The organism is Vibrio atlanticus (assembly GCF_024347315.1).
In the GTDB taxonomy this organism is placed as follows: Bacteria; Pseudomonadota; Gammaproteobacteria; order Enterobacterales; family Vibrionaceae; genus Vibrio; species Vibrio atlanticus.
Map to the genome: position 1 here is coordinate 461,372 of NZ_AP025461.1, position 57,671 is coordinate 519,042.

Sequence of the window (57,671 nt, forward strand, 5' to 3'; positions counted from 1 at the left end):
CTAATGCTATGAATAAGCAATGTAACCAATAAACTCGCTCCTGCACCTACAAAATAGAGCACTGCGAATTCGCGAGTTCTGTATGATTCAGCAGATTCAAAGCCCATGATAATTAAGATTAAACAGCCAATAATCGACAGTATAGTGAATATCGTTGAGCATACGCTCAAGTAACCTGCTGGGTTTTTTAGCTCTCCAACGACCTCCCCATTAGTTGCTTTATACTCTTTAGAATACTTTTTTTGTGCCTCAATTCTGTCAGCAGCTTCTATTTCACAAACGAACTTATATCCCTTATTAATAAGGCTATCTACAGTAGCTCTCTCACGTTCAAACTGTGTAGTGCCACCCAACTTTAAAACAGTATATTTACTCATTTTGTTACACCATTAATTTCTGTGTGTTTTTCATACAAAGCCACCGTATTCACTGAAGCCGATCGAACCAAAAATGCCAAAGGTTAACTGTCACTCTTGAGGAGTTTGTTACATTTCGGACTCATTCAGCTTCTTTTCAATCCATGCCTTAGAGTATCCCTTAAGCAACTCAAGACTAAACTTCAGCGATTCCCCAGCAGTCTTACTCTTGAACTCTTCCCAAATAGCAATACGATTGACCGCTTCCCAATATTGACTAGCAAGCTCAGACATTCTCCAATTGCTCACACTCCAAGCTGGATGCGTGGAATCGTACATTTCATATGGGTTGTTTGCCCGATTGGAAACTATCCACCTTTCATCTGATAAACGATTCAAATGAAACTTTAATTCCTCAATTGGGTACTTCTTAACTTCCTCTTCCTGAACAAGTTCTTGAATTGATAACTCTGCTTTATCTGAGCTGACAAAAGCTGAAATAATGCATTTCAAACAATCATGATTAACTACCATTTAACCTCCGAGAAATATCAACACCGCATTAAGGTGACCAACGCTACCACCTAACCTAAACATTGCGCCGCAAACACGAACCCCTACCTTAAACTGAAAATGCCAAGAGTTGGAAATCGCTATTAAATGCTTTCTGATGCCACTTCGTTCTTCAACTTCTCATATGAGTCGTTAATCCTTTGCATCATAGCTTTGCTTCCACCTTTATCTGGGTGGTGGATGGACGCTAGGCTTTTGTAACGCTTTCTAAGATCTTGACTACTGGGTAAAAATTCATATCCTAAGATATCTCGCTCCGTTAATGAGCAATCAGATTCAAATAGTTGGCTGCTCAAATTGAAATTTTCTTGAGTCAGAAGATCGATCTTTCTTTCGGCTTCACTAAGTAATGACTTCAGTTCATTTATTCGGTGGTTGGCTTTGCGGATAGTCTCATTAGCTTTGTCTAATAATGAACCTTCACTTTCTTTGCTTTCTCGCTTGGCGTCTGCCTCTAAGTATCCGAGCTTAGTTAATACATATGTAGCCCTTTCCCTTTCAGTGTCATTGTAATAATCAGTGTGAAGACGGCTTAACATTAACTTAGCTGTTTTTACTGACAGCTCTTCGCTTCCTTCAAACAAGACTGCTCTCTGCTCTGAATGAGCAGATGAAAAAATATCGAACATAACAAAGCAACCAACATAAAAAACATCGAGAAATAATAGCAAGTAAGTTGTCGAAGATATACTCACAGTAGCATAACTCTTCCTATACGGCTTTTAGCCGTTTTTTATCGTCATTCAATTCGCAATCAATACCTTAGATAAAGGTAAGGGAGAGTAAAAGGCAAAATGGCGCATAATTTTGAAAGCCTAACTCTTTAGATTTCGTCGGATAAATTAGAGTATTGCGAAAATCACGTATTCAAATCTTAGTAACGAGCTGTGCTGACAAGTTTTGGGGCAGATCTGAGCTAACTGGCACTTTTTGAGAAAAGTGCCACGAGTAAAGCTTCAGGTCCATGAAGACTCTGGACAATTATTTGCCAGTGATTTTGCTAAATTAGCAAACCATCAATAACTAAAGGTATGGCAAATTTACTTGTGAAGAGCTAATGCGATGAGTAGCATCGCATTAGCAAAAGTATTTGTTTAGGTGCGCATTAAGAGCCTTCATGGTAAACCGACCACCTACGCACAACGGGGGGATGGAAAATGTTATCAACAGCTGTTGAGTTCACGGTCTGAAACTAAAATCTAAGCCTGCGACCCTGTAAATTAACTCTTCGACTTAACCTAAAAGTACAGATTCCTCACTCATAACGCCGCCATTTGCGACCTTATAAATACTTATCGAACCAATTTAGTTCTTGCTTGACTACAGATTCAAAGAACTTACCACTGTACACCTGATAGTGGGTTGCACCTCGCTCAATATGTAACTGTTTAGGTTCATTAGCATGCTCGAATAACTTTTTCGACTCACTAGCTGGATTCACTCCGTCTTCACCGGCTGCCACTACTAGCAGGGGTTTATTTAGTAACGCTAGTGCGTTAATTGGTTTGTGATTCATAGTTTCCCACACAGTTAAGAATGGGATTTTGATATTTAAAGCTGGGAAGTCATCTTTAAAATTATTAAAAAACTCTACAGATTGAGGGTCACCTAATACTTTAGCGATTGGCACCATCATCTCTTTGCCAGTCTTCGCCTTCTTGTCGCGCATGCGCTCTAACGTGCTAACAAATTTCCCTTTCTCTTCTACGTTCATTTCTCCAGTAATAACGGACTCACCATCAGCAAAAGTTAACTGAGCTACTACACATTGCACCTTCGGGTTGAGGCTTGCTGCAATAATTGAGTTCGCGCCACCAAAAGAAGTCCCCCAAAGCCCAATACGGCTCGCATCAATATTTTGCTGAGTAGATACCCATTCGATTGCAGCATTGATATCTTCAATTTGTAACGCTGGTACTAAACGACCAGGTTCCCCTTCGCTTTCTCCAAACCCACGGTAATCAAAGGTAAGCGCAGCGTATCCTTGCTCTGCAAATCGTTCAGCATAAGCAGGAAGTAGTAACTCTTTCACACCACAAAAACCGTGACACAAAATGATGATTGGATAGTGTGTTTGTGGTTTATTTTTTGGCAAGTAAAGATGAGCGGAAATAGCCCCCCCTTGAGAAGGGAATTTAACATGTTGATACATTTATATGTTCTCTTTGTAGTGGCGTTTATATGTTATCTAAAGATTCTTTATACACTAATTACTTTAACGATCTGTTCTGACCAATATATTAAGCTCTAGTTCATATCGTAAACATTAAGACACCTAAAACCTTGGGGAAAATCAGGAGTGGTAAATTCGCGAGTTTACTATCAAAAACTGCCCTCAGAGCACCTCAAAGAATCTTAGCTAAGATTTGGGGCACTTTTTAAGGTGATTCCACTTCCTTAGCGCTTGGAAAGTTTGCGATGCTTTCAGAGCGATTTAAAGGTTAAAAATCATCTAGTTACTTCGAACCAAGAGTTGCACTCTGATACTCATTTACGTTCTTTATGAGTTTTGTTTTTCAGATTAGTTCTACAAGTATGGAAAGTCGCCTAATTTAGAATCCAGCATTGACGGTGCAGGTCAAAGGCATTGTGCTCTTGGGTACCTAGACCGATTAGCTTTTAGAAACAAAATGTCGCTTAGCAAATCGTCCAGCCTGAATGAAGCAGATCATGCTCCCCATAGACACGGCTCTGTAACTCATTCGACTGCCACCGTGCATTGAGCCCTATATAGTATTTACTGAAAACGTCATCTATAGATGATAAACCCGAAAATGTATTACCCTTTAAATACAACAGCTAAATCTTGAGTTATATAACGGCTTCTTGCCCTTAAACTCAGCTCTTCCTTTTAACTTTATTTCTTGCACTGCTCACGTACAAAGTTTCCCGATATTCGCTTTCTAATTCCCAATATTGCTATTGTTAAGCTAACGATTAGATGAGAATGAGTCCTATTAAGGAGTCGTCTATGTATCTATCTGACAAGATGAGCGTCACTCAAGCCCTCATTGCACTATTAAAAACGGAAAAAAAGCGTATCACTTATACCAGTGTTAGCGCCGTGTTGTGCGTGTTCGCAGAACTCGCCACTTGGATTTGCTTATACGTCGCATTGAGCAATTATCTGAACACCCAAAGTCTGAATTTCTACTTAGCTCTTATGACCATCGCAGTCTGTGTGCACTATTTTTTCTATGCAATTTCGGTATGGCAGGCGCATCTTGCTGCTTATCAAATTATTCAGACCATTAGGCAGAAGCTTGTTCGTGCTCTGTCTGAAATGCCGACCGTTAAACTGATGCAATACCATCGTGGAGATTTAGAAAAGCGACTCAATGATGATTGTCAGAGCCTTGAGCCTCTTATTGCTCATCATACTACCGATATTATTACTGGAACTTTACTTCCGTTTGTTTTGCTTGGTTTTATGGTTAGCATCGACTGGCAGCTAGGCTTAATCGCATTAAGTCCTCTCCCCCTCGCTGTGATTGCCCAAACAGTCATGATGCGTGGCTTTTCAGATAGACAAAAAAAGTACAATCAAGTCGTTGCGAATATGCATAAGGCGCAACTGGAATTTTTACGCAGCATCGGCGTGATGAAACTTTTCGGCGTTGATGCTGACTCTTACCGCCAGTTAAGCCATAACATGACTAAGCACCACAAGCTGGTTAACGCTTATACCAATCAAATGGTTGGAGCATGGGTCACCTTTACCACCTTAGCTCAAGCGTCTTTGGTTCTTGTTATTCCATTCGCCATCGTAAAATTGACCCAAGGTTCATTAAGTCCAGTCGAGCTCGCAATGATCGTGATTCTTTGTGCCGGCATCCTTAAACCATGGTTGGATCTAACACAGATATTTGGGCAAGTGCAGCAGTCCTTCTCTTCTTTAGAGCGAATACTACCTCTGTTCTCCGCAACGTCGGATCAATATTTCAAATCCGTTGCAACGCCTTATGTCGAGCTTTGTTGTGAAAATTTAGCGGTCAAACGTGGCTCACTCGACATCGTCAGTGGGCTGAACCTTCAGTTATCTCATGGCGAATGCATCGTAATTCAAGGAGCGTCAGGCTCAGGGAAAAGTAGTGTATTGGCAACACTCTATGGAGAACTAGCAACATATGAAGGCGATTGGTTTATTAACCCAAAAACCGTGTCTTCGATGTCCGATAGAGAGCGAAGCCAATTTATCTCAGTTGTAGACCAACAGCCGGTTTTCTTCAGCGCATCAATACGTGAAAACTTGGTCTTAGGAGATCGATTGATACACGACTCCGTGATTCTCAAGCTCCTCGATATGCTTGGACTTTCTGCACTTATCGAACAACTTCCTAATGGTTTGTATTGCAGTATGGATGAAACCGAACGCAATTTTAGTGGAGGGGAACTACAACGGTTAGCCATCGCTCGTGCCATGCTGGTATGCCCTGTCATTCTGGTTTTAGACGAAGCGACTTCCCATCTAGATAAAGTAACGGAAAATCGTGTTCTAGAAGCAATACGTAAATATGCACCGCAGCAAATCCAATTGGTCATCAGTCATGGTCCAGAAGCACTAACCATCGCTAACCGAGCGTTTTCATTATCACACGGTCAACTTAAAGAAATTGACCTTGAGGAGGCCGTCTGTGCGTAACACGCTCAAGCTACTCGATCACGCTGATATCAATCCAAAAACGTTTTTGGTTGGTATTGCAGGTAAGGTACTCAGTGAGATCCTGCCATTAATTTGTTGGCTACTGGTATTCGGAGCCCTTACCCAAACATTGTTACTTCCTCTTAAAGCCCTATTCGCAATTTCACTTATCACGGTTGTCGTTCAGTGGCGGTTAGGGCAATCCACCAAACAGAGCTTCTTAGGCGCTTATGACATTACCCACCAACTGAGAAAAGTACTACTACATGACATTCGCAGCCAACCGTTTTCCAAGATAGTAGGTCAAGGTCTGGGAGAGCGCATTAAGCTAATCACTCGTGACTTAAAAGCATTCGAAGACATTTTTAGCCACTTAATTGCTGACTTGGTCTCGGCTCTAGTGGTTCCGTTCGCGATGCTTTGTGTAATGCTATTTTGCTCACCTTACCTTGCTTCACTTATGCTGATTGTTATGGTGAATGCGAGCCTATTATTGTGGAAATTCGAAGATGATTTTTCCAAAAAAGCACAGCGCCATGTCGATAAAAACGCTTCTTGCACCAACAAGTTGCTCGAATACATTGCTTGTTTACCCACGCTAAAACGCTTTGGTCGTAGTGAAGTATTAGCGACGCCACTTAGTCAAGAATTAGCTGACTTGCGCAAAACAGGGTTAGGGGTTGAATGGGCTGGAGGAATAGGCGTTATTTTAGCAAGCTTGCTGCTTGAGCTTTCTATTCCAATGGTCGCAGGTCTTGGTGCTTACCTAAATAGTATTGGCAACCTTACTATCGGGGAGTGGTTAGTTTCGATCATTTCTGCGGTTGCTTGTATCCGACCATTTGTGCGAATGGCCATTTTCTCTACGTTGTTGAGATACATGGCAAAATCTGCAGATCGCTTGTATTTCTTGAGTCAAGAGCCACAACAACCTGTGCATGGTGTTCAAGCGCATCATCACGATATCGAATTCAAAGCGGTTGAGTTAACTCTGGATGGCAACACCATTCTTAAAGACATCAATTTGCAGGTTCCATATGGTCAACATATTGCGCTTGTTGGTACTAGTGGAGCAGGAAAAACCACGCTGTTGGACTTGCTCGCGGCATTCCATATTCCAACTCACGGGACAGTAAAAATTGGAGGAAGTACGGTAGAAGCTACTGGGACAATGTACTGGTATCAGCAGATCTCCTACGTAACCCAAAATGTGCAATTGTTCGCAGGGACGTTAAAAGACAACTTGCTCATCGCCAAAACAGACGCAAGCCTTCAAGAATTGGAGACAGCAATCACAACCGCAGGACTTGATGAGCTGCTCGCCCGCTTGCCACAAGGGCTAAACACCGAAATAAATGAGAATGGCAAGGATTTATCGGGTGGAGAACGTCAACGCTTGTCCCTCGCAAGAGCGTTACTCCATGATGCGCCAATTGTGTTGCTCGATGAGTTTACATCTGCTCTCGACCACCCTAAGCAACAGGAAATACTGCAAAGCATTACCGAGAGTTTTGCATCTAAAACCATGATCACGATAGCGCATCGTTTGGACACCATTGCTGATGCCGATTGCATCTATTTGATGAGCCAAGGTCGCATTGATGATTTTGGCTCGCACGAGCAATTAATCACAACCTCTTCGCACTACCAGTCTCTGTGGGAAGCTCAACATAATAATTAAAACGCCAGCGCTGTGAGTAGTGCTAACTTATTCAGATTCAAGGAAAACAGTATGTACAATATATCTTCGCCGCGCACCGTTATTGCTAGCGCTATTCTGACTATTATGGGCTCTTCATATTCTTATGCTGAAGAAATTCTGCCAGTAATGGAAGTGGTTGTTGTTGAGGCGACTAAATTCGATACTCCCTTAACACAAGTGAATAACTCTGTTGTAGTCAAAACAGGAGAGGAGCTCGAAAAAGCAGGTATCTATCAAGTAAAAGATCTGGAGATGGTGTTTCCTGGGTTACTCATACAAACTCGCGGGAATCGAACTTACGCCAACACCACCGTGCGTGGGATTAGTTCACCAGACTATTACTCTCCTGCCGTAAGTATTTATGTGGATGGTATCCTTCAGGATAATGCTTTTGTTACTCAGCCGCTTATTAACGTAGAAAAAGTTGAATTGCTGCGCGGCCCGCAAGGGACACTTTATGGTGGTAACGCGCAAGGCGGTGTAATTAACATCGTAACTCGTCGTGAAGTTGATTCCACAGAAGTTAAGACTTCAGCTTTATATTCTAATTTAAGCCAGCAAATTGATACTGTCGTATCTACCCGTTTATCAGACTCTCTTTCTGCGGATATTGCCGCCAGATACGTCTACGATGAAGGTGATATTAAGCATGCCGCTAGTGAAAAAAAAGACGCAAACGATGCGGATGAAAAATCGGTAAAAGTTCGACTTCATTACTTACCAAACGACTCCAAACTTAGCGCAACCCTATCTATTTCGACCGATAAACTTGATAGTCATGAAGAATGGTACCTCACTGAACGTGAACATGATTCTGGCGTAAAAGATGCGCCTATTCCTAAACTGAAGCGAGACGTAAATACTTTTGCTTTAAATCTTGGTTACGATTTAGGTTCATCACAAATCACGAGTATCACAGCTTATCAAACACGCGAAATAGATCGGAAATATGTATATGGCAACTACCAAGAAGATCAAAATAAGTTCAGCCAAGAATTGCGGTTAAATCAACAATACAATGATCGTTTTAGCTATGTACTCGGTGGCTACTTGGAATCTCGCCGTTTAGACGTTTCGGCAAACAGTGCACGAAACAAGTTGGATTATGACACTTACGCGTTGTTTGGGCAGGCAAACTACCAATTCGTACCACAGTGGGACTTAACGCTTGGAGCTCGAGCTTCATACCTAAAAGTAAATTCTAATTTTAACGGAAACCCAGCATGGGGGATTAACCCTTTTAACAAAGAGCAGACAGAATCGACTGTCTCGCCAAAAGCCGCAATTGGTTGGCAAGCGAATGAGCAAACTCGAATTTATGCATCGGTAACAAGTGGTTACCGCCCAGGGGGATACAACGTCGTCCCGTTAAGTAATGCAGATGCAAATGGTTATGATGCTGAAAATTCACTTAATGGTGAACTGGGGTGGCGCACCAGTTTTGCGAATCAAAAAGTCGATTTTAGTGGTGCATTGTACTGGATCAAAACGGAAGATATTCAGCTATATACTGGTACACCTGGCAATCAGACTCTCAAAAATATGGGGGAGGCTGTAAGCAAAGGTATTGAAACCGAGCTGGCATTTTACCTAACCGACGATCTCACGATAACCGCAGCGGGGACTTATGGACGTTCAACATTTGAATCAAACAATAGTACATTTGAAGGCAATCGACTGCCATATGCACCGGACACGACAGCAACATTTGGCTTCAACTATTACTTGCCAGTAACGGGAGTCCAAGGGGATATTTCGATCAATTCTCAAGCTCGCTATAATTCCAAGATTCACTTTAACGAAGCCAATTCACTATCGCAAAGCGCGTACACTTTGGTCGATTTATCAATTAACTATGACTATAACCAAGACCTGTCTATTTCGCTCTTTAGCAACAATATCACAGACAAAGAATACACCACCTACGCGTTCTCTTACGGACAAACCTACAGTAATTACGGTACTGGTAGAGAGATCGGTGTGAAAGCGAAATATGAGTGGTAGTGAAGCACATGGTTAGTACTCAAAGAATCAAACTCAAACCGTTGCTCGCCGTGTTGGCGAGCGTTTACACCATTCAAAGCCTGGTGAGTATGTTTACGCTACAAGGTTTACCCGCTGTCATGAAATATGAGGGATTAAATACCTCCCAAATAGGCTTGTTCTACCTTGCGATGCTTCCTTGGGTTGCTAAATTTTTGTGGTCACCTTGGATTGAACGACAACGAAAAAAGGAGGGGAGCTTAAAAAATCACGCCGTTATTATCTTTGGTTCTCAACTGGTCTTGATTGCCATACTCGCCGCCCTTTGCATTATGGGGACTATAGAGAGTCAAATGACGCTCTTTGTTGGTGTATTTGTTATCAGCCTCTTTTCTAGCTTCGCCGATATCGCTACCGATGGTCTCGCGATTGATCAGTTGGAAGCAAAGAAAAGGTATTTAGGTAACGTAATGCAAGTTGGGGGATCGTATCTTGGTGCGGTTTTTGGTGGAGGGCTATTTATCTATGTTACTGCGCTGTTCGATTGGCAAACAGCACTATTTGGTCTGGCTTTGCTGACTTTATTATTCAGCATACCAACGCTTTCTTTGTTTTTTAATAGCCATAATCAACAGTACGTAACAGCAATACAGCCTTCTCTAAAAGCCTCATTTTCTAATCCTAAAGTTAGGCTTGGATTGATATTTATTACCTTGTCACAACTTGGTACTCGAGGGGGGCTATCAATGATGATGCCCTTCTTGGTTGATAGTGGTATACAGCTAGAAAACTTGGGGCTTTTGGTTATCGGCGGCGGTGTTATTACTGGTTTGATTGGTGTTGTTTTAGGTGGGTGGCTGATCAAAAAAAGTGATGCACTCAAAGTCCTACTGCTGATGACCAGTTTTGAGGTCATAGCTTTTAGCTTTTATCTAGCATACGATCTAAATATCACTGGATTGGGGGGGGTAATCGCAGGCGTTTACGTAGTAAATGGTATCATTACTTCAGCGAAATTTGTCGCGCTTTACACTTTGATGATGGATTTTGCCGCAGGTAATCAGTCAGGTGTGAACTTCTCACTTTTTCAATCTATGGATATGTTTATAGCAATAGTGATGGCAATCGCGTGTGGCGTGTTAATTGACTCCTTGGGATATTCGGCACACTTTGAATTGATGCTCACCTTTAGCCTACTCGCAATATGCTTAATCCCTGTATTAAAACCAACCGGGAAGACAAACCTTGCTTCGCAAACCTAATCAAAGCTTTATCGTCAAAGGAGTTCCAATTTTGAAAAGGGCTCTTTTCTCTGGCTGATCTACTTAGTTTAAAAATTAATATAAATGATACCTATTATCATTTATATTAATTGCTCTGGGGAGATGCTCACAAGAGACGACGAGGCTGTAAGAATGAGTAATATCGTGAAGAGCTTAAGCTTAGTTAGCGGCTTAGAGGGAACACTTGATGTTGTAGCTCTCGATGATGGTGTGAATGCCTACATAGTTAACTGTAAAGCGACAATGGACATTCAATTCAACGACCCAGCAGATGCTGGGTTCTATATAAGCTTTGCTGGCACCAACTATGCCTACAGTCCCAAATATCCAGATTACCCAGCGGCATCTTTTGCTTCTCGATGCATTGCATCGCTTTTGCTTGATCCTGAACCAGTCAACCCAATTGAATTAGCAGAAGGAGGTCGAATTGAGAACATTCGAATCCACTTCCCGTTACACCATAGCTTGACTAAAAACTTACTTCCCCAAAGTGGAAAATCATCATTCAAACCTTTCGATCTTTATGAGACGGGTTGGCAGATGCCACTAACAGGGGAGGTCCTCAATGTTGCTAAATCAGTTTGGAGCAATAATTTTCAAGGTATTGCCCGGACGGTGTGGTTAAGAGGTAAAATATTAGAGTTATTAGCACTACTCATGGTGCATAAAGAACCTAAATCTCTAGCAGAGCAAGCCTGTGACCTTATCGCAACGCAACCTCATATCGATTGGAATATACCATGCTTATCTAAGGAGCTTGCAACTAATGAGTGTTATTTAAAACAATCATTTAGAGAACAGTTCAACATGGGTGTTGCAAGTTGGATACAGGCTTATCGCATCAATCTTGCTAAAGAGCGTTTAACCAATTCTAATGAATCAATTACCAATATCGCCCTAGATTTGGGCTATCAAAGTGGCAGTTATTTTTCGAAGGTCTTCAAACAGCACTCCGGGCTTACGCCAAAAGCATTTCGAAGCCGTCTGTTAGGAGAGTAACCAGTGCTTAAAAAAAACGGTTGCTGAAGCATTAATAGAGCAGTTTCAAATAACAATCATGGTTTCTTGAAGCTTCAGCACTTTACTCAAATAACCACTCTATAGAGGATCTAAACTGTAGAGTGGCATCGTTCTGTAATTCGGACTTTCTGGATGTCTCGACACTACAACCAACCGTTGAACTGACCATTATTCAAACGCAGGTTTCGATGATGATAAATCATATGGTAAATATTCACACTTGAGATAAACCGTGTAACTATCTGGAACTCATTTTTGGACAAAAGCTTGCCAGTGAGTATCCTACTTTAGCTATCCTTGAATAACTTTTCGTATATCAAAATGAAGAGCGGCACCATCGAGGGAGGTGCCGAAAATGAAAGCTTTTGGACAATAACAAGAATCGTAACCTAACAATACTCAAAATATTTTATGCAAGCTAGAGTGAATTATATTCCGTTCGTTCATCCAACTTTGTTGCAGGGCCGATAAATTATACTTCCAGCGGAATAGTAGTATTAGTCATTTTGGCTATTAGCCTCCCGACTCGCTCGCGCATCTCGCGTCGATCCACAATCATGTCGATTGCGCCATGCTCTAAAAGGAACTCACTCCGCTGAAAACCTTCGGGCAGTTTCTCTCGAACGGTTTGCTCTATAACACGACGCCCAGCAAAACCGATAATTGCCTTCGGTTCGCCGATGTTAATATCTCCCAGCATGGCTAGACTCGCTGATACCCCCCCCAATGTCTGATCAGTTAATACAGATATGTAAGGGAGGCCTTCATTGGATAAACGATTTAACGCAGCGCTGGTTTTTGACATTTGCATTAACGACATAAGAGATTCTTGCATACGAGCACCACCACTGGCAGAAAAGCAAACTAATCCACAATTAGCTTCAATAGCGGCCTCAACGGCACGAACAAAACGAGCGCCGACAACAGAACCCATTGAGCCAGCCATAAAAGAAAACTCGAAAGCACAGGCAACAACTGGTAAGCCCAGTAGCTTTCCTTTCATCACAACCAAGGCATCTTTTTCTCCTGTACTTTTCTGGGCTATAGCAAGGCGTTCCTTGTAGCGTCTCAGATCCTTAAAGTTCAGTAAATCTTGTGGCTCATGTTCACTGGCAATCTCAAATCGTTCTCCTTTATCCAGAAAGCTGTCTAAGCGATGGCGTGCCGACATTCTCAAATGATGATCGCATTTTGGACATACCTCCAGGTTTTCCTCAAGAGCCATGCTGTAAAGGATCTGGTCGCACGAGGGACATTTAGTCCATACCCCATCTGGAATCGACGCTTTACGTGTACTTATTATATTCTTTTTATCTAACAGCTTTTCTAACCAACTCATGGGATACCTTTACCAGATAACTTTAGTAAGGGGTATTATATAAGCCAACTTCTGGTAATAAAGCGTGTAATATGGGCTTTATAATCCAACATTATGGGATGAAGGGAAATGTTTGATAAGATTGATCAGCAGTGGCTAAAAAGTTTTCATTGTGTCTATGAAAACAACAGCTTTAAACGCGCGGCGGAATTTCTAAGCTTACCGACGTCAAATGTCAGTCGCCATATCGCTTTACTGGAAGAACGACTGGATACACGACTATTTGACAGGACTACACGCCGAATAGCTCCGACAGATGCAGGGGAACATCTTTATTTACGAACACAGCCACTGCTGGACAAACTTAATGACGCACTTGAGGAAGTGACTCAGCATTCTTATGAAGTCATGGGGCAACTTAAAGTTTTAATGCCAGACTCACCTGCTTTGGCTCAAGCATTGGTTTCTTTTTGTATCCAGCATCCATCAATTTCATTATGTTGTGATACGAGCATTAGCCCTAAAGAGGATTTACTTGATGGGTTTGACGTTATTTTGAGCTTTCACAGAGGAAAGCTTGAAGACAATAATTGGGTAGCTAAGGAGATTAAACGCTGGCAAAGTGCTGTTGTAGCATCCCCCCAACTTCTACAGGTCTCTCCCAGACCTTTTCAGATTACCGATTTAAAACACGTTCCGTGCATCAATAGCTTTACCGTACTAAATGGAACTCCCTGGGTTTTCAAAAACGCTAAAGGTGAGCCAATCACCCAAAAGGTACAGTCCTCATTTAAGGTCAATAGCGGGCATCTTGCCAAATCTGGCGCATTAGCTGGTTTGGGATTCGCGATACTACCAATCGAATCCTGTCGCAATGAGATAAATGCAGGCTCTTTGGAAGTCGTAGAACTAGAGTACGAACCTGAAGATCTAGTTTTGTATGTCTTTTATGCTTCCAGAAAACACTTGGCAAAAAAGATCCCGATATTTATTGAACACTTACAGCACCAAGCAAATTTAGATAAAAGGACATAAGCTGAAGAACAATTTTGATGAAAGGCTTTGTCTGAACCACTTCTTTAGAGTCGGTGATTAGCTAAGCGAATTATTATGCAAAAGAGAGGCTACTTGGTGTACACAGTATGGTGCAAGAAACTGGGAGATTCCGCGCATCGATGTTGCGCGGTCTGCCATTAGTAAAAGTCGGGCTATTTTCTGGCGAGATTTACTACCGTTTTGTTGCGCAAACTTGATGTATGGAATCCACTCCCTCTCTGCCAATCTACACTTAGCAGAGTGCAGTTATAACGAGGGTTCCAATATGTTGACTAAAAATGTTATCGCGATCGACCTAGCAAAAAATGTTCTGCAAGCCTGCCATATCAGTATTTACGGTGAGATGCTGTCCAATAAACCTTTAAGTCGACAGAAAATGAAAGAGTTTCTTGCCAAGGCTAAGCCTTCCATTGTCGCCATGGAAGGTTGTTGCGGCTGCCACTACTGGGGGCAATTAGCTGAAAAGTTTGGACACGAAGTGCGGATTATCAACCCGAAGAAAGTGAAAGGCTACCTAGAAGGACATAAAACTGATCATAATGATGCCCTTGCTATCGCTAATGCCGCTATCCAAATTGGTATCAAGTACAGCCGTCCAAAGTCATTAGAACAACAATCTATGCATTCATTAGAAACCAGCCGTAGGTTCTTATCTCGTAGTGTGGTTTCCTTAGGGCTTCACATTAGAGGGACGATTTTGGGCTACGGGATAGCAAACCCTAGAGGTGAAAAAGGTTTAAAAGCGTCGGTTCAAACAGTACTTGATGGAGAGACCTCAATACCAGCAAATGTTGTATCCGTTCTGTCCATGTTGTGGGAGCAATATAAAGAACTGAAAGCAAAACTCATCGCGTTCGAAAAAGAGAAAAATGCGTTAACCCGTCAGATAGAACCATGCCAACGATTAATGGAAATTGAAGGTGTTGGTGAAACAACAGCTGCGATGCTTTATACCACTCTGGGTGATGGAAAGCAGTTCAAGAATGGAAGGCAAGCTTCAGCGTTTGTTGGTCTTACGCCCAAACAACACAGTTCAGGTGGTAAGGTCTTTATGGTTGGGATCGATAAATGCGGTGGTGTGAAAGAGCTACGCTCCCTTCTCTATCTTGGTGCAATGTCTTACGTTGGACGACTACCAGAAAAACCGAAGACTCAAAAGGATGCTTGGTTGAGGAGTATCATAGATCGTATCGGATTCAAGAAGGCCTGCATTGCACTGGCGAACAAAGTGGTACGGACTGCATGGGCAATGTTACGGTATGAATCTGAATATAAACCTGTTTTACTCACCGATTAATCATTAATAAACTCTTAAATTTCACAAAATGATGATGCATAAAAGGTAAGACCAACCTACTGAAAACCTGGCCATTCTGTCATGCTAAGCAAGCTGCTAACTCGATAAGGACAGTAGGTGCGCAAAACATCAAAGGCTAGAAGGTAGCTCCTTCAATAAGAAGCCGAATATACGACCGCATCTTAACTTTTATTACCAAAATCACTTTGTAAATACGTGGATTCCATATATGGAAAGGGGCAAAAACAAGCTACAGCCACCCGCCATAGCTGCTTAGAGCGTGCTTTGAAAACCAACGACCGTTTGAATTTTACTTATCCAAAGACGACGTTAAGTAGCGTATTTTAACGCCGTCATTGTTAGTTGCTTTTAGAACGGTTGATTAAAGGGGTAACACCCAAGCGAAAGCGGCTAGGGGTTTTAATTCTGCGCTGAAGTAACCGACACCATTTTCCACATACAGCGTCTGTTGTTGGACGCCTTCAATATGTTCTTTGAGCGTATAGCTTCCGTCAGCGATGCCTAGTTTTTGAATAACCTCTGCCGTCACCTTCAGCTGAATGTGGTCTGTTTTGCTTTGGCTGAAGTTAGCCGCGGCGATAACCAGTTCTTGATTATCGAAACGCAAGAAAGCATAAACTGAATCACTTAGCTGATTGGATTTGTGTAAATCTTGGTACGCTCCGGTCATCGATGAATGGTTCAATGAAAAGGTCATCACTTGTTGATAGAAGAGTCTGAGTTGCTTTTCGTCATCGTTGAGCTGCCCACCATCGAACTTTCCTCCGTTCATCCATTTTTGATGTTGAGGAACACCGATGTAGTCAAATATAGACGTGCGAGAAGGTTGCCCAAAGCCTGCGTTCTCCGCGCCCGATTCGCCGACTTCTTGCCCGAAGTAAATCATGGTGGGAGAGCTACTTAATAGCGCACTGACTAACATGGCTGGTTTGGCAATGTGTGGGTTACCAACAAACTCAGGAGACGCGACACGCTGCTCATCGTGGTTGTCCAAGAAGTGCATCATGTGGTGTTCGATGTCCATCATTTGATGCTGGATCTCAGGAATGATTGCCGTTGAAGCCTTACCTTGCATGATTGCTTTTAGGCCGTCGTAAAGATCGACTTTGTCATACAGGTAGTCCATTTTACCCAAGCGAATGTAATCACGATAAAGGTCCGGTTGATACACTTCCGCCATCAAAAAGGCGTCTTGATTCTTTACTTTGATTGATGAGTTGAGATAGCTCCAGAATTCGACCGGTACCATTTCTGCCATATCGTAGCGAAAGCCATCGACGCCTTTTTCTAACCAATATAAGGCGATGTCTCGAAACTTAATCCATGAATCCGGCACATCAACGCACTGCCAGAAATGGTAGTGGGCGAGGTGATCACGCATCGCATAATCATCCGGTAGTTCAGGAAAGTCTTTTGAACCGTCTGGTCGCAAGCCATAGTTAATTTTTACGGTTTCATACCAATCATCGAAGTTTGGTTTGCGCAAACGCGATCCGTTGCCTGTCCATTTGGCTGGGGATTCAAGAAACGGTGAGGCTAAATTCGGGTGTTGTTCGCCACCAAGAGGAGTGAACGCAGGTTCGATCTCGGGCAGTTCAAATGCGCTGTCAGGAATGTAATAGAAGTTATTGTTGCGATGATATTCAACCGTCGTGTCATCTTGATCGCCAAAGTCATGTACGCCTTCTGGGTTATTCAAGCCTTGGTAATTACGGGCAATGTGGTTAGGGACGATATCAATGATGACTTTCAAACCATTGTCATGGCTTCTTTTGATCAAGGCTTCGAATTCCTGTAAACGCTGCGCTGGGTTGTCAGCAAGATCTGGGTTTACGGAGTAGTAATCTTTGACGGCATAAGGTGAGCCAGCCCGTCCTTTTACAACGCTTGGATGATCGTCTGAGATGCCGATGTGCTTGTAGTCGTTGATCACAGCATGATGTGGTACTCCGGTGTACCAAATATGAGTGATGCCGAGTTCTCTAATTTCGGTCAGCGCTTTATTGGTGAAGTCACTGAACTTGCCCACGCCATTTTGTTCAATGGTTCCCCAAGGTGTGTTCTGTGTATTCTGATTGCCGAACAAACGGGTAAAAACTTGATAGATTGAATGTTTCTTGTTGTACATACTTATATTCCATCTTGAGAAGTGGAGGTGTAGGGCTTTGTCATTGAAACTGTGCTAGACGTTATGTTTGATATAGACGTTATATTTGGTATAGAAGTTATCGTTAGGAGGCTAGCTTAATCAGAATGCGGCTTTATCCTCCTTGGGTAAGAAAATCGGGGCGTAGTTGCTGTGGTATGTGAGCGGCTGCTCAAAAAAAGGGGAGGTTAATACCTCCCCTCGCTTTTCCCCAAAAAAACAGGCTCGTCTGTGATGATTATGTGAATGTGAAGCTTATTGTTTCGTCACAGATACCACGGCTTTTTCTGCGCTGTCATTGAGTTGATGAATCGCATTCAGTGTGAATGTGTAGTTGCCGGCTTCGGTTACATTCAACTTACAGTCGCCTTCGCTGCCAATGTTGATCGAGCCTTTAGCTAAGTCGACGGAGTGACAGCCAATATCCAAGATACCCCAAGTAGAACCGCCAAACTTGAAGCCATATTCACCCACAGCCAAAGCGCCAGTGACAGAGTAAACGCCGTTACCAACGAAGTTCATCGCCCAAGCGTCCGTCGGGTTCCATCCGTTCATTGCACCACGTACATAGACGGTCGTTTTGCCATATGGCGGAATCTTAGATACGTCCTTTTGTGAGTTATCAACCGATAACCCAGCACCTTGTGACGCGCCTTGAGTTTGCACAAACACAGCGGTGGTTAATGGCGGTACGGTGAACGTCTCAGCGGAAAAGGTGGCGCCTTTCACGATGTCATCGGCAGAGTTCTTCTGAATAGTATGGAGTGTAAAGCCCGTCGCTCCCGTGATCTTGAATGATTGAGATTTACTCGTTGAGTTTACAACAACAACAAGCGCATCAGCGGTAGTATCTAGGTCTTTGCCCGTGGAGATTCCGTCATCAATTGACATCACGATCAGGCCTTCGATTTGATCTTTGCCCACATTGCGGAAGTCGACTCGCTTCATGATTTCTTCTGCTGTGTCTAAACGGAACAGTTCACTTGAGCTGCGGATTTTTAACAGCTCTAGGAATTGCTGCTTGGTTAGGTCAATGTCTTCTTTTACTGGTTTAGCTGTGCTGTCGGCAATGATGGTTTTGATGAGTTCCCAGTTGGCACCATCTTTGTCTTCACGAGGTAAGCCAACATTCCAGTTATTGCCAGTACCATCAAACATCACGCGGTTGTACCAATCGCCAGAGTCGTAAGAATCACGCTGCATCGATTTAGAACGTAACAGTTCAGAACCCATGTGTATGAACGGGATGCCTTGGCCCAACATGACGGTCGAGAGCGATACCGACTGCATACGAGCACGTTCTGCAGAGCTTGTGCCTTCGGCGATTTTGTAAGCGTTGTTATCCCAAAGAGTTTGGTTATCGTGCTTGGAAACGTAAGAGATGTTCTCTGACGGCATTTTGGTGTAGCCGGCCGGTGCGCCGTTGTAGTCGACGTTTTTGCCCAGTTTGGTATCGCCTTTGTAATCCAGTAATACGTATTCGGCTAAGTTACCGGCCATGCCTAAGCGCACAAGATCTTGGTTGTGTAAACGACCGTTGACTGAGTCTTGATCAACCTTGGTTTCTTCGTTGGCAAACGCGGCGTTACCGAAGCCTTGGTTAAAACGAAGTGGGTGCTTACCTTCAGAATCGACACCGCCATCAAATGGGCTACCGCCTCGCACTGCATCACGCAAACGGTCAGAGAAGGTGCCAATTTCGGTGCCTGCCATATTGATCTGGTTGGCTTGTTCGAAGCGAGCGTTGTTTGCTACTTCGCCAAAATCCCAACCTTCGCCATAGAACAGGGTATTTGGGTCGATCTTGCGCACTTCTTTCAATGCTTCAACCATTACGCTTTTTGGCTGGTGGCCCATTAAGTCAAAACGAAAACCATCAACCTTATAGTCGTCAGCCCATACCTTGAGTGAGTCGACCATCAACTTACCCATCATTAGGTTTTCAGTTGCGGTGTTATCACAACACGTTGAGCTTTCCACGCCACCAGTGTTCACATTCAGGCGGTGATAATACCCAGGGACGATCTTATCCAGTACGGACTTATCGTTCACGCCAGACGCATTGGTATGGTTATAAACCACGTCCATGATCAGTTTAAGATCCATTTCGTGCGCAGCTTTAACCATTTGACGGAATTCTAGAATACGTTTTGAACCGTTAGGATCTGTCGCGTAACTTCCCTCTGGAACGGTGTAATGAAATGGGTCGTAGCCCCAGTTGAAACTATCTAGCATACGCAGATCGTTCATTAGAGCTTGGGCATCGCCTGTTGAAGAGTTATAGCTGTTGAGTACGGTTTCGATGGTTTTGTTTTCATCTTCGGTGCCGCATAAAGTCGCCGTTGGTTTTACGTTACAGAGTTTGCCAACGGTGTCGGTGATATCCACGCGGCTCGCGTCATCTTCATTGATGGTAGCGATATCGAATGCAGGTAAGATATGAAGCGTAGTTAAACCGGCATCTTTCAGAGCTTTCAAGTGTTTTACTGACTCACGATCGGCTTCTGTTAGCGCTAGGTACTTGCCGTTTAAGCTTGCTGTACCTAACTTATCACTGAAGCTAAAGTCACGAAGGTGTGATTCGTACAGTACGTGGTCTTCGTCTTTCTTCACCGTTGGGCGCTTATATCCAGCCCAACCTTGTGGCATCAGTGCTGCTTCATCAAGGTCAATCACTTGTGAGTATGCTGAATTCTTCGACAAGCCGAGTGAGTATGGGTCGGTCACAAGGCGAGTTTCGATATTACCAGTGGTTGGGTGGTAGACCTTCACTTGGTAACGGTAATAACTATTCACGGCGTTAGAAATTGAATCCGTTGCCCAAATGCCTGTTTCCAAGCTTTCCGTCATTGGGATCACTTTTGAACTTTGTCGGTCTTCGCTGTAGAGGACGAGTTCAACATCTTGCGCGGTAGGAGCCCAAAGTTTGAAGGTCGTCGTGCTGCCTTCCACAATCGCCCCCAGTGTTTCTCCGATTGCGTTACCCGTCTCTTTGTTGGCAAATACAGCATCAAGTACGCCGGGCTTTTGAACTTTAGTTGAAGAGATAACGTCGCCATTCACATTATACGCAACAACAATGATTTGAGATTTCAAGATGGTGCGCAGCGTGCTGGCGTCAACATCAATTGATAAAGCGGGTAGGCTTGCTAGATGACGGAAGCGTTCTTTTAATGCAGAGGATAGCTTGCCATCTTTTTTGAGTTCAACGGCCTGCCCACCGACGATCGCCTTATCATCGTTTATCGTGATGCTGTTATCGAATGCGTAGAACAACTTGAGAGAATCGGCACCGTCTGCAGCTTCCCAAGCGATTGTGTTTGAGTCCAACCAATGTGCCTTCTGGCCATCAATCTTAACTGGGCGTTCTGAAATAGGTTCGTAGTACAGCGCGCTGCTGCCATGGAAACCGAATACAGATTGAGATTGACTCAGTTTGGTGAGATCAATTTTCGAGTTGGCGCTGCCAAACGCCTTATCGCCGCCATTATGCAAGATGAAGTTCATGCACTTATGAGGGTCGGATGCATCTGGGTCGACTTTCAACACGTAGTAGGCGCCATAGGTATCATTGATGCCCTTGAATTCATAAGGTACATCCCAGTCAGTCCCATTGTTACCTAATCCCATGCCGACTAAGTCAGTGCTCGTACAACCTTCACCATTCCAAAGGTGAAGCCCCCAGCCGTCGTAGGTCGAGCCAGAAGCGCGAGCCGCTGCAACATCTCGTTTGTAATAAATAACAACTTCGTTTTCAGCGGCTTTATATAGACTATTGCTGTCAGAGTTTGTTTTGCTAGTGTCGCTTCCACAGCCTGCTACCAAGGTCGCGGTGACGAGAGGCAATATCGCCTTGGCTAAAGCTGAACGTTTGAAGTTGTTTGTTTGCGCAATATTGAAGCTCTTTGTTTTTGCAATCTTCAAGGTACTTTGTAGAATCTCGTGTTTATTGGTATTTATTTCGTTCACGTTTTGATATCCATATTTTTTACGAAGATGAATATCCTAGGCTTAACGATGCTCCACTATTTGTGACGCTTATGTATTAAGTTATTTTTAATCCGTAAAAATAGGAAACCTAGTGTCGATATCACGGATTGTGGTGGTTAACGCGCTTTTTTATTGGTTCAATAGCTCATAAAATACAGTTGGTTAGCCATAGGCGTAGAAGATAGGAGTAGTCGCTAGGGGTGATAACTACGCCTTATTTATGTGAGCTTAGTGGCACTTCACTCGCTGATTGTTTTTCCTATCAAAAAAAGTTTGTACTCATTCGCCTCAAATAGCCTTAGTGAGTCTTTAATGTGGAATGGTGACGCTATGTTGTTCATTATCCAAAGGAGTTGATGTTGTCTTCATCTATTCAAATCGCTATTACTTATCTGGTATTGGTAGCGGTATCTGCGTTGTTTTCAGAAAGTTCAAAAGCGCTCTTGGTGTGGTATTTAGTTATCGGAATAGTGACGTTTTTTGTGTACGCGAAGGACAAGAGAGCGGCAATCAATGGTAATTGGCGTGTACCAGAGAAAACTCTGCATGTTTTTTCTGTTGCTGGTGGTTGGTTAGGGGCGTTAATTGCTCAAGATAAACTGCGTCATAAAACGCAGAAGCAACCATTTAGATTTGTATTTTTCGTGACGGCGTCACTTAACGTTGTGGCTTTTGTCTGGACGTTAACGCCGAGTGGGCAGGCGACATTTGGTCAATGGCTAAGCGAGATTATTAAGCTCTTTTAAAGAAACGGATGGTTAGCACCGGTGTACTAACCATCAATAGATAAAGTAAGTCGATTAGATCATCGGAATCGTTGAGGCTAGAAGTAAGCCTGCCATACCGTAGTTGAAGCTCTTGATGCGTACTGGTGTTGTTAAACAGTGTTGCAGTTGTTTGCCTGCTGCCGTCCAGAATGTCACTGATGGCAAGTTGGCTAGTGTGAATATACTGGCGATGATCGCGAGCTCCCACCATGAACTACCACTGCTGTACACTGAAATTGCCGTCAGCGCCATTGACCAACCTTTCGGGTTCACCCACTGAAAACTTGCCGCACCAATGAAGGTCATGGGTTTAAAAGCCTTAGTACTTTTCGCTTTACCGCTCAATGCTATCTTAATCGCAAGGTACACGAGGTAAGCAAGACTCAGGTATTTCAAAATTTGGTGAGAGACCGGATAGGCGTTAAAAATCCCCATTAAGCCGAAGCCAACCAATAGCAACATGGCTGCAAACCCCAGAGCAATGCCAAGCATGTGCGGAATGGTACGAGCAAAGCCAACATTGGCTCCTGATGTCATGAGCATGATGTTATTTGGACCTGGTGTGAAGGTCGAGACAAACGCAAACAAGGCAAGTGCGCTAAGTTGTTCTAAAGGCATTGTGATTCTCCAGCAGTAAAATGAACGAAGTGACTGACCGGTCATGACTTTCACGTGTTGAGAAACATAGTAGGTGGAAAGTGAGGCAATTATGTGCTTTTATTTCCTCAATTATCACTTAATGCACAATAATAAGTACTTATGGATAGATTTGACGAAAGGATATTGCAAGAGCTTAAATTGGACGGCAGAATCTCCAACATTGAGCTTTCAGAACGTATAGGATTGTCGGCTTCAGCGACCTTAAGGCGAGTACAGGACCTCGAGCGTAAAGGGATCATTCAAGGTTACCGTGCGGTTCTGGATAATGGCCTGATGGGCGTTGGCTTTATAGCTTATGTTTCGATTGGCTTGTCGAGCCATAGCAAAGCGGCTCAGCTAGAATTTGAACAGCACGTCAGTATGGAAAAAGAGGTGGTGGAGTGCCACAACATTACTGGTGCCAACGAGTACTTGCTAAGGGTAGAAACAAAAGATCTACCGGGCTATAAGAAGTTTCATGCCGATGTGCTTGGGGAGTGTGCTCAGGTTCAATCCATTACGACTATGGTTGTTATGGATACACCCAAAGATGAACGTTAGTCGAGTTTTATTTCAGGAGAGGCGCAGTGCCAAATACTAATCAGTTGTTATTGTTCTTAGATGTGGTTCAACAAGGGTCGTTTACCAAAGCGGCAACCTTGCATGATATGGACAACTCATCACTCTCTAAACAGATAAAAAAACTCGAGCAAGATTTAGGTGTTCAGTTGCTCAACCGTTCTACGCGTTCGTTCTCGTTGACGTCGGCAGGGGAAGATATTTTAGCACAAACCTATGTGCTGAAAGATACTATCAATCAGATCCAAGGCATTGCTGATTCGTACCAATCTGAACCCAAAGGTGTGCTACGAATTACGTCGCCGATCTATTTTGGTCAGCAATACTTGCAACCTATCATTACTCAGTTCATGAGAAAGTATCCGGATGTTCAGATTGTACTTTCACTAGACGACAAGATCGCCAACATCATTGCAGGACAGTTCGATATCGCGTTTCGCTTCAGTAAGCTCGTTGAATCCAATTTGATTGCCAAGAAGATTGCCGACAGTAACTTTATGTTGGTCGCCTCGAACGACTTTGTGAAGCAGCATGGTGAGCCAAAGACGCCACAAGATTTGCTCTCTTTACCTGCGGTTATCTATACCAATGGTGATATGACGGTTGATCATCTACGTATCAGTGAAGAGTCGGGAGGCAACACTTTCCAAAGCCTGACGATTCGTGGCAACTATAAGGTCAGTGATGTTCGTACCATGGTCTCTTGCGTGAAAGATGGCTTAGGTTATGGCTTCCTTGACCAATCAAACTTGTATGCCTCAATGAAAGAATTAGGCTTGGTTACGTTACTTCCAGATTATGCAATCTCGACGGTTGATACGGCTATTTATGCTGTGTATCCGCATCGTAAGCAGACCAAATTGGTCAAAGAGTTCATTACTACGGTTCAAGACTATATTGGCTCTCCGACCATTTGGGAGAAGATGCAGCAAGGCTAGTTGGAAAGTCTAGGCCATAAGCTGATAGATAAGATAGATAAGATAGATAAGATAGATAAGATAGATAAGATAGAATAAGTAACGCCCAAGACTTATAGAGAAAAAGCGAGCGGGATCACAGCATTAATGGAGTGCTGACGGATAGATACTCGTAGGCTTTTTATCATTATGTATTCCTGAGATACTGAACAAAATTCATTTTAGGGCGGAACGTTTTAATAACTGCGCTTTTCCCTGTCATTCAAACATACTGCTCGCTATAGGTTGATTGCTTTCCTGTGTAGGGTGCTATTAGCCGAGTTAGGATAAAATATTTTATGAGTACAATGGGAATCGCAATTGGTGCGACCGCTCTTTCGTTAATACTTATTGCTGTTTGGTTGGTCTCTTTGTCGCTAAGAAAAAAGCGCTTGGAACAAGAACGTAAAGCTCGCGCAGTTGCTTACCGAAAAGCGATTGAAAAAGCACGTATCCAAGAGCAAAAAGATCGTCAATTTAAGGCTGAAACTGGGCATGTACCGTCGATTCTGTATTTGGCGAAAGAAGCCGAACGAGTCAATCTTAAGGAAGCTCTATATTGGTACGACAAAGCTGCCCATTTAGACAATGTCAACGGCATGTACGGCATTGTGCGTCTGAGTATGAAGTGCAAAGAAGACCTAATTTTAAGAGAAAAGGCCAATTTTTGGCAGTTAGCGATATCAGCACTGGATAATGATCCGCTTGCAAAATTCGAGGTGGGTAAAGCACTCGTGTTTGGTCGCGGAGTTGAGAAAAACCTTCCGAAAGGCAGCGCCTATATTGAAGAGTCTGCAGCTAGTGGTAACACTGAAGCGATGCTTTTTATGGGGGATTGGTGCTTAGATAGAGAGAACCCAGATTATTCTCCAGAAAGCTCTTTCATGTGGTACAGAAAAGCGGCTGAAAAGAATAGCCTAGACGGAAAAATCAAATTGGGTATGAGCTATTTGAACGGTGTTGGTGTTGTCGCTAATCATCGTGAAGCGGTTTACTGGTTTGAAACGGCAGCTGAAAAAAACTGTGCAGAAGCGATGTTTAAAGCCGGTGAGGCGTGGATTGACCATGGTGAGCACGGCAATGCTATCGCGTATATCTGGTTATTCTTATCGGCTCATTTTGGCTATGCGGATGCGAGGTATTTGAGAGATAAAGTTGGTGGGGATCTTGGTGTTGATGCCGTTGTGGGGTTACAGGCCCTGACTAAGCCAATAATGACCAAGTTGACGCAAGAAGCAATCACCAAGCACTCTATCGTTAAAGCGCTCAACAAGCTCTACAAACGCGATATCCCAGTGCATAAGAAAGTGAAAGAAGCCTCTGACGAAGAGGGTGATGAGTTAGGTGTCGATAAGGCGGATTTGGATACTGAAGCCTCAAATGCTCAAGCTTCAAGTGCTCAAGGTTTAAATGCCAACAATCACCAACAGGCGGCTGAAAACCATGATGGTGACAAGGCAAGCGCGAATCGAGCATCACAAGATAAGCAAGCTAACTCTAATAGCGGTTCTTTGGACTTTAGCCAACCGGCAGTCGAGTCTAACTGGAAGAGCAATTAATAATCCGTGTTTATGAGTTATTACCTGTATTCTGTACATGACTGAAACGAGTAGTTCTACAATTTAAAAAATCCAACGATGTTATATGAGTGTAGATGTTATAACTGACTGCATTAAGCCGCTAAGGCGATCCGTTATTCATACGGTAGGTGTTATACCAATCGTAGTAAATCACTGGTCACCCTAGCTTGCTAAAACGCTCGATAACTGCGTTAGTATTTTTGATTGTAGAATAACTACTTATCGAAACTTCTTGTCGAAAAGAGCTGCCTTGTTCTCAAGCCTTTTCTCTGCGCTATTTTTGATCACTTACTTACTGTGATTGGTATTATTGACTGCGGCGGGTAAAGCACTCAAACAAAAAAAGGGAAGCATCTGCTTCCCTTTTTGTTTATGTACGATTTGCTTTTTAGAGCTTAGAGCTTAGAACTGTTTAGGTTCAGAGCAGCTAAAGGCTTATTGCTCTTTGTTTTGCTCGGCTTTACATACAGCAGCAGTGAACACTACGTCTGTTGAGCTGTTAAGCGCCGTTTCAGCTGAATCTTGAATCACACCGATAATGAAACCAACCGCTACAACCTGCATCGCTACATCGTTTGAAATACCGAATAGGCCACACGCTAGCGGGATAAGCAGTAGTGAACCGCCAGCAACACCCGATGCGCCACATGCTGATACTGCAGCAACAAGGCTTAGTAGAATCGCAGTGAAGATATCAATCTCAATACCCATAGTGTGTACAGCAGCAAGCGTTAACACAGTGATGGTGATTGCAGCGCCTGCCATGTTGATCGTTGCGCCTAGAGGAATTGATACAGAGTAAGTATCTTCGTCTAGCTTTAGTTTCTTACAAAGGTTCATGTTCACTGGGATGTTTGCAGCGCTTGAACGAGTGAAGAATGCCGTTACACCAGATTCACGAATACATTGCAGTACAAGTGGGTATGGGTTTTGTTTTGTTTTAATAAATACAAGCAGTGGGTTAACCACAAGTGCGATGATCAGCATTGAGCTTAGTAGTACTGCTAGTAGTTGACCGTAGCTTGCCAGTGCATCGAAGCCTGTTGTTGCGAATGTTGCAGAAACAAGACCGAAGATACCGAATGGGGCAAGGCGAATAATGAAGCGAACAATGTGTGAAACACTGTGGCTTAGGTCTTCGAAAACCGCTTTGGTTGTTGCAGATGCGTGGTGCAGAGCAAGACCAAGACCGATTGCCCAAGCAAGAATACCGATGTAGTTCGCATTCATTAGTGCGCTAACTGGGTTGTCTACAAGCTTGAATAGAAGCGTATGAAGAACTTCTGCAATACCTTGAGGAGGGTTAGCACCTTCAGCGCCAGCAACCAGTGTCAAAGTGGTTGGGAACATGAAGCTCAGTACTACAGCAGTCAGTGCAGCAGAGAACGTACCAATCAAGTAAAGCACAATGATTGGACGCATATGGGTATGCTGACCTTTCTTTTGGTTTGCGATAGAAGCTGCAACAAGAATGAATACTAAAATTGGGGCAACAGCTTTCAGAGCACCAACAAACAGGCTACCTAATAGGCCTGCATCTTGAGCTGCTGAAGGAGAAACCATGGCGAGAACGACACCGAAAACAATACCAGCAAGGATCTGTAGAACGAGATTTCCACGAGCGATGCGGGCGAGCATGTTGTGATTTTGCATAAAATACCTGCAATTGTTAATTTATTATAGTGATGTATCTTTTTATGAAGTTGTACCAAATCCAACTATACACTAGCGGAATTGGCGGTCATATTAGCGGGATCTAAGAGGGTGTCTAGGGATAGTTTACTTTTAGGGTTATTGTTTGCGCTATGTGGTGTTTTTAGAGCTAAATGTTAAATAAATGTATTTTGATTGAGCTATAAATCTGCTGATTCTCATTTGATAGATTCAAAACACTGCAAATGTAGAAATGTAAACGGCTATATGAAAGAACATTGTGTGCATAAATAACCACACCATTATCAAATTGAAACAAAAAGCCCCACGTGATTAACACGATGGGGCTCATTGTCTTAAATTAAAGTTATCTTAAGTTAGGTTATCTTCAATACAGCTTATAGCTGTTAACCTTAAACCTTAAACCTTAAACCTTAAACCTTAAACCTTAAACGTTAGTCAGATGCTTTTTTAAGATTGCGGCCTTCTGATTGTACGGTTTTGTACATCTTGGAAAGCTGCTTATTGCTGGCGCGTTGTTCCGCTAACGAGGCGCCATTTCGGGCTTGTTCTCGCAATAACTTTCGATAGTTAGCAAATCGTCGCTCAGACAATTCTCCACTTTCAATCGCCTTGCGTATCTTGCAACCCGGTTCTGATTCATGATGACAATCAGAGAATCGGCAATGCATGGCTAACTCTTCCACATCAGAAAAGGTTTCACTCACGCCTTCAGCGCAGTCAGCAAGTTGTAGCTCTCGCATTCCTGGAGTATCGAGCAGTAAGCCTCCCGATGTTAGCAAGTGGAGCGATCGTGATGTGGTTGTGTGTCGGCCTTTGCTATCGTCTTCACGAATGCCACCTGTGGCTTGTTCAGCCTCACCAAGTAATGAGTTGACTAAGGTAGATTTACCCACACCGGATGAACCCATTAAAGCCACAGTCTTGCCCGTTTTACACCAAGGCGACAAAACTTGAGTTGAGTCTTGGTCTAGGCTATTCACCGCTTCGATCATCAGCATAGAATCTAAGCTTTGCACTTGTTGTACTTTGTCTTCGTAGTCATCACACAAGTCTTTCTTGGTGAGTACGATAACGGCTTCAACCTGTGCTTCATTGGCGAGCGCTAGATAGCGTTCAATACGGCTTAGATTAAAGTCGTTATTTAACGAAACCACGATAAAAACCGTGTCGATGTTAGCTGAGATATATTGTTCAGCGACACGGCTACCTGCAGCTTTACGGCTGAAGAGTGATTGACGGTCTAATAAACGGCCGAATTGCAGTTCAGAGTTCAAGATTACCCAGTCGCCTACCGTCATTGAGGGTTGGTTTTGATGGATAGGGAGAGCGATTTCGCCTTGTTCTGACGCTAGTGTATAGCCGCTGCGATGGTGCGCGGTAATACGAGCAATGACGGATTGGTCATAGTCTTCGAGTGTCAGTTGTTGTTGGAATACAGGTTGCCATCCAAGTTGTTGAAGTGACATTGGATTAGAAAATGCGTTTTGTGAATTCATGTCTATTTACCCAGACGTGCGAGCTTTCTTTTCTTGTGAGAGCATTAAAGTCTTATGAGAGCATTAACTTCTTGTGAGCTCTCTTATTGTTGATGAGATCAAAAGAGTTAATGAGACCAAAAAGCGTTGCTGAGATTAAAAGCGTCGAGACGTCAAAAATGTTTTGAGTTTGGGTCGAATTCAAATAGATAGGACCCCGGATTGAGTCATGCTTTACAGGCATGCAGGAATTGATCACTTACGATCAATAGTAAACCGGGTAAAAGTGTGCGGTCGTCAAAGAGTGACGATAAATTGGTCGATCGGTATTTAAGTTGGATTAACCAAACAAGTTAACGCGTTACTTTTACTGCCAGTTTTAGTGTGTTCATTACAATCATCTTCTATTCTCCTTGGTTATTAATGTGGTCAGGCTTTGAATAAAAAGCGAGCTCAGTTTAGCAAAAAGCCACGATGGCGAGAAGTCATCGTGGCTTAAATTATTTCATCGATTGTGAATCTGATTAATGATGATCGTGATTCATCTTTTTCATGCCGCTCATCACTTTCTTCACTGGCGCATCAAAGGTCTGTGTTTCACCGTTTGCGAAGGTCAGTGTCATTTTGATTTGTTCACCTTCTTTTAGGCTGCTTTTTAAGTCAAACAACATGATGTGTAGGCTGCCCGGTTTAAGTACAGCTTTACCATTTGCAGGGATGGTGATCGCTTGAACTTGACGCATCTTCATTACGTCGCCATCAACGATAACATCATGAAGTTCAACCTTTCCTGCTGCTGATGTTGTTGCAGAAACAATAGCGCGATCTTTATCGCTATGGTTCATCAGAGTCGTGAATACCGCGCTGTTCACTGCTGAAGGCGGGGTTGCGCGCGCGTACGCGTCATGAACCATAATATCGTTATTCGCTTGAGCAAGAGGAGTGAGCAATAAGCCTGCTAGAGCAAGTGCTTTTAACTTCATGTTGTTGTCCTTAATTTTTTGTTTTGGTCTGGGAGCTGACTTTTTGTTCGAACTTTATTCGTTAAGTTCTTTATTTTTGTACACGTTGTTTCTCGTCGCTGATGACTTGGTACGTTAGCGCGTTAATGTGTTAATAGCTTCAACAATTGGCGCTGGCGTTAACGTATGCGGCACTTTGGTAATCAGCGTGCCATCGGGTTTTAAAAAATAGAAATATGAGCTGTGGTCTAGGGTGTATTCCAACTCTGAACCTTCAAGCTTGGTCTTTCTAAAAATAACACCGTAGTTGTGTGCAAGCGTTGTTGTCACATCTAACGGGCCACTTAATCCTTCCATCATTGGGTGGAAGTATTGTGCGTATTCGTATGAGGCTTCAGCGGCATCACGCTCTGGATCGAGAGAAACAAACATCGGGCGAATCTTGGCTTTTGCTTCATCAGAAATCTGGTTAAGTGCTCCGGCTAACATTGCTAGGGAAGTAGGGCACACATCTGGGCAACGTGTGAAACCAAAGTAAACGATACGAACTCTGTCATCGGTTTGGTCAAAGATTTCCGTTGGCTGGTTATCTTTACCGAAAAGGGTTGTCGCGGAGAATTGTTGTTTTGCCGCGTGTTGTTTTTGAGCTTCGTTTTGCCCATCAAGATAACTTTTAACGCCAAAGCCAAGGACAAAAGCGACAACCAATGCTAACGACCAATTTCTACTCATCTTGCCATCCTTATTGCCGGGTTTACAGTATCGACACCATCAGTGAGCTCACCGATCCATGTCATCTTGTCTAAAGTACATACAGGTAAAATTACATCACCTTCATAGGTATTATTGCCAATGTTTTTTAATTGAAAACGTGCCGAGCCCATTTCCATCTCTAAACCTGTAAGCGACAGCATTAATGTGTCAGAGGCTGCGCCTTCCCACACTACTTTGATTTTGGTGGGAGCCAGAGGTTGAGCCGTCTCGCGATCAAGTGTCATCGTAACTGTATTTTGCTCACACGATGTGGTGGAAAGCATGCAGTAATCATCTAAGTTAATCTCAGCAGAGGCTCGCTCCATCGCTGATTCAAATTGCTGAATTGCTTGCGGTCCATAAAAGCCTGCCACGAGAGCGATCCCAAGAGCAGCAACCTTTAATGCAGAGTGCATGTCGTGTTCTCATCTAATTTTATAAGAGCGGCGATGTTATCATATCCCTCAATATGTGCTTGTATCAAAAAGTAATTTTGTGCGTATGGTAGAACTAAAAAAGCGAAGCCATTGGCTTCGCTTTTGTCTGTGTCATAGGTTCATGAGCTTAGTCTTTCTAAGTTCTATCCGTTCTGAATACGCTTGAGAATGGATAGAATGATCAGTCAGCGTTGCGCTCTGCAAATTTCTCTAACCCAAGGACCAGAGCAATCGCTACAAGCATCATCACAATAGCCATTACTAGCTGTGAAGGTTGAGAAGTGACGGCTTCAAAATCAAACGGTGACAAGTTTTCTTGAATCAGAGGAACTTGCTCACCTTTAGAGTTTGTACGCCAGCTGATCGTTTCTTTCCACGGCCAAATCTTCGGCAGTGTACCGATCATCAAACCAGTCAAGAATACTAATGTGAAGTCGCGGAATGAGCGCAATAGCCAAGACAGTACATGTGAGAAAGTCAGCAGTCCGATCACACAGCCCGCAAGGAATAGCGCAAGTACATCGACTTGAAATGATTTAACGGCGCCAAGCACGGGGCCATACATGCCAATCAGGAGCAGAATAAAGCTGCCTGAAATACCGGGTAAAATCATCGCGCAGATAGCAATCGCACCCGCAATCAATACGTTGATGCTGGTTGGCTCCATTTGCAGCGGTTTAAGCACGGTAATGCTATAAGCGAAAGCAACGCCAAGCAGCAAAAACACGAAGCGAATCATATCGCGTTTCTCTACTTGCTTAAGAATATGGAAAACCGACACCAAGATCAGGCCGAAGAAGAAAGACCACAGTGGAACAGGGTGGGTGACTAATAACCAAGAAATCAATTTTGCGAATGTCGTAATGCTCGTGAATACGCCCGCGAACAGTGAAATTAGGAAGAAACCATTGATGTGATTAAACGCGGCTTTGAAGCCTTCGCGTTTCCATAAGCCAAGTACGCTAGGGTTAATTCTGCGAATGCTTTCTAGCAGCGTATCGTAGATACCAGTGATGAATGCGATGGTTCCGCCCGACACGCCAGGAACAACGTCTGCTGAGCCCATTGCCATGCCTTTGAAAAAAGTACTTAAGTAGTTCATTGCTTCATAGAGTTGAGGATGATTTTGTGCAGTATACAAACTTTAGTGTAAAAAAAGTATGAATATGCCTTTGGCGAGGTGCTTTATTACCTCTTTAATTGTAAGGCAATACGTTGATGTGAACATCTGCCTTACATTTAAAATACAACTGCTTGGTGTCCTATTATCACCGGCTGCACTGAAATTTGTTTTCTATCGATATTGCATCTTGGTTGCATTATGCAAATGCACTTTGCAATTCGCATCATGAATTAGAGGTTTTTATGCGATGCAGGGCTTATAAAACGGCTGAATTAAAGTTGGCACGCTAACTGCATTATATACATTGACCCTTCTTAAGCCGAGGGTCACCTAGCCAACTGACGTTGTTAGTGAACTTATGATTTGTTCACAAATATATAGAGCCAATCGCGATTATTGCGGTTGGCTATTTTTTTGTCTGTCGTTTGGCTCTTTATGATCAGCTATCTGCTATTAACCCCATGCTCCAAACGAAAAAAAAGCCAGTCACCATCGGCGACTAGCTTAAGCTTTTCTCGAATCAATCTCGAATCAATCTCGAATCAATCTCGAATCAATCTCGAATCGTTTAGTACCCCATCAACTGCAGTAAATTCTCCGCTGTGCTGATCGCTTCTTTGCGGTTAGCAATGTTTAGCTTTTGGTAAAGGTTACGGATGTGAGTCTTGATGGTGGTACCTGCTACATCGAGTTCTTGAGCTATCTGCTCGTTACTGAACCCTGAATAGATCAAACCAAGTACTTGCCATTCACGCTGGGTGAGTGGGCTCGTGCGCACAAGTTCAGGAATGTTTGGGTGATTGACTAAGTTTTCAACAAAGTCTTCATCAAAGTGAACCGAGCGGCTGCGTTGGGTGGTCGAGATATCTTTCATGATCTGTTGAGCACGATGGCGTTCTAAGTCACCTAAGCCAGGCTTGTTGCTCAACTTATCCAAGATATGTCCGATAGTCCCGCCGTCTACTAAGAAGTTGCCGACCATACCGGTTTGGTTAGTCATATGAAGCGCTTCTTCAAGTAGCACGCGTGCGCTGTCTTCATCGTTAATTTGTGTACGTAACACGGCTTCAACGATCAAGTTTCGGTTGGTGTCTGTAATCAGGTGTGAACGCTGGGCTTCACTCTTAAGGAACGTCAGCGCTTCTTCCGCTTCTTCATACTGCTCGAGAATGATGTGAGCGCGAACGATGTTTCTCCATTGCAGTTGGCAGAAGTGGTTGCTTGCCGATTCAGGTCGAACAGCCACATTCAACCAATCACGTATCGCCTCTTTATTGCCTTTTACTTGCCAAAAAAGAATCAAAGAAAGAGAAGCGTTCGCCGTCCAGTCCACGTGGTAAGTCGATTGACGCAAAAGGTGCTGAATTTGGTCGATAAACTTAGATGCTTTATCAATTTCACCGCGACTCAGTGAAATACGAGCCAACATTGAATAACTGTGAAGGTGCTTACTTGGCGAATGGTGACCAAGGATATCCAAGCCTTTGTAACAGCACTCTTCCGCTTCATCTAATCGGTTCCAACACCAGAATATTTGAGCTCTAACACGCAGTAAGAATTCATGCAGAGGCACGTATTTTAGCTGGTGTTCTTCGATCAATTTGAACGCACTGTCTTGCAGCTCGAATGCCGCTTGAACGTAACCCTGTGCAATTAAGATCTCGCTCTGTTGTAGAATCGCCCAAAGCGCTTGGTGGTAAACTTGGTACTGGCGTGCAAGTTTTTCTGTTTGCTGCATCATCGGCAGTGCACGGCTCAAGTTGCCCATTACGTGATTGACTTCACCAACAACAGACGTGGCGACAATTCGGCTACGATAAACGGTGGTGTTCAGCTGACTTAGCGAAAGCTCTGCCAATTCTAAGGCTTTTTCAGGTTCATTACTGTTAATCGCAACTTGCGCGCGTAGGGCGTTGTATTGCCCTTGTTGTTGAGTGTCGAGTTCAATATTTCGAGCTTGATATTGTGTTTCAGCCTCTTCCAATAATGTCCCTACTTGTTCGTAGCGGTGCTGACTTTGTGCTAGCCAAGCTCGTAACATGGACAGTTTAGGGTCGCTGTAAAGTTGATCCGTAGTCAGTTGCTTGATCGCCATCTCTAACGAGGAAAGCTCGCCTTGGTTGAACATCGGCCAACCGTGGTCTGTCAGTATTTGAATGATCAGTTCTGGGTCTTCAGCGCGCTGTGCATGGCGTAGTGCTTGGTGTGGTGTGTCTTGTTTAATCCACGCCTTCGCGGCACTTCGGTGCAACTCTGCTTCTTGTTGAGGGATTCGAGCTTGACGCTCATGTGCCAAAAATTCACCAAACAGGTTATGGAAACGATACCAGTTCTTTTCGCCTTCAAGCGGGTAGATGAATAAACCGAATCGATTTAATGATTCGATCATACCCAGTGCGTCTTCACGCTGCGTTAGCGCACAAACCAGTTCGTCGTTGAAGTGGTCAAGCACTGAACACTGCATCAAGAACTGTCGAGTTTCTTTGTCTAACAGGTCGAAAACCTCTTCAACCAAGTAGTCCCAAAGATGGGCTTGATTAAAGTGGGAGAAGGACTCAGCAGACTGCGCCAGCGTGCGTTTTTGATGTTGGGCTTGCAGCGCAATAAGTTGAAGTGCAGAAGGCCAACCCTCTACATATGTACAAATACTGTCTGCCGTTGTGTCATCAATACCATCGGCAACACGCTGATTAAAAAAGCGCGTCGTCTCTTCGGTATCAAAAGCCAGCGAGTCATTACCTAATTCGATCATTAAGTCTCGAACGCGAAGGTTTGCCGTACCTAGGGGGGGGGTACCACGACTGGTTACAACTAGCGTGAGATTGTCGGGCATGTGTTTGAGGAAAAAGCGCATTGCTTCTTGAATGTCATCATTGTTGACTAAATGGTAGTCGTCTAAAACAAGAAAACATTCATGATGATAGTCCGACATCTCGGCGAATACTTCGCTCAATAAAGAATGCAGCGATGAAAACTGTCGTTTCTCTGCCAGTTTTTGGGCATTGGGACAGGAATTTTGAGTCGCTTTATTGAGTGATTGGAGTAGGTAGTTGATAAAACGGAAGGCATCGTTGTCACTATCATCGATGCTGTACCAACCCACATTCGGCTTATCTAACAGCCACTGTGCAGCCATGGTGGTCTTGCCATAGCCCGCAGGAGAACGGAACAATACAAGCTTATAGCAATCTGCGTTCTGGAGCAGATCGAGAACCCTAGGTCGTAGGATTGCATTATGTAAGCGGCCGGGACGAGTCAGTTTCGAAGGGATCCACATGTCGAAGTTTTTCACCTATTCCGTGGCGTATGTTTTGGGGATTCTAAAACCGTAAAAGAGTTGCCCAATCACATCTGCCTAATTACTTAAGTCTGTGCTTATGTTACGTGAAGAAAAATGGCACCGACTATGATTCTCCTCAGAAACCTTGCGGTCTTGCATGTTTTTGGCTTTCTACGCCCTTAATTTGAGACTTTGCTCACGTTGCGTGGTGGTTTGTGAATGTGACTTTGTTCAGTCTTACACTGAGATTTATGCAAAAGATGAGATATGGAAAATAATTTCGTGATCTCAAACTCAGATTTGCTAATCAGTTTATTCCGGTTAAATAAAACTCACATCAATTAACGTTAAGTTATCGAACGGGAGCTTGTGATCTTAGTCACTCCAACTTTTTGTTCGAAGTTAGAACATGAGAGTCAGATCACTAACCTTACATCGGTACGCCCCCTACGCCCTCTCATCTACTCCTAGTTAGTCGTATTAACGGGAGGATGTTTAGTTAATGGTGACCATGCACGATATGTCACAGATGAATTAGAACTATTAAAAGCGAGATTTCTGAAATGAAACCAACTCAGCAAAAAACTTTCGATAAAGTGTCGTTCCAAGAAAGCGTTAAAAAGCATTTATCTGCAACTTACGCAACAACGATTGAAACAGCAGATAGCCGCGCATGGTACCTAGCAATGGGGCGTGCGCTAGCAGAATTGACAACATTTGATCTGCTAGAAACTGAAAATGATGAAAAAATCAAAAACGCGAAGAGCGTTAACTACCTTTCATTAGAGTTTTTGATTGGTCGTCTAACAGGTAACAACCTGATCAGCATGGGTCTGTACGAACAGATTACTCATGCAATGGAAGAGCTAGGCCAAAACCTAACTGACCTTCTAGAAGAAGAACGCGACCCATCGCTAGGTAATGGTGGTCTTGGTCGTCTTGCTGCTTGTTTTATGGATTCTTGTGCTGCACAAGAGTACCCAACAGTAGGCTACGGTCTTCACTACGAATACGGCCTATTCAAACAGTCTTTCCAAGATGGTCGTCAACAAGAAGCACCAGACGCATGGCGCGGTGTTGAAGGTTACCCATGGGAAGTCGCTCGTCCAGAACTAGCACAACACATTGGTTTTTACGGTCATGTAGAAGTTGAATTCATCGACGGTAAAGAAGTTCGTACTTGGGTTCCAGGTATGGAAGTAAAAGCAATGCCTTGGGATCTACCAATCGTAGGTTACGAGTCAAACACGGTTTACCCATTGCGTCTTTGGGAATGTCAGGCAATTGCACCATTCTCACTAGCAAGCTTTAACAACGGTGATTACTTCGAAGCGCAACACTCGCTAATCGATGCAGGTAACATCACTAAAGTACTTTACCCGAACGACAACCACGAGAAAGGTAAGACACTGCGTCTAATGCAGCAGTACTTCCACTCAGCAGCGTCAGTTCGCGATATTCTACGCCGTCACGAAGCAGCAGGTTTCTCTCTAGAAGATCTGCCTAAGCAAGAAACGATTCAGCTTAACGATACGCACCCAACGATTGCGATTCCTGAGCTAATGCGCATCCTGATCGACGAGAAAGGTCTATCTTGGGATCAAGCATGGGAAATCAGTGCACATACGTTCGCTTACACGAACCACACACTACTTCCTGAAGCACTAGAGACTTGGTCTGAATCGCTGATCAACCGTCTTCTTCCACGTCACATGGAAATCATTTTTGAAATCAACCACCGCTTCATGCAAGAAGTTCGCAAGATGTGGCCTGGTGACGGTGAGAAACAAGCGAAGCTTTCTATCATCCAAGAAGGTTTCCACCGCATGGTTCGCATGGCAAACCTATGTGTGATTGGCTCTTACAAAGTAAACGGTGTAGCCGCACTTCACTCTCAACTGGTTAAGAAAGACTTGTTCCCAGAGTTCAACGAAATCTTCCCAGGTAAACTGACTAACGTAACGAACGGCATCACGCCACGTCGTTGGTTGAAATTCTGTAACCCAGGTCTATCTAATCTAATCACAGGTAAGATTGGCTCTGAGTGGCCAGCAAAACTTGAGCAGCTAGAAGGCATCGCTAAGTTTGCAACAGACGCGAAATTCCAAAAAGAATTCATGGCTGTTAAGAAAGAAAACAAACAGCGTCTTGCGGATTGGGTTAAAGAGAACATGGGTATCGAGCTAGATACTAACGCTATCTTCGACGTTCAAATTAAGCGTCTGCACGAATACAAGCGTCAGCATCTAGATTTGCTACACATTCTGTCTCTGTACCACCGTATTCTTAACGAACCTGGTTTCGAGTGTGAGCCACGCGTATGTTTCTTCGCAGCGAAAGCAGCACCGGGTTACCACCTAGCAAAAGAAATCATCTTCGCGGTTAACAAGATTGCAGAGAAGATCAACAACGATCCTCGCATCGGTAACAAGCTGAAAGTGGTATTCATTCCTGACTACCGTGTAAGCATGGCTGAAATCATCATCCCTGCGGCAGACGTTTCTCAGCAAATCTCATTAGCTGGTAAAGAAGCTTCAGGTACGGGCAACATGAAGATGGCTCTAAACGGCGCTCTAACTATCGGTACGATGGATGGTGCAAACGTTGAGATTCGTGAAGAAGTTGGTGATGAAAACATCTACATCTTCGGCCTAGAAGTTGACGGTGTTGTTGCACTGAAAGCTCAGGGTTACAACCCATACGATTACTACAATGCAGACCCACTATTGAAAGCATCTCTAGATCTACTGACTGGCGATGAGTTCACTCCAGGTCAACCCGGTCTTCTACGTGCAACGTTTGATAGCCTGCTAGACGGTGGTGACCCTTACCTATGTCTTGCTGACTTCGCATCTTATGTGAAAGCGCACGAAGACATGGGTACGCAATACAAAGACCAAGCAGGCTGGGCTAAGAAAGCGATTCTTAACACAGCATTGGTTGGTAAGTTCACATCAGACCGCTCTATTCGCGATTACGTGAACAACATTTGGAAACTTGAAGCGGTTAACCGTTAATACTTCCAAAGTAGCCAAGGCAGTTTCTGCCTTGGCTCAATTAGCTTGTGAGCAAATAGACGGCTTATTCAGATAGCAATGCTTATAAACTGATTGTCACAAGCTAATTGATTAGTAAAAATTAATATAGACAACCCTACAAGAATTGAAAGCGTCAGAACGTTTTCGGAGAGAGCGATGAAAGAACAGACCGTATTAAAACAAGTCGCAGAAATGGCAAATATTGCCGATAGTTACGTTAGTGCGTGGGGCGATGAAGCACAAGTATCAGAAGAGACGATTACGTCTCTATTGGCTTCATTGGGCTACGATACAAGCAGCGATGATGCACTGCTTAAATCTGCAGAAAGAAAGCACAGAAAAGATGTATTAGACCCGGTTCTTGTCTTGCGTGACGGTGAGCCAGTAGAAGTGACACTCAATCTGGGTGTGAGTGCTCGTGAAAGTGAGTTCAGCTGGCGCTTAGAAACCGAGCAAGGAGAGGTACTTGAAGGCTATCTTCAATCTCAAGTCGTTCGTGACGAGCGTGCCGAGGGTGGCCCTTTAGTGTTTGCATTGCCAAGTGATTTGGCATGGGGTTATCACAAGCTCATTGTGAGTCGTAAGCGCCGTAAGAAACCTTACGAGATGACGCTGATTATTACGCCAAAAGCGTGCTTCAAACAGTCACCCATTGAGCAAGGCAAAAAGCTTTGGGGACCAAGTGTTCAACTGTACACGCTAAGAACTCAGCACAACTGGGGTATTGGTGATTTCGGTGACCTAAAACAGCTTGTTTCGGATATCGCGTCTCGCGGTGGTGACTTTGTTGGTCTAAACCCAATTCACTCACTGTTCCCTGCGAACCCGGAAGGTGCGAGCCCATACAGCCCGTCTTCACGTCGTTGGTTGAACGTCTTATACATTGATGTGAGTTCAGTTCCTGAGTTCGCATTAAGCGCGGAAGCGCAACAAACGGTAGGCAGCGCCGAGTTCCAGCTGCGCCTACAGAAAGCTCGTGAAGCGCACTGGGTGAATTACACTGAAGTGTCTGAGCTGAAGATGAGCATCTTACCTCTGCTATTCGCAGAATTTAAGACTCGTCATCTAGACAAAAACAGCGACCGCGCACAAGCGTTCTTAGCGTTCGTTGAAGAGGGCGGTGAAAGCCTGATGCATCAAGCGGCGTTTGATGCTCTGCACGGTGAACTGCATGCTGAAGATTCAGGTATGTGGGGCTGGCCTGTATTCCCTGAGAAATTCCGTACATTTGAAAGCCCTGCGACCCAGAAATACATCAAAGATAACCTAGATCAAGTGTATCTCTACATGTACCTGCAATGGTTAGCCGATTGCCAAATCAACGATGCACAGTCTCTGGCTGAAGAGAAAGGCATGGCGGTTGGACTGTACCGTGACTTAGCGGTAGGCGTTGCAGATTCTGGCAGCGAGACATGGGCTGATGAAGGCAACCTAGTGATGGATGCGAGCATTGGTGCTCCACCGGATATTCTTGGTCCTCTAGGCCAAAACTGGGGCTTACCGCCACTTAACCCAGAAGTGCTTCAAGAAACCAGCTACGACGCTTACATCAAATTGCTTCGTGCCAACATGAAGCACTGTGGCGCATTGCGTATTGACCATGTTTTAGGCCTGCTGCGCTTATGGTGGATTCCAAAAGGTGAGAACGCAACGAAAGGTGCGTACATCTACTACCCAGTGCAAGACATGCTGTCTATTCTGGCGCTTGAATCTCACCGTTACCAATGCAGCGTTATCGGTGAAGACTTAGGCACGGTACCGGATGAAATCGTAGACATCCTTGCTGATGCTGGCGTGCATTCTTACAAAGTATTCTTCTTCGAAACATCAGAAAATGACGGTGGTTTTATTTCTCCTAAGCACTATGCGTCACAATCGATGGCGGCACTGTGTACTCACGATATGCCAACGCTTCGCGGCTTCTGGCACTGTGATGACTTAAAAATGGGTCAAGAGATTGGTTTATACCCAGACGCACAACAGCTAGAAACTTTGTTCGATAACCGCTTGGAGTGCAAGCAAGGTATCTTAGACTCAGTGGCATGGCATGGCTTCCTACCAGAAGGTGTTGGGCGTGATGCAAGTCAAGTACCGATGGATTCTTATCTTGCTGAAGCGCTTCAGTTGCACGTTGCGGCTGGTGGCTCAACACTCCTGAGTGTTCAGTTGGAAGATTGGCTAGAGATGGATAAGCCCGTTAACATCCCTGGTACGGTCGATGAGTACCCTAACTGGCGTCGTAAACTATCAATGAACTTGGACGAAATCTTCGCTCATGAAGGCGTGAATCGTATCGCCTCTAAGCTAACTGACGTTCGAGAAAAAGCAGCTAAATAATGGAATCGAGTGGCTTGAAAAGAGGTGGTTTTTTGCTTACGCCGTACGAAACTACAACCTCGGTCACTCAATATTGAATGCTCATCTGGTAGAATAAACCGTCGTTATATTGCCCGCACTAATAGCGGGCATTTTTGTATTATGTTTTTTGGATGTTTGGTTAGGGAGAAGCGTTTTGGAACTAAGTTCGATTTCAAAGCAAAAACAAATATATACCCAACTATCACAGGCTTGCTTCACAGACCCATTTGCGTTTTTAGGGCCATACTTACCTTCTGAACAAGGTTCATTACGAGTGTGGATTCCTGGGGCAGATAAAGTCGAGTTGATTGTTGGAAAGGAACCTCGTATTAAGTTAGCGCGAGAGGGTGAAAGTGGTTTCATTCTTAAGCAAGAAAGAGACTTACGTTTTACTCACTACAAGCTTGCGGTTGATTGGAATGGAGTAGAGCAGATCATCGATGATCCATACCAATACCATGATCTGTACGCGAGTTATGAGGATCTTCATACACCGAAAGATATGTATCATCACATGGGGGCTCAGTTTATTACGCTAGAGCGTGATGGACAGACGATTTCAGGCACGCGTTTCTTGGTGTACGCACCGCATGCAACAGCGGCTAGCTTGGTGGGTAACTTCAACGCTTGGGATGGTCGTCGCCACCCAATGCAGCGTCTAGATTATGGTATGTGGGGCTTATTTATTCCTGATCTGGAAGAAGGCGCACAATACAAGTTTGAATTAAAAGGACCTGATGGCGAAGGCTTGCCACATAAAGCTGACCCATGGGGTTTCTACTCTGAGCAGTACCCATCATTTTCATCTGTGACTTACGATCACGCTCGCTACCAGTGGCAAGATACTCAATGGCAGAATCGCCCAGTAACGCAAAAGCGTAAAGAGGCACTTTCGTTCTATGAACTGCACGCCGGTTCTTGGAAGCGTAACGCTGAAGGTGAATTTTTAAACTACCGTGAGCTAGCGGCAGAGCTAATCCCATATCTAACGGATCTGGGTTACACACACGTAGAGTTGATGCCGGTTTCAGAGCACCCGTTTTACGGCTCTTGGGGTTATCAGCCAATAGGCTTGTTTGCGCCAACAAGTCGTTTTGGCTCTCCAGATGATTTCAAATTCTTCGTCGACCAATGTCACCAAGCCGGTTTAGGCGTTGTTCTGGACTGGGTTCCTGCACACTTTCCAAGTGATGATCACGGCTTAGCTAACTTTGACGGAACACCTTTGTTCCATGATCCAGATCCACGCCGTGGTTGGCACCAAGATTGGAACTCGTACATTTACGACTTAGGTAAAGAGCATGTTCGTCGTTTCTTAGTAGCAAATGCACTGTACTGGTTCGAACAATTCCATATCGATGGCATTCGTGTTGATGCGGTTGCTTCGATGTTGTACCTCGATTACTCGCGTAGCCATGATCAATGGATTCCGAATGTAGACGGCGGCAATGAAAATTACGACGCTATCGCGACCCTTAAGTGGATGAACGAAGAAGTGTACAAACACTTCCCGAATGCGATGACAATTGCTGAAGAATCGACGGCTTTCCCAGGTGTTTCAGCACCAACCTTTATGGGCGGTTTAGGCTTCGGTTTTAAGTGGAACATGGGTTGGATGCACGATAGCTTGTCTTACATTCAAGAAGATCCAATCAACCGTAAATATCACCACGATACGATTACCTTCCCGTTGGTTTATGCTCACAGCGAAAACTACGTATTGTCTCTGTCTCACGATGAGGTGGTTTACGGTAAAGGCTCTATCCACAACAAGATGCCGGGTGATGAGTGGCAGCAAACGGCTAACCTACGCGCTTACATGGGTTACATGTATGCACAACCGGGTAAAAAGCTGAACTTCATGGGCGCTGAATTCGGTCAAACGGCTGAATGGAATCATGATGATCAACTGCAGTGGTTCTTGTTGGAATATGAACGCCATCAAGGTGTTCAACGCTTAACGAAAGATTTGAACAATCTATACCGCTCTGAGGCGGCAATGCACGATCTTGATTTCGACCCGAAAGGTTTTGAATGGCGTCTACAAGATTCTGCTGAAGCAAGTATCTTAGCTCATGAACGTATTAGTGAGTCGGGTGAACGCGTGTTGGTTGTTTCTAACTTTACGCCCGTTCCTCATGAGCGTTTCCGCTTAGGTGTTCCAGCCCAAGGCCAGTACTCGCTATTGCTGAATACTGACTCGGCTGATTACGCAGGCAGCGGTTTTGAAGTGAAGCAGGTTGCTGAGGTTGAATCAATAGCAAGCGAAGGTTTGGACACGTCGATTGAGCTGCGTTTGCCACCTCTTTCAACGGTGTTTTACAAATTAAACTAATAACAATCACAGTAAGTAAGTGATCACAAAGACGACAAAGGGAGCCCTGAGGCTCCCTTTTTTGTTTCGATTTTCACTCTAAAACGGCTTGAATTTCGTTAAGTAGAACATCAAGCAGCACGTTCTTTAAGCGACGCTTTCAATGAAAAACCTAAAATGGATACCAGAATAATTGTGGTTCTAAAACACGCTTTACGATCGCTAACACAACGATAAAGGCGATAACCATTAGCCAAACATAATCGATACGTTTCAAAGGCGCATAGCTATACCAAGTCCGTGACTTATGTCTGCCAAAACCTCGTAACGTCATTGCGTTTGAAATCTCGTCTGCACGGTCTAAGCTAGAAAAAATGAGCGGACCTAGAACCTTAGCTACGTTTTTGATGCGAGTGAGTAAAGGTGCTTTCTTCGATAGTTCAACGCCACGAGCCTGTTGAGCATGCATGATATTGATGAAGTCTTTTTTGACTTCAGGTAAATAACGCAGTGTTAAGCTGACCGCATAGGCGATTTTGTATGGAACGCCAATACGGTTGAGGCTTGCGGCAAACTCGGTCGGGTGCGTGGTAAAGACGAATATTAACGCTATCGGGAACATACTCATGTATTTGAGCGTGACAGTGATTAAATAAAACAGAGTCTCTTGGCTCAACGAGTAGTTACCCGGCAATGTCAGCAATAGAGTCTCGCTACCGATGAGCTCTGTACCTTGCTGTGGAGCAAGCAGATACATGAACAAAGCATTTAGGCTTAATACACTCACCGTTCCCAATAACAAAGGCCTATAAACGCGCACAGGTACATTGGTAAGCTTCAGTAGGAATAAACCAGTCACAATAAGCAACGCAATCAATCTCAGGTCGAACGTAGTTAAAACCACAGTGACCCAAGCGAGAAAAAGTACAAATTTAGTGATGCCGTTCAGTGCGTGTAACGGTGATTTAGTATCAATGTAATTGATGCCAAATTTTACTTTTGATGCATTCATAGCGAGCTTCTCTCGTCGTCGATGAAGTACTGCATAAAAGCGTTGGTGTCGTCGATTTTCATCATAGTCGCAAGTTCATAAATGCTGGTGGTACAAAGGTTCGCTCGTTCTAAAAGCGATGGCTGACTAAACACTTCCGTCATGGCTGCATTAGCAATTAACTTGCTGTCTGCGATTACGATCGAACGTGTGGTGTATTCTAGAACCAAGTGCATGTCGTGTGAGATGATCACAACAGTAATGCCCAAATCTCGGTTAAGCTTTTGGGTGAATGCCAGCATCGATGTGTAGTTACGGTAGTCTTGGCCTGCTGTTGGCTCATCTAAGATGAGGAGTTCAGGCTCCAACACTAAGATAGACGCGATCGTTACACGCTTTTTCTGACCATAGCTCAGAGCTTCAATGGGCCAGTGGCGGAACTTACTTAACCCGCAAAGCTCAAGAACGTTCTCTACTTTTTCTGTGATCAGTTGTTCTGCAATACCTCGGTTACGAAGACCAAAAGCAATCTCATCAAAAATCATATGATGTGAGATCATATGATTCGGGTTCTGCATCACCACACCGACTTTCTGGCTTCTTTCAAAGATGGAAAGTTCAGATAAGTCTTGACCATTTAGATAGGAAGAACCTGAATCAGCATCTATCACACCCATGATGAGTTTGGTGATAGTGGATTTACCCGAACCGTTCTTGCCCAAAATCGAGACAAACTCACCCTTACCAATTTTGAAACTCACATCTTCGAGTGCATTTTTTTCGCCGTCGTAAGAATAAGTTAAGCCATGAACTTCGAGCAAAGGCTGGTACTGTTTCTCTGCTAGCGGTGCCGGGCGCTCAGCAAACCAAGCTTGAACTGCTGGGCGGAATCTTTTGTAATCCAAAGCTTTGAGGTTTGAAAGTTTATCTTCGTTAGTCAGAGGGGCTTTCGCTGCTTTAAGTGCAGATAAGTAGAGAGGTTCACGAATACCGTGCGTCTCAAGTAACTTGGACGCTAAGATGTCATCCGGAGTCATATCCGCGACTATTTCCCCGCGCTCCATTAAGATCACACGATCAATATCGCGATGTAGAACATCCTCAAGGCGATGCTCGATAATCACGATAGTCTTGTTGGTTTCTTTATGAAGTTGGTCGATGATCTCAATCGTTGCTTTGCCCGTTTTAGGGTCAAGGCTTGCTAGAGGCTCATCGAACAGCAAGATATCGACATCATCGACTAAAATACCCGCTAACGATACTCGCTGTTTTTGACCACCTGAAAGGTCATGAGGAGAGCGCTCAAGCATATCCGCTAGGTCGACCATTTTTGCTGTCGATTTAACTAACGGGTACATATCAATGTTCGACATCAACTGGTTTTCTAATGCGAACGCGATATCTTCACCGATACTTAACCCCACAAATTGGCTGTCAGTATCTTGCAATACTGTGCCTACTTGCTCGGTATAGTCGTGCATTGAAAACTCAGAGACATTCTTGCCGTTGATCTCTAAAGAACCAGATACCTCACCTTTAATTGCATGAGGTATCAGACCATTGAGACACTGACCTAGCGTAGATTTACCACTACCACTTGGTCCAATAATGACGATTTTCTCTCCTTTCTCTATCCTTAGATTGATATTTTTTAGCGTCGGTTTATCCAGCGACTCATATCTAAAAGAGAAGTTCGAAAATGCTATAGTCATTAGCGTTTATGCCTCGGTCAGGTTACGGCTTTGTTTGTTACGTTTAGCGACTGATTTTAGGATCAGGAAGCCTACCACTGCGATAAGAATAGTGTTGCCCGCAGCGATGATAGACAGTTGAGTGAACACTTTAGTAAACGGTTCTGCGTATAGGATGGTATCTAGGAACGCAGAGCTACCATAACCCACAACGTTACCCGCAAGGGCAAGTACCACGAACAGTGCAAAATCTTTCATTGGTAGTTCACCTTGTTGAAGGCGATTCTTAGTCATCATTGGGAATAAGCCGATAACCATACCGACAATACCTGAGCCTAATACCCAAGTTAACCATACCCCCCAACCTGCGAACAAATCCGTTACCCAGTGACCGATAAAGCCAACCAAGAAGCCAACAATAGGGCCAAACAAAACAGAAAACAGTGCTAGGACTGCCATTGCTGGTTTCAATGTCGTGTTAGCAAACACTGGGACACCAAACATAGGTAAACCACCAATGCCGTACAGTGCCGCGCCAATAGCAATAACGACGACTGTTTTAGCTGAAAAGTTCATAGATAACCTCGAATACTGAAAATAAAGCATAATATTCGCCATTATTAATATGCGTCTCAATGAGAACGTTTTTTGGGCAAATATAAAAAATAAGGCGCGCATTATACAGTAGAACCCTTCCATAAGGGAAGGTAAGTGTCTAGATGTCTAAAATTCCATCTAGACGCATTAATATCATGTAAAAAACGCAATTTTACGGTTAATCAAGCAACAAAAAAGCCAGAACGAGTCTGGCTTTTTGATTCATATTAACAATGTGTTAAGCGGGGTTGTCGTATATCTACGACCGTTTAGTGGTCTAGCTCTAGTTAGTGGTCTAGCTCTAGTTAGTGGTCTAGATACGGTTAGTGGTCTAGATACAAATAGTTTTGCCAACTCTTCATGCGAATAAGCACTTTACGCATGATAGATACGTGAGTGAAGCTGTCAGAATAAACGGCCACTTCCACGGCAGTACCCATAGGCAAATGGTACTCAGACAGATCATCAGTGATGGTCAGCTTAACAAATACACGGCCGCTAGTACGCAGTGCGTCAGTACCTAGAAGTGTGCCTCGAGCTTGAAATTGGCTTTCACCAATGGCTGGGATGACTTCATCAATGCGTCCTTTAAATACTTTTCCTGGTAGTGCTCTAAATAGAAACTCAGCTTCGTAGCCAGGTTGCAGGCGTTGTAGTGAGTTTTGTCTAAAGGCTGCGGTATAGAATTGCGCCTCAGTGTGAACAAAGGTCATCACCGGCGCTAATGGTAGTGGTACAGCCATTACACCAGGACGAAGAGCGAGTTGAGTTACGTAGCCATCGGTTGGTGCTCTTACTACCGTTTGGTCAAGATTGAATTCAGCTTTACGTAAATCAGCAAGTAAGCCTGCAACCGCTGTATTCTCACCGCCAATCTCAGAGTTAAGTGCGATCTGAGCTTGTTGTTGGTTTGCTTCGGCTACTTTCACTGCAGCTTCTGCGGCTTTGTATGCCTGTCGACGAGTATCGAGTTGTTGCTCTGTAAATGCGCCACTTTCGAAGCCTCGCTTGTATCGAGAGAATTCACGTTGTGCTTTGTCTCTTTCTGCAATGGCTTTTATTTTGGCAGCTTCAGCTTCTCCAACTTGCGACTCTAGACCTAAGGCTCCTTGACTCGCTTCTTTTACTTTGGCTTGCAGCTTAGCAACTTCAGCTTCAAAAGGAATCGGGTCTATTTTGAAAAGGATATCCCCTTGCTTGAGAGGCTTATTTGCTTCAACCGGAACCTCGATGACTTTGCCTCGAACCCCTGAAACAATCGGTGTCGTTGAGTAAACTTGATTACCGATTTGTGTGAAAGGGTGGTTGTAGTTCATTAATAGAATCAAAGTACCGATGAGGACAACACCACCCAGTACGGCAGTGGGGACAGTCCATTTGTTTAGTGGGATTTTGAATACTTTGAAAATCGTAATACAAAGCGCCGCGTAGGTCATTATCAGCAGTAAATCCATTACTTAGCCTCCTGATCTTGAACGTTGTTTGTCTGTTTCTCTGTGCTGTTTTGCTCAGTGCCCGCTTGCTTTAGCTGTGCGATTTCGTTCTGAAGTGCACTCACTTGGTCAATGAGAGTGTCGACTCGGTGATGAATATCATGTTGTTCTTCTTCAAGCTTAGCGAAGCCCCAGCCACGATCTTTGCGCCACAACGTAGCCCAAATCCAAAGGAACGGCCAAATAGTGTGTAAAGTGAATAGGCTAACCCAGCCTGAGACATGAATAGCATCTTGATGAGGGTGATTGCGTTCTTTCGCAATTTCATAGGGAATATCGTGAATAACGATGATGCCGTAAAAGATAACTAATGCTACGAAAATCAGTAGACCGAGTGCAAAGTAGTCTAAAAACATAACAGATCCTTGTAATGTTAGATGTTAGTTACAAATATACTACGCTATCATCCAAGTAATTGTTATAAAAATGATTTACCAATCTGAAAATAATATGTTGCTGCTAATAATGAGAATAAAATCATTGGTGGATCTTATAAAATCCAATTGAACTTGAATAGGTTATTTCGGATTTCTTGCTGACAAGATGACAGTTCTGATTCAAACGATGCGCATAGCCATAATCATAGCCATAACAACAATAAATAAAGGATAAATACGGATGTATATAGGTGAATTAGCGGCCATTGGCGCTGCGATGGTGTGGGCATGTGCGACATGGATTTATGGGCAGTTTGGGCATCGCTTCTCTGCGATGCAGTTGAATATCGTTAAGGGGGTTGTAGCCTCTGGCATGATGCTGTTGGTCATGCCGTTAATACCGATGCCTGAATTCGAACTGAGTGCTAACCATTTTTGGATCTTGGCGATCTCGGGAGTCATTGGTATCGCAGTTGGTGACAGTGCTTATTTTGCGGCATTAAAAAGAATTGGTGCCAATAAGACCTTGTTGCTGGAATCTCTGGCTCCACCTCTTTCTGGTGTTTTGGCATTAATGTTTCTTGGCGCGGCACTCACTTTGCAAAGTTGGCTCGGTGTTGTGATAACAACCTTAGCGGTGACCTTTGTGGTCTTTCAGCCGTCGAAATCAGCGAACGGTAATGATATTTCTAATGACAAAGCACAGTGGGGTGGCATTGGATATGGGCTTATGGCAAGCGTTTGTCAGGCGTCGGGCGTGGTGATTTCCCATTACGCATTGGTGGCGGGTGACATTCCACCATTGTTAGGTGCTTTGATTCGCCTGACGATTGGCGTGTTTGCCGTAATGCTGATTATCCCTTTCGTTGAAAAGAAGCCGTACTCGTCGATAAAAAGAGATTTATGGGCAATGACCAAGCTCGATAAACTTTGGTTATTAGGTGCAATCTTTGTTGGGACGTTTCTCGCTCTATGGCTTCAGCAAGTGGCGTTGAAAAATGCTAACCCTGCGATTGCTCAAACATTAATAGCGACCAGCCCGGTCTTTATTTTGGTGATTTATGCGATTAGAGGAGAGAAGGTGTCAAAGCAAAGTATCATCGGGACACTTGCCGCATTAGGTGGAATCTCTTTGTTCTTTTATCAATAAGAGGCGGGCTTAGCTACAGACCTACAGACCTACAGACCTACAGACCTACAGACCTATAGACAGACGTGTTACTACTCCGTACACACTTGATTACGGCCGTTGGCTTTAGCTCGGTATAGGGCTTTGTCTGCACGATAGAAGGTACGCTGAGTATTTTCTCCATCGCGATGCAAAGTGATACCGATACTAACGGTTAAACCGCGCTCGCCGAGTATTTCATGCCACCCAAATTGGAAGATACGCTCTCGATAATTTTCAGAGTGCATTTCTGCTTTCGCAAGGTCAGTATTCTCAAGGATGACGAGGAACTCTTCTCCGCCAAACCTGACACATGACGCGCCTCTAAACTTAAAGTATGAACGCAGTTCTTGAGAAACGCTGACGATCGCTTTATCACCCACTAAGTGGCTCAGTTCATCATTGATTGACTTAAAGTGGTCGATATCGATAACCATTAATGCGAAAGGCGTTTCGTGTAGCAGTAGATCTTTCAGTTTCACATCTAACCAGCGACGGTTGTGTAACCCGGTCAGTGGATCGGTGAAAACATCTTGTTGTAGTTGAGCAACCGTATTCTTGTGCTGCTCTGTTGTCTCTTTTAGCTCTTTGTTCTCTTGTTCGGAGAGAATGAGTTTAAGTTGTAATTCAAACCGTGATAGACGGCGCAGTTGGCTTGCACCAAGTTCGCTGATCGGGATCTGCTTCATCAGATCCGTTTCAATTCGGTAGCCTTTCTTCTCGTAGCTCAGCGCTTCTTCAAAACGACCTTGATTCAAACATACATCACTTAGAGAATCATAGAAGCGCTTCGCAAGCACAGGTGACGAGCCGGGCTTCACACGTTTGTGGGTGCTCGACAAGATCATACTTGCATAGTCTTGCTTTCCGGTCGCACTCAAGCAATGTGCTAACTCTAGACGAGTCATGGTCGCGAGCCAACTTGCTTGAGTACTGTTGGCTGGATATTGAATTTTTGACAGACAACGAAGCGCTTCATGGTGCTTTTTCTTAGCACGGAGCACTTTTGCTTGATACAACAGTATCTGAGCTGTGAGTAGCTTATCACTCACTAAAATGCTCAGTTCTTCGCATTCGTTCAGTAAGTCGCTGGCCGCCGTTATTCGGTTGAGCAGTAGCAGACTTGCTACCATATAAAGCTTGAATTTCAGACGAAGTGATCGACTGCTTATCGCGTGATCTATGCTATTGATTTTTTGGTAGTAGCGAAGAGCTCTGCTGTGATCTCCGTAAGCGTCACACAGGTTCCCCATACCTAAGATAGCCATTACATATTCATCGATATGGCCGTGCTCAACGGCGATTGTCGATGAGCTGACGAATTCATTCAGTGCCGACGTGTAATCACCAATTTCAACCAAGCGATTACTTAAGCTGGTCTTTACAGTAAGAATATCTTCTATATCTGTAGGAAGGTGGAGTAGGTCGAGTGCCAGTTTTAATTCATCAATACTGGTTTGATTTTGTTGTAACTCGGCGCGGTACTCAGAGCTGATGATGTAACAGTGTGCTTGTTCTGTTTGTGTCGTCGAAACGTGTTGGCGAATATGATTCCAGAATATGATCGCCTCTTCACCCGATACCGATGAAGGATCTAGACCTGCATCTGTAATCTTGCTTAATAGGGTTTCCATCATTCTGTTACCTCAGCATCGTCTTCTTCTAGTTGTTCAAGAGTGAACGGGAACGTCAAAATATCGTTGAGGCTGACGGTCGGTCTCGAACCTTTTAATCCTTTTCTGTGCCATGGATAGATATCTAGCATGGTGGTCAGAGTTTTGAAGATCTGGTCAGCAGCTTCGTCTTTTTCGGAAAGCATAAGAGCCACACGTTCCGAACTTAGCCTTGCAATGAAGTCGTTCTGATTACACAAGGTATGTGCTATCTCGGTACAGACATCTAAGTAATCGGTATCGATGTGATGGAACATGATGATGCAGTGATTAGAGCGTTTAAGCTCCGTCTTAAATAGTACCAGTTTTTCCCACCAGAAGGTTTCGGAAACGACATAAGAGAGGTGCTTTTCCGGGTCGTGTTCGTGTTGACCTCTAATGCGGTTAATTAGCTTACGAGCTCTCTGTTCAAGCTGGCGTTTTGAACTGCGCGCTTTGTCTAAACCGACACGATTTGTTTGTTCTTTAAGCATGCCGGTAGAATATTGACGATACTTCTTAAAAGCGATCAATGCGGCTTCAAAATCTTGATTTTCTTCTGCGACTAAAGACTGTTGATAACAAATTTGGCTAAGCAGTTCGCCATTATCGAATTCGTTTGCTGACTCTTCTGCCAGCCTTAGCAACTCGGCGGCTTGTTCTGGCCTCTTTCTTAAGAGCTCCAGTCTAGCTCGACTGATGTAGGAATGCGCTTTCATCCATACAAGGTTGTGCTCTACTGCTAGCTTGTGCGCTTTGGCTGTGGCTCGTTCTGCATCATCCAAACGTTCAAGGCCAAGTAGGGCAAGGCCTCGAAAATCCCATACTTCAGCGTGCCAAGTATTATCTTTATATTCTTTTAGTGCTTCTTCTGCACCGTCGAGCACCGATAGCATTTCAACATAGTTGTTGAGCAGGTAGTAATCCCATGCGAGAAGTATTCTTGCTTTGCCTTCTAACCAACCAATGCGGCTGTTATTCGCTACTTTTACAGCGAGCTGGTGGGTAGAGCGTGCAAGTTTATATTCGTGAGTCATTCGCCAAATGTTGCCAAGGCCAATGAGGCATTCAATTTGAATCTCCACTTCATCAACCAGTGCAGATTGTTCTAATGCATTGATCCAGAACTGTTGGGCGGAGTAATACTTGGCTTGTCCCCAGAATTGGAGAGCGTGTAAGTGGAGAATTTCAGGGAGAAAATGATCGGTATCTAATCGGCTTTGGCGTTTGTAGGCTTCCTTGATGTATTTTAAACCTTTCTGGTAATCCATAAGGTTCCAACAACATCTCGCCATTAACATGAATGACTGGATAGCGCCCTCTTCAAACAGAACTTGCTCTGATCTGACTAGGCATTGTTGTGCAATCTCTAGGATCACCAATGGCTCAGAATCAACGCGAGTTTTGAGTTGTTCTAGTTCGGTTTCAAGAAGGTACTGATTTTTGTCCAAGGCTTAGATCCATAATTATCGAACATATTGATAACACAATCATTATAGGAGTGTGATTGATGATAAGCATCAATTATCTCTCGCTGAGCATAAAGGGGACACGTATCTTTTCCAATTTTGGGTGTTATCTCATGCTTTTGCTTTGAAATCAATGAGTTCTAGAGCGCTTGTCTAGATGGTAAATTTCTATGAAAGCAATTGCTTAAGAGTTAATGGCTGCTCTGTCACACCTAAGCGTTGTGCTGCCGTCAACCCTTGCTTATCTTGGTAGCACAGATTGTGCCAAGATCTAAATATGTCGAGTAATGGAAGAATGCCCCCAGGACGAAGTTTACGTCTTGGCTCATTGATGAAGCTATCAAATAACAACTGAAAACGTTGTTGATAGAACTTTGTTTGCTGAATTGAAGCTGTATTAAGCCACTGTTTTGGTTCTGGATTATTACCCGTTAGGTAGCAGATACCTTTTTGACTGTCACCTTGACTCGCGATAGCCCAACGATCGCGCCACCAACTCATATGAACGATGTCGATCTTTTCAAAATTTTGGTCATCTTGCCAACCTGAGTCTTCCTCTACATACATAAGGTCAACATTTTGACTCTGAATACGCGGCAAGCAAACGCTTAGAGCGGCAGATCTTAGTAATGGATCTTGTGGCATATAGATCGTGACATGCTTATTCTCGTCACACATATCAAGCACGTGTAGGAAGTGAGCATAGGAAGTATAAGGCGGTCGAATTAGCGCGCCTTTCGAAGGGTAACTGAATGTCGTAAGGTTCCCCATTGGGTCCTCTACATTGCCTCTCGCAAGAATTACTTGATATTGCTGCTCAATGCGCTCTTTCAGTTTGTCAGACGGCTGAGGAAGTTCGAGATTCGCTTCTGAAGAGTGCTCTTTAGACACAAAGCGTGCAACGTCATCATAAGGGTTGTGATCAGCACTTCCAGATGGTTCTTCATTTTGAGAGTAATTTACGTGTTGGCAAAGGATGTAGCCAGAGTGTGCCTCGCCAGTCGCTATCCATACCACACCATTGTTGCTTTTCGGTTGCAGGCGCTGGTAGTGAGAAGCGAATTCGTAATCTTTAGCATGGTTGACCCAACGAGCATCGATCATCGCTAACTTGCGACGACAGCGACTGGCGATATGGTCAACATGATCATAGAAAGTCTTTGGATTGATCTCTAACTTTCTACAAATTTCACGTACTGAATACCCCATGAACAATAAGCCCATGAGGTTCTCTTGAAACTGAAGTTTTTTGTTGGATCCTGACCACTTATCAACGAAGGTTGATTGGCAGTCTTTGCATCTGTAACGCTGCCTATCGCCACTGTAGCCGAAGGCATGATAAAGATGTTTGTGGGTATGAACCGATAAGCCAAAGTTATCGCAATCATCATTACGACAAGCAGGGAGCCCGTCGCTGTGAAGTTGTCTTAGGCGATGAAGTTCGCTTAACACTTCACGATTGTTAAGTAAGGGGGGGAAAGCTCCACATTCACGACAAACCATCGCTGGACGCTTAGGGTTTGCGTGTTGCAAAACATACCGTTTTGCATCGCTCAAGCCAAAGTTGTCACACGCCAATGTTTTACAAAAGTTGAGTTGCAAACCATCCGCATCTTTTGGCAGCTTGTCGTTAGACACGATCTCCCCCTCGGGATTATTTGAGCAGCCAAGTGAGCTTGGCTGCGGGGTAACGCTTTTCAATGTATCTTATCAATTCGTTAGATGTTGATTGCAGTCTCTAGAGCAACTTTCATCATGTCGTTGAAAGATTTTTGACGATCTTCAGAGCTTAGTTTCTCACCACGGATGATGTGGTCAGATACTGTTAGGATAGTTAGAGCTTTAGCACCAAGATCCGCAGCAACACCGTAGATACCAGCTGCTTCCATATCAACACCAAGGATGCCTAGCTTTTCCATTTTTTCGAAAAGGTCAGCTTCTGGAGTGTAGAAAAGGTCTGCAGAGAATACGTTGCCAACTTTAACTGGAACTTCTTGTGCACGTGCTTGGTTTACGGCTTCTTCTAGAAGACCGAAATCAGCGATTGCCGCGAAGTCATGGTTGTTGAAACGAATGCGGTTTACTTTTGAGTCAGTCGATGCACCCATACCGATAACAACGTCCATTAGTTTAACGTCATCACGTACCGCACCACAGCTACCTACGCGAATAACGTTCTTTACGCCGTACTCAGCAATTAGCTCATGTACATAGATGCAGCACGATGGAATACCCATACCGTGGCCCATTACAGAAACTTTCTTACCTTTGTAAGTGCCTGTGTAACCAAACATGTTGCGAACGTCACAAACTTGCTTCACGTCATCAAGGAATGTTTCTGCAATGTATTTTGCGCGAAGCGGGTCGCCTGGCATAAGTACAGTTTCTGCGAAATCACCAGCTTGAGCATTAATATGAGGTGTAGCCATGGTCGTTCTCCAAAGTTTTAACGGTAATTATAGGAACAGGGTTTTATTAATTACCGATTCTGTTGAATTGAATTCGTTTTGTTGAGGCAATATTAGCGAGTTAAAACGAGGCTCCGTGAGATGTTTGTCACAAATTTGCTCTACCTTTAAAGTATTATTCATATAGATAACCAAATATGTTGAAAGTTTAGAGGCAATCGATTTTGTGTGGTTAAATTACGCTATGTCCAGACGAAAAACGACAAATAAAGGCCTGTTGCATATCAGCTTGGAGCAACAATACGTTGTCGCGACGTTTGATCAGCGATAATCTAAACTTTGATAAAAAGACCAACCAAGGAATTGTATGTCGTATTGCGCTAACTCGACGCCTTTGCACTCAATGAGAACACAGATACGTAAGGTAGCTTTACCTCTAGTGAGGGTCACCATGCTTGTGGCAGCGATGGCTTCGTCGTGTGTGTCTGCGGCGACCTTTGTACTGCCTCCGGCTGAAAGCCGTATCGTCGGCAGAATACAACAACACGAAGTGGCTGCTGGCGAAACGTTGGCCATCATTGCTAAGCAATACGATATTGGTTTTCTCTCTTTAATGGCGGCAAACAAAGGCGTTGATCCTTTTCTTCCTGCTGAAGGTTATGTGTTAAGTATCCCTAGCCGTTTGATTCTGCCGGATACGCCGAGAAAAGGCATTGTGATTAACCTTGCCGAGTTAAGGTTGTACTTCTTTGAACCTGAGAAAAATCAGGTGCACGTATTTCCTGTTGGCATCGGTCGAGTGGGGCGAGATACCCCAGAGATGATCACTAAGATAAGCCAAAAAAGACCCAACCCGACTTGGACGCCTCCAAACTCAATTCGTAAAGAGTATCTAGAGAAAGGGATTGAGCTACCAAAAGTGGTTCCTGCTGGGCCGGAAAACCCTCTGGGCGAGTATGCATTACGACTTGCTTATGGTGCAGGTGATTATCTGATACACGGCACCAATAAAGACTTTGGGATAGGCTTGCGAGTCAGCTCCGGCTGTATCCGTATGGAACCTAAAGATATTGAGTGGCTTTTTGAACAGGTTAGTCGTGGTGAGCAAGTCACAATAATCGATGAGCCTATCAAAGTGTCTTTAGAGCCAGATAGAAGCGTGTTTGTTGAAGCTCACGAACCATTGACGCGAAGCGACGGCTCTAAGAAATTATTGCAAATCCCCGTTGAATTAAAATGGTGGCTTGAAGATGCAGATCTACCAAATTCAAAAGCGAAAGCGGTGATATTTGCTCAAAATGGCGTGCCTGTTGAGATAGCACCACCTGTGATTGAGTTCTAATTTGATTGCCTCTTCTGTAATAAGGGGCGTTTATCTTTGTTTACTCGAATTAATGCCTTCTATTCGAATTAGTAACGCCCAAAAAAAAGCACCACATCCGTTAAGAGGTGGTGCTGTCTATTTACTGCATTTTGCGACTGATTTAATCTACAGCTAAATCGCACTGAGCTCTCAAACTATTTAGTGTAAGACTCTGCGATGTTGTCGATACGGTCGTTAGCACGATCCGCTTCTTCTTTTGCTGCCATAGCGGCTGCAGCTGCTTCTTGAGCTTTCATTTCAGCTGCCGCTTTATCGCCTTTAAGTGCTTCAACTTCACTGGTTAGCTCAGCAACTTGGTTAGTCAATTGATCCATTTGTGACATTGCAGCTTCTTCTGGCTCAGAAGAACAACCAGCTAAAATGAAAACTGAGGCTGCAGCTGCGATTAACGTCTTATTCATAAGAACTCCTTGCTTATTTATCATCAAAAGATGCGCTATACATTCTTTATCATATAGTCGCTTCATTAATGATTGTAGCGACTAATTTTTTAACTGCAAAAACAATAACTAGAGAAATTACTAAATTTTTGAGGTAATTAGCTGAGCGTCACGTTATGTCTCGTTTATGAGATGAAGGGATGAGAGCCAGTTTTGATGTGTTTTTGGGAGTTATTTCTTTATGAGCAATGCATACAATGTTCTAGCAAACGAGAGATAAAGGGATAAATTTTCTGTGATCTCTATCCTTATAAAGTACTTTCGCGGTATCATGTCACGTTAAATTAATTTTATTCAATACCATCATGACTGGAGAGTCCTTTGCACTTTAAAGATTTAGGCTTAGATAACCGCTTACTGAAGAACTTAAAACATTACGACTTCAAGAAGGCGACAGAGATCCAATCAAAAGCGATCCCTGTTGCTATTGCTGGTAAGGATCTATTGGCTTCATCAAAAACGGGATCAGGAAAAACATTGGCGTTTGTGTTGCCGATGATACATAAGGCATTAAAAACAAAAGCTTTTTCTGCTAAAGATCCTCGTGGTGTAATTTTGGCTCCTACTCGTGAGCTAGCAAAACAAGTTTATGGCGAGCTGCGTAGCATGCTTGGTGGTCTATCTTACGAAGCGACACTTATTTTGGGTGGTGAAAACTTTAACGACCAAGTTAAGG

The 57,671-nt window shown here is 43.9% G+C and carries 42 protein-coding genes (2 of these 42 running past the window's edge); 17 read left to right on the top strand and 25 right to left on the bottom strand.

The window, feature by feature from the left end; translation table 11 throughout:
- From OCV30_RS17825 to uilS, 4 genes are all read right to left on the bottom strand, one after another.
- On the bottom strand, window positions 1-377 hold the 5' portion of the coding sequence (locus OCV30_RS17825) for a hypothetical protein (RefSeq protein ID WP_065679241.1). 37 nt of this gene lie to the left of the window's left edge; the window shows 377 of its 414 coding nt (coding positions 1-377); its start codon is at window positions 375-377; the stop codon falls past the left edge of the window.
- Window positions 378-485: 108 nt separating this feature from the next.
- Window positions 486-890 carry a DUF2513 domain-containing protein gene (locus tag OCV30_RS17830; protein WP_065679242.1) on the bottom strand — a complete coding sequence of 135 codons (405 nt, stop codon included), beginning with the start codon at window positions 888-890 and terminating at the stop codon, window positions 486-488.
- A 122-nt stretch (window positions 891-1,012) separates the two neighbouring features.
- Window positions 1,013-1,558 carry a J domain-containing protein gene (locus OCV30_RS17835; RefSeq protein WP_065679243.1) on the bottom strand — a complete coding sequence of 182 codons (546 nt, stop codon included), beginning with the start codon at window positions 1,556-1,558 and terminating at the stop codon, window positions 1,013-1,015.
- A gap of 653 nt (window positions 1,559-2,211) precedes the next feature.
- A complete protein-coding gene (uilS, locus tag OCV30_RS17840) occupies window positions 2,212-3,081 on the bottom strand; it encodes a UilS family quorum-quenching N-acyl-homoserine lactonase (RefSeq protein ID WP_065679244.1) in 870 nt (289 codons plus the stop codon).
- An 819-nt stretch (window positions 3,082-3,900) separates the two neighbouring features.
- Between uilS and OCV30_RS17845 the strand changes: the two genes are divergently transcribed.
- The 5 genes from OCV30_RS17845 (at window position 3,901) to OCV30_RS17865 (ending at window position 11,538) form a co-directional block, all read left to right on the top strand.
- The gene (locus OCV30_RS17845; RefSeq protein WP_065679245.1) at window positions 3,901-5,571 is read left to right on the top strand and encodes an ATP-binding cassette domain-containing protein; all 1,671 of its coding nucleotides are present in this window, start codon (window positions 3,901-3,903) and stop codon (window positions 5,569-5,571) included.
- Window positions 5,564-7,252, top strand: a complete 1,689-nt coding sequence (locus OCV30_RS17850) for an ABC transporter ATP-binding protein (RefSeq protein ID WP_065679246.1) — start codon at window positions 5,564-5,566, stop codon at window positions 7,250-7,252. The genes OCV30_RS17845 and OCV30_RS17850 overlap by 8 nt, the downstream gene beginning before the upstream one ends.
- Window positions 7,253-7,303: 51 nt before the next feature.
- Window positions 7,304-9,277 (top strand): TonB-dependent receptor, encoded by a 1,974-nt coding sequence (locus OCV30_RS17855; RefSeq protein WP_065679247.1) that lies wholly within the window; start codon window positions 7,304-7,306, stop codon window positions 9,275-9,277.
- A gap of 8 nt (window positions 9,278-9,285) precedes the next feature.
- Entirely contained in the window at window positions 9,286-10,518 is a 1,233-nt protein-coding gene (locus OCV30_RS17860; protein ID WP_065679257.1) for an MFS transporter, read from the top strand.
- A gap of 153 nt (window positions 10,519-10,671) precedes the next feature.
- Window positions 10,672-11,538 (top strand): helix-turn-helix transcriptional regulator, encoded by an 867-nt coding sequence (locus OCV30_RS17865; protein WP_065679248.1) that lies wholly within the window; start codon window positions 10,672-10,674, stop codon window positions 11,536-11,538.
- Between the two features lie 493 nt (window positions 11,539-12,031).
- On the opposite strand, the gene accD is transcribed toward OCV30_RS17865, so the two are convergent.
- Window positions 12,032-12,898 carry an acetyl-CoA carboxylase, carboxyltransferase subunit beta gene (gene accD / locus OCV30_RS17870; protein ID WP_065679249.1) on the bottom strand — a complete coding sequence of 289 codons (867 nt, stop codon included), beginning with the start codon at window positions 12,896-12,898 and terminating at the stop codon, window positions 12,032-12,034.
- A gap of 108 nt (window positions 12,899-13,006) precedes the next feature.
- Here accD and OCV30_RS17875 point away from each other — a divergent pair, with 108 nt between their 5' ends.
- Window positions 13,007-13,912: a LysR family transcriptional regulator gene (locus tag OCV30_RS17875; RefSeq protein ID WP_065679250.1), complete on the top strand. Its 906-nt coding sequence runs from the start codon at window positions 13,007-13,009 to the stop codon at window positions 13,910-13,912.
- Window positions 13,913-14,198: 286 nt separating this feature from the next.
- The gene (locus tag OCV30_RS17880; RefSeq protein ID WP_065680108.1) at window positions 14,199-15,230 is read left to right on the top strand and encodes an IS110 family RNA-guided transposase; all 1,032 of its coding nucleotides are present in this window, start codon (window positions 14,199-14,201) and stop codon (window positions 15,228-15,230) included.
- Window positions 15,231-15,612: 382 nt separating this feature from the next.
- Here the strand turns inward: OCV30_RS17880 and OCV30_RS17885 are convergent, their stop codons facing one another.
- Together OCV30_RS17885 and pulA are read right to left on the bottom strand one after the other, a co-directional pair.
- Window positions 15,613-17,379 (bottom strand): alpha-amylase family protein, encoded by a 1,767-nt coding sequence (locus OCV30_RS17885; protein ID WP_261879048.1) that lies wholly within the window; start codon window positions 17,377-17,379, stop codon window positions 15,613-15,615.
- A gap of 273 nt (window positions 17,380-17,652) precedes the next feature.
- Window positions 17,653-21,366, bottom strand: coding sequence for a pullulanase-type alpha-1,6-glucosidase (pulA, locus tag OCV30_RS17890; RefSeq protein WP_065678505.1), 3,714 nt, complete (start codon window positions 21,364-21,366; stop codon window positions 17,653-17,655).
- Window positions 21,367-21,743: 377 nt separating this feature from the next.
- Here pulA and OCV30_RS17895 point away from each other — a divergent pair, with 377 nt between their 5' ends.
- Window positions 21,744-22,133 carry a DUF1294 domain-containing protein gene (locus tag OCV30_RS17895; RefSeq protein WP_065678504.1) on the top strand — a complete coding sequence of 130 codons (390 nt, stop codon included), beginning with the start codon at window positions 21,744-21,746 and terminating at the stop codon, window positions 22,131-22,133.
- Window positions 22,134-22,187: 54 nt separating this feature from the next.
- On the opposite strand, the gene OCV30_RS17900 is transcribed toward OCV30_RS17895, so the two are convergent.
- On the bottom strand, window positions 22,188-22,772 hold the full coding sequence (locus OCV30_RS17900; RefSeq protein ID WP_065678503.1) for a LysE family translocator: 585 nt from the start codon (window positions 22,770-22,772) through the stop codon (window positions 22,188-22,190).
- 141 nt (window positions 22,773-22,913) lie between these two features.
- On the opposite strand from OCV30_RS17900, the gene OCV30_RS17905 reads away from it, so the two are divergent.
- The 3 genes from OCV30_RS17905 (at window position 22,914) to OCV30_RS17915 (ending at window position 25,887) form a co-directional block, all read left to right on the top strand.
- On the top strand, window positions 22,914-23,354 hold the full coding sequence (locus OCV30_RS17905) for an Lrp/AsnC family transcriptional regulator (protein ID WP_009845852.1): 441 nt from the start codon (window positions 22,914-22,916) through the stop codon (window positions 23,352-23,354).
- 26 nt (window positions 23,355-23,380) lie between these two features.
- On the top strand, window positions 23,381-24,310 hold the full coding sequence (locus tag OCV30_RS17910; RefSeq protein WP_065678502.1) for a LysR family transcriptional regulator: 930 nt from the start codon (window positions 23,381-23,383) through the stop codon (window positions 24,308-24,310).
- A gap of 326 nt (window positions 24,311-24,636) precedes the next feature.
- Entirely contained in the window at window positions 24,637-25,887 is a 1,251-nt protein-coding gene (locus OCV30_RS17915) for a tetratricopeptide repeat protein (protein ID WP_065678501.1), read from the top strand.
- Between the two features lie 456 nt (window positions 25,888-26,343).
- Here the strand turns inward: OCV30_RS17915 and sstT are convergent, their stop codons facing one another.
- The 7 genes from sstT to malT all read right to left on the bottom strand — a co-directional run bounded on the left by sstT (window position 26,344) and on the right by malT (window position 35,612).
- Entirely contained in the window at window positions 26,344-27,561 is a 1,218-nt protein-coding gene (gene sstT / locus OCV30_RS17920) for a serine/threonine transporter SstT (RefSeq protein WP_009845849.1), read from the bottom strand.
- A gap of 455 nt (window positions 27,562-28,016) precedes the next feature.
- Entirely contained in the window at window positions 28,017-29,081 is a 1,065-nt protein-coding gene (gene rsgA / locus OCV30_RS17925) for a ribosome small subunit-dependent GTPase A (protein WP_065678500.1), read from the bottom strand.
- A 503-nt stretch (window positions 29,082-29,584) separates the two neighbouring features.
- Window positions 29,585-30,043 carry a copper chaperone PCu(A)C gene (locus OCV30_RS17930; protein ID WP_065678499.1) on the bottom strand — a complete coding sequence of 153 codons (459 nt, stop codon included), beginning with the start codon at window positions 30,041-30,043 and terminating at the stop codon, window positions 29,585-29,587.
- 114 nt (window positions 30,044-30,157) lie between these two features.
- Entirely contained in the window at window positions 30,158-30,754 is a 597-nt protein-coding gene (locus tag OCV30_RS17935; protein WP_065678498.1) for an SCO family protein, read from the bottom strand.
- Window positions 30,751-31,191 carry a hypothetical protein gene (locus tag OCV30_RS17940; protein WP_065678497.1) on the bottom strand — a complete coding sequence of 147 codons (441 nt, stop codon included), beginning with the start codon at window positions 31,189-31,191 and terminating at the stop codon, window positions 30,751-30,753. The genes OCV30_RS17935 and OCV30_RS17940 overlap by 4 nt, the downstream gene beginning before the upstream one ends.
- Before the next feature lie 202 nt (window positions 31,192-31,393).
- Window positions 31,394-32,314, bottom strand: a complete 921-nt coding sequence (locus OCV30_RS17945; RefSeq protein ID WP_065678496.1) for a polyprenyl-phosphate transporter — start codon at window positions 32,312-32,314, stop codon at window positions 31,394-31,396.
- Window positions 32,315-32,903: 589 nt separating this feature from the next.
- Window positions 32,904-35,612 (bottom strand): HTH-type transcriptional regulator MalT, encoded by a 2,709-nt coding sequence (gene malT, locus OCV30_RS17950; RefSeq protein ID WP_029223176.1) that lies wholly within the window; start codon window positions 35,610-35,612, stop codon window positions 32,904-32,906.
- Window positions 35,613-36,178: 566 nt separating this feature from the next.
- On the opposite strand from malT, the gene OCV30_RS17955 reads away from it, so the two are divergent.
- The 3 genes from OCV30_RS17955 (at window position 36,179) to glgB (ending at window position 43,346) form a co-directional block, all read left to right on the top strand.
- Entirely contained in the window at window positions 36,179-38,632 is a 2,454-nt protein-coding gene (locus tag OCV30_RS17955) for a glycogen/starch/alpha-glucan phosphorylase (RefSeq protein WP_065678495.1), read from the top strand.
- A gap of 177 nt (window positions 38,633-38,809) precedes the next feature.
- Window positions 38,810-40,990, top strand: a complete 2,181-nt coding sequence (malQ, locus tag OCV30_RS17960; protein ID WP_065678494.1) for a 4-alpha-glucanotransferase — start codon at window positions 38,810-38,812, stop codon at window positions 40,988-40,990.
- A gap of 175 nt (window positions 40,991-41,165) precedes the next feature.
- Window positions 41,166-43,346: a 1,4-alpha-glucan branching protein GlgB gene (glgB, locus tag OCV30_RS17965; RefSeq protein WP_065678493.1), complete on the top strand. Its 2,181-nt coding sequence runs from the start codon at window positions 41,166-41,168 to the stop codon at window positions 43,344-43,346.
- Between the two features lie 151 nt (window positions 43,347-43,497).
- On the opposite strand, the gene OCV30_RS17970 is transcribed toward glgB, so the two are convergent.
- From OCV30_RS17970 to OCV30_RS17990, 5 genes are all read right to left on the bottom strand, one after another.
- Window positions 43,498-44,337, bottom strand: coding sequence for an energy-coupling factor transporter transmembrane component T family protein (locus OCV30_RS17970; protein WP_065678492.1), 840 nt, complete (start codon window positions 44,335-44,337; stop codon window positions 43,498-43,500).
- Entirely contained in the window at window positions 44,334-46,028 is a 1,695-nt protein-coding gene (locus OCV30_RS17975) for an ABC transporter ATP-binding protein (RefSeq protein WP_065678491.1), read from the bottom strand. Before OCV30_RS17975 ends, OCV30_RS17970 begins: the two co-directional genes overlap by 4 nt.
- A gap of 6 nt (window positions 46,029-46,034) precedes the next feature.
- Entirely contained in the window at window positions 46,035-46,583 is a 549-nt protein-coding gene (locus tag OCV30_RS17980) for an ECF-type riboflavin transporter substrate-binding protein (RefSeq protein ID WP_009845837.1), read from the bottom strand.
- A gap of 344 nt (window positions 46,584-46,927) precedes the next feature.
- Window positions 46,928-48,058 carry an HlyD family secretion protein gene (locus OCV30_RS17985; protein ID WP_017096246.1) on the bottom strand — a complete coding sequence of 377 codons (1,131 nt, stop codon included), beginning with the start codon at window positions 48,056-48,058 and terminating at the stop codon, window positions 46,928-46,930.
- A complete protein-coding gene (locus tag OCV30_RS17990; RefSeq protein ID WP_009845835.1) occupies window positions 48,058-48,453 on the bottom strand; it encodes a DUF3302 domain-containing protein in 396 nt (131 codons plus the stop codon). Before OCV30_RS17990 ends, OCV30_RS17985 begins: the two co-directional genes overlap by 1 nt.
- Before the next feature lie 262 nt (window positions 48,454-48,715).
- Here OCV30_RS17990 and OCV30_RS17995 point away from each other — a divergent pair, with 262 nt between their 5' ends.
- Window positions 48,716-49,624, top strand: a complete 909-nt coding sequence (locus OCV30_RS17995) for a DMT family transporter (RefSeq protein WP_065678490.1) — start codon at window positions 48,716-48,718, stop codon at window positions 49,622-49,624.
- 71 nt (window positions 49,625-49,695) lie between these two features.
- Here OCV30_RS17995 and OCV30_RS18000 read toward each other — a convergent pair whose 3' ends face one another.
- The 4 genes from OCV30_RS18000 to deoD form a co-directional block, all read right to left on the bottom strand.
- Entirely contained in the window at window positions 49,696-51,276 is a 1,581-nt protein-coding gene (locus OCV30_RS18000; RefSeq protein WP_029225485.1) for a GGDEF domain-containing protein, read from the bottom strand.
- Complete coding sequence (locus OCV30_RS18005) at window positions 51,276-52,745, bottom strand: hypothetical protein (protein ID WP_009845832.1); 1,470 nt, start codon at window positions 52,743-52,745, stop codon at window positions 51,276-51,278. The genes OCV30_RS18000 and OCV30_RS18005 overlap by 1 nt, the downstream gene beginning before the upstream one ends.
- Window positions 52,746-52,931: 186 nt before the next feature.
- Window positions 52,932-54,401 carry a transposase gene (locus OCV30_RS18010; RefSeq protein WP_009845831.1) on the bottom strand — a complete coding sequence of 490 codons (1,470 nt, stop codon included), beginning with the start codon at window positions 54,399-54,401 and terminating at the stop codon, window positions 52,932-52,934.
- An 80-nt stretch (window positions 54,402-54,481) separates the two neighbouring features.
- On the bottom strand, window positions 54,482-55,192 hold the full coding sequence (deoD, locus tag OCV30_RS18015) for a purine-nucleoside phosphorylase (protein WP_004732072.1): 711 nt from the start codon (window positions 55,190-55,192) through the stop codon (window positions 54,482-54,484).
- A gap of 346 nt (window positions 55,193-55,538) precedes the next feature.
- Between deoD and OCV30_RS18020 the strand changes: the two genes are divergently transcribed.
- A complete protein-coding gene (locus OCV30_RS18020) occupies window positions 55,539-56,513 on the top strand; it encodes a L,D-transpeptidase family protein (protein WP_032555087.1) in 975 nt (324 codons plus the stop codon).
- Window positions 56,514-56,689: 176 nt separating this feature from the next.
- Here the strand turns inward: OCV30_RS18020 and OCV30_RS18025 are convergent, their stop codons facing one another.
- Window positions 56,690-56,956, bottom strand: a complete 267-nt coding sequence (locus OCV30_RS18025) for an Lpp/OprI family alanine-zipper lipoprotein (protein ID WP_009845829.1) — start codon at window positions 56,954-56,956, stop codon at window positions 56,690-56,692.
- Between the two features lie 360 nt (window positions 56,957-57,316).
- Between OCV30_RS18025 and OCV30_RS18030 the strand changes: the two genes are divergently transcribed.
- On the top strand, window positions 57,317-57,671 hold the 5' end (the start) of the coding sequence (locus OCV30_RS18030; RefSeq protein ID WP_009845828.1) for a DEAD/DEAH box helicase. 977 nt of this gene lie beyond the right edge of the window; only the first 355 of its 1,332 coding nucleotides appear in the window; the start codon lies at window positions 57,317-57,319; its stop codon lies off the right edge, out of view.

Coding starts and splice junctions, on each gene's coding strand:
- OCV30_RS17995 (WP_065678490.1), top strand. CDS start 48,716: ATGTATATAGGTGAATTAGCGGCCATTGGCGCTGCGATGGTGTGGGCA.
- OCV30_RS17935 (WP_065678498.1), bottom strand. CDS start 30,754: ATGAGTAGAAATTGGTCGTTAGCATTGGTTGTCGCTTTTGTCCTTGGC.
- OCV30_RS17875 (WP_065679250.1), top strand. CDS start 13,007: ATGTTTGATAAGATTGATCAGCAGTGGCTAAAAAGTTTTCATTGTGTC.
- OCV30_RS17830 (WP_065679242.1), bottom strand. CDS start 890: ATGGTAGTTAATCATGATTGTTTGAAATGCATTATTTCAGCTTTTGTC.
- OCV30_RS17895 (WP_065678504.1), top strand. CDS start 21,744: ATGTTGTCTTCATCTATTCAAATCGCTATTACTTATCTGGTATTGGTA.
- OCV30_RS17915 (WP_065678501.1), top strand. CDS start 24,637: ATGGGAATCGCAATTGGTGCGACCGCTCTTTCGTTAATACTTATTGCT.
- OCV30_RS17970 (WP_065678492.1), bottom strand. CDS start 44,337: ATGAATGCATCAAAAGTAAAATTTGGCATCAATTACATTGATACTAAA.
- accD (WP_065679249.1), bottom strand. CDS start 12,898: ATGAGTTGGTTAGAAAAGCTGTTAGATAAAAAGAATATAATAAGTACA.
- sstT (WP_009845849.1), bottom strand. CDS start 27,561: ATGCAAAATCACAACATGCTCGCCCGCATCGCTCGTGGAAATCTCGTT.
- OCV30_RS17900 (WP_065678503.1), bottom strand. CDS start 22,772: ATGCCTTTAGAACAACTTAGCGCACTTGCCTTGTTTGCGTTTGTCTCG.
- uilS (WP_065679244.1), bottom strand. CDS start 3,081: ATGTATCAACATGTTAAATTCCCTTCTCAAGGGGGGGCTATTTCCGCT.
- OCV30_RS17855 (WP_065679247.1), top strand. CDS start 7,304: ATGTACAATATATCTTCGCCGCGCACCGTTATTGCTAGCGCTATTCTG.
- OCV30_RS17880 (WP_065680108.1), top strand. CDS start 14,199: ATGTTGACTAAAAATGTTATCGCGATCGACCTAGCAAAAAATGTTCTG.
- OCV30_RS17865 (WP_065679248.1), top strand. CDS start 10,672: ATGAGTAATATCGTGAAGAGCTTAAGCTTAGTTAGCGGCTTAGAGGGA.
- OCV30_RS17955 (WP_065678495.1), top strand. CDS start 36,179: ATGAAACCAACTCAGCAAAAAACTTTCGATAAAGTGTCGTTCCAAGAA.
- rsgA (WP_065678500.1), bottom strand. CDS start 29,081: ATGAATTCACAAAACGCATTTTCTAATCCAATGTCACTTCAACAACTT.
- OCV30_RS18000 (WP_029225485.1), bottom strand. CDS start 51,276: ATGGAAACCCTATTAAGCAAGATTACAGATGCAGGTCTAGATCCTTCA.
- OCV30_RS17985 (WP_017096246.1), bottom strand. CDS start 48,058: ATGGATTTACTGCTGATAATGACCTACGCGGCGCTTTGTATTACGATT.
- malT (WP_029223176.1), bottom strand. CDS start 35,612: ATGTGGATCCCTTCGAAACTGACTCGTCCCGGCCGCTTACATAATGCA.
- OCV30_RS17945 (WP_065678496.1), bottom strand. CDS start 32,314: ATGAACTACTTAAGTACTTTTTTCAAAGGCATGGCAATGGGCTCAGCA.
- OCV30_RS17990 (WP_009845835.1), bottom strand. CDS start 48,453: ATGTTTTTAGACTACTTTGCACTCGGTCTACTGATTTTCGTAGCATTA.
- OCV30_RS17835 (WP_065679243.1), bottom strand. CDS start 1,558: ATGTTCGATATTTTTTCATCTGCTCATTCAGAGCAGAGAGCAGTCTTG.
- malQ (WP_065678494.1), top strand. CDS start 38,810: ATGAAAGAACAGACCGTATTAAAACAAGTCGCAGAAATGGCAAATATT.
- OCV30_RS17885 (WP_261879048.1), bottom strand. CDS start 17,379: ATGTACAACAAGAAACATTCAATCTATCAAGTTTTTACCCGTTTGTTC.
- OCV30_RS18025 (WP_009845829.1), bottom strand. CDS start 56,956: ATGAATAAGACGTTAATCGCAGCTGCAGCCTCAGTTTTCATTTTAGCT.
- OCV30_RS17940 (WP_065678497.1), bottom strand. CDS start 31,191: ATGCACTCTGCATTAAAGGTTGCTGCTCTTGGGATCGCTCTCGTGGCA.
- OCV30_RS17905 (WP_009845852.1), top strand. CDS start 22,914: ATGGATAGATTTGACGAAAGGATATTGCAAGAGCTTAAATTGGACGGC.
- OCV30_RS17845 (WP_065679245.1), top strand. CDS start 3,901: ATGTATCTATCTGACAAGATGAGCGTCACTCAAGCCCTCATTGCACTA.
- OCV30_RS17930 (WP_065678499.1), bottom strand. CDS start 30,043: ATGAAGTTAAAAGCACTTGCTCTAGCAGGCTTATTGCTCACTCCTCTT.
- OCV30_RS17975 (WP_065678491.1), bottom strand. CDS start 46,028: ATGACTATAGCATTTTCGAACTTCTCTTTTAGATATGAGTCGCTGGAT.
- deoD (WP_004732072.1), bottom strand. CDS start 55,192: ATGGCTACACCTCATATTAATGCTCAAGCTGGTGATTTCGCAGAAACT.
- OCV30_RS17980 (WP_009845837.1), bottom strand. CDS start 46,583: ATGAACTTTTCAGCTAAAACAGTCGTCGTTATTGCTATTGGCGCGGCA.
- OCV30_RS17860 (WP_065679257.1), top strand. CDS start 9,286: ATGGTTAGTACTCAAAGAATCAAACTCAAACCGTTGCTCGCCGTGTTG.
- OCV30_RS18020 (WP_032555087.1), top strand. CDS start 55,539: ATGTCGTATTGCGCTAACTCGACGCCTTTGCACTCAATGAGAACACAG.